This window comes from Acidobacteriota bacterium (genome assembly GCA_035471785.1).
In the GTDB taxonomy this organism is placed as follows: domain Bacteria; phylum Acidobacteriota; class UBA6911; order RPQK01; family DATIPO01; genus JANQFM01.
On sequence record DATIPQ010000114.1, the window covers coordinates 1 to 52019 of the forward strand.

Here is a 52019-nt window from a genome sequence, read left to right on the forward strand (position 1 = left end):
CCCGGAGTGGCATCGGTGGCCGCCGCCAACTTCCCTCCCACCCGCGGGCAGGGAATCGGGGTCAGCGTCCTGCGCCCGGGACAGTCCGAGGAGGAAGAGGGCCAGACGTTGTCTCAGAGGGTGGTGACCGAGGACTACTTCCGCACCCTGGGTATCGAGCTTCTGGCGGGACGCACCTTCCACTCCTCGGACGCTGCCGGCGCTTCCGCCGTGGCCGTGCTCAACCGCGAAGCAGCCCAGCGGCTTTTTCCCGGCGCCGAGTCGGCAGCCGAGTCACGCGCCCTTGGCGCCGAGATCCGCATGAAGGGATTCAGCGGACGCTACACGCCTTTGCAGGTGGTGGGCGTCGTGGGCAATACGCGTCCGCTGGGATTGGAGTCCTCGGCTCAGCCTGAGGTCTACCTGGCCTACCGCCAGAATCCCTGGAGCTACATGAACATCCTGGTGAGGCCTGCTTCAGGCGATCCCCAGGCCTTGGCTCCTTCGGTGCGTGCAGCCTTGTGGGAGATCGACGCCCAGCGCCCCTTTTTCGGCGTTTCTTCCTTGGCCGACAGCATCGACCTGATCTCGGTGGCGACTCCCCGCTTCCGGGCCTGGCTGTTGGGAAGCTTCTCGGCCGTGGCCACCCTTTTGGCCATTATCGGACTCTACGGCGTCATCTCCTACTGGGTGGGTTCGCGGCGCCGCGAACTGGGAACGCGCATGGCGCTGGGAGCCGCCAGGCGCGACATCCTGGGCATGGTGCTGCGCCAGGGCTTGGCCACAACCCTGTCGGGACTGGCAGCCGGCCTGCTGCTGGCCCTGGGGCTGGCGCGCCTGATCAGCAGCCTGCTCTTCCAGATCAGCCCTTTCGATCCGCTGACCTACCTGACCGTTCCCCTGCTGCTGGCCGCAGTGGCCCTGCTGGCCTGCTACCTCCCCGCCCGCCGCGCCGCCCGCGTCGATCCCGCCCACGCCCTACGCTCGGAGTAAGCGCAGCGCGTCAGTACCGGATAGGGGCGTGATATTCTGGGCGCCTCATGTTTCGTCCGCGCTATTTGTCGCTTTCCGACGGGCAGTGGAGCCAGCGGGTGGAGAAGGCCTTGCAGGAGTTGCGCGAGTGCCGGGCTTGTCCGCGCGACTGCCGGGTGGACCGGCTGGAGGACAAGTGGGCGGCCTGCAAGACCGGACGCCACGCGGTGGTCAGCAGCGCCTTCCCCCACTTCGGCGAAGAGGACGTGCTGCGGGGCCGGAGAGGCTCGGGGACGATCTTCTTTTCCCACTGCAACCTGCGCTGCGTCTTCTGCCAGAATTACGACATCAGCCAGGCCATCCCGCCCGCCCGCGCACCCAAGGGCCTGACGCCCCGCAAGCTGGCCGGACTCATGCTCGACCTGCAAGACCGGGGCTGCCACAACATCAACTTCGTGACGCCCGAGCACGTGGCTCCGCAAGTTGTGGAGGGGTTGGCCGAAGCCGTCCCCCGCGGACTGAAACTGCCCGTGGTCTACAACACCAGCGCTTACGACGCTCTTTCCAGCATCGAACTGATGGACGGGCTGGTCGATGTCTACATGCCCGACTTCAAGTTCTGGAGAGAGGAGTCGTCCAAGCGCTACATGAAGGCCGCCGACTATCCCTCTGCCGCACGCGCCGCCATCAAGGCCATGCATGAGCAGGTGGGTCCGCTGCGCATCGGCCAGGACGGACTGGCCCAGGGCGGAGTGCTGATCCGCCACCTCATCATGCCCGGAGGCCTGCAAGAAACCCGCCGCATCCTGGAGTGGATCGCCGACGAGTTGGGGCCCGGCAGCTACGTCAACGTGATGGCGCAGTACTATCCGGCGGGGGCCGTCGATCCCAAACGCCAACCCGAACTGACCCGCCGTCCCGACGCCACCGAAGTCCTCACCGCCAAGTCCTGGGCCCGCGAGTTGGGTTTGAGAGTCGACGCCAGGAATTGACAGCCAGCCGCCCCGCAGCACCGTTGCTGCCGCCAATGGTACTGGCCGGGCGGGAGGCGCATCGCTGCGGCGATGGGGCAGGAGGATGCGGTACGGCTCGCCGTTTGTCTTTGCCTGGACGGCTCAGAGAAGAGTCAGCACCGCGGTCGCTCGAAACTCCGGTGGGGATCGCCGCAAGGATGCGCCTCCCACCCGCCGACGATCCTTTCCACACACCAACCCCACCGCCAACTGGCGATCTTGCAGGAGGAGTGGGTGAAGAGCCGCCCGCCGTCCAGAGAGCAACCTGCCTCAAGGGTCGGAGGGGAAACAGGCCTGGTGGGAGGCGCATCCTTGCGGCGATCCTGTACACGCTCCAACCACGCCGGCAATGTTGAGGGAGTTGTCAGCGTGCCTCGAGCTTCTCCCAGCGCTCCCGCATCTCTTCGAAAAGCTCCAGCATGTTGCGCATGGCATGGGACATGTAATCGCTCTTCAGATGTACCCACCCCATCGCGCGGTAAATGCGCGGCCCTTCCAGCCGCTTGACGGCCAGCTTGCGCTTCTTGCCTGCCAAAGCGATGGCTGGATAGGGAACCAGGCTCAGCCCCAAGCCGATTTCCACCAGGGCCTTGGTGATTTCGACGTTCTGGATCTCCATGGTCTTGGGCGGCCAGATCTCCCGCTCGCGGAAGATCTCGTCGATGAGCTGACGGGTATTGGACCCCCGCTCGAAGTGAATGAAGGGATAGTCGGGCAAGGCTGCGAATGGAACCGGTCCATTGCGGCCGGCCAGCTCGTGATCCTGGGGCATGATCAGCAGCATCTCCTCCCGCACCGCCGTCCCCACCTCCAGGTCGGGGTCGTGAAAGGGCAAACTGAGCAGCGCCAGATCGACCTCATGCTCACGCATTTGCTTAAGGATCTCGTCGTTGGTCCCGGTGGAGATGCTGACGTCCACCCTGGGATAGCGCTGGTGGTACTTCTTGAGCAGCGTCGGATAAAGATAGGTGCAGACCGACATGCCTCCCCCCAGCCGGACCGTCCCCCGCCGCAACTCGCTCAGATCTGAAACTTCGGCCTTCAGCAACCCGATCTCGTTAAAGACCCGGTTGCAGTACTGCAGCACCAGTTTCCCGGCTTCGGTCAGATGCACCCTCTTGGGCATCCTCTCGAAAACCGGCTCCCCCAACTCCTCCTCCAACAGCTTGATCTGCCGGCTGACGGCGCTCTGCGATACGAACAGCTTCTCCCCGGCCTTGGTGAACGAACCGGTATCCACAATCGCCTTAAACATCTCCAACTGCCGCAGATCCACTTCGGCCTCCTAGTCAGCCCAGCTTTCGAGTCGCAGGCCGTCAATCCTGTCGAAGTGCCTGATGTTGTTGGATACCAGAGTGAGGTTGTGGGCGAGAGCTGTGGCGGCGATTGCCAAGTCGAAGTCCTCCAGGCGGGTCCCGTCTGATTCTAAGCTGTTCTTTAAGCTGCCAAAGGTCTCGGCCGATTCGCTTGCCAAGGGCAGGACCGGAAACGTCTTCTCGATTTGGCGGACCTTGGCCAAGTTGCTCAGAGTCCGTTCAGATTTGTAGGCACCGTAGTAAAGCTCCATCACAGAGATGACCGACACGGCCTGCGGATCGGAACGGTGTCGCTCCAAGCGGGCGCGAACTCGAGGATCGCCCTTGAGGGAGTAGATCAGAATGTCGGTGTCCAGCAGGTACACCTTAGAGGCCCTCCTGGAGCCTGGTCGACGATCTGCGGGCCCTTCGCAGATCCTCTACGATTTCATCGGCGCTTCGTTCGTCTTTCCAGGAACCGAAGAGGTCCAACAAGACCTGTCCGGGCGGCTTGACCGATCGGAGCGCCTTTTCCTTGGCCAGATACTCCTGAAGAATCTTGAGCACCTGCTGGCTGACCGAGCGGTTCTCCGCCGCAGCCAGGAACTTCAGCCTCTCATAAAACTCATCGTCGACCCCTTTCACCTGGAGATTCGCCATTAGCCTCTCCTTTCATGCAATAAGACTCTCATTTCATGAAAGTAAGTCGAATATTGCCAGCGTGTCAAGTGGGCCGCGAACAACCGGGTCGGATCTAGGACAGGAAGAAGGAAGGCCAGGGCAGCCTGAAGGTGATGAGGACGAAGAACACCACGATGTAAGCCAGCCGCAACCACTTGTGCTCTTCTTCACACTGCGCCAGACCCATGATCATGAGCACCCATCCGAACCCGATCACGGGGGCGATTGAATAGGTGCCCAGAGCGAACAGCAGCAGCAGAACATGACGCCAGACAGCTAAGGACGGGGGAAGGGGCAAGAGAAAAGCCAGCGCCAGGAGCCCCTCCATGACGATGGTGAGCCAGGTCAAAACCTGCGCCACCCATGCAAGCAGAGGCGTGCCCTGCAAGAAAGCCTCACGTCCCTCGGGCGCGCCCGACAATTCGCTTACCGTTTGAGCGTTTTCGACGAACGCTCGTTCCGGAACCCCGCCGACGAGCCGGGCGAAGCTTTCTAATCTCGGATCGGTCAAGAGGGTGAAGTGAAAGAAATCTCCGCTGAGATAGTCGGGGGAGACCGCCTTCCAGAACGTGGCGAAAAGGAAGCAAAGCCCGATCAGAAGCCGGGCGTTGACGTGAAGCACGCGGCCGGCACCCGGCCCGGCGGTCACCAGGCTGAGGGTAAGGCACCAGTAGGCAATCAAGTAGATATGGTTGTCCATCAGGTGCCAGTTGATGAAAATGGCTGTTGCCAGACTGACGAATACCAGCAGCCAGAAATAGGTGCTGCGGCCGACTTTCGGAAACAAAACGGCGACACCGCACAGAATGATGATGGTGGCTCGGATTTCCGTCAGATGGATGATCAGCATGATCACCGTGAGCTTGGTGACGATATCCAGGACATCCCGGCTCAGGAAATCGTCCAGGAACTCCCTGACAGATTGGACTTGAGCGCTTGCAGGTTTCATTTGCGATGGAATTCAGCCTGGGCCAACCGGCGGATCTCAAACTTGAGGTCGGAGGCGTCAAAGGACTGGGAGCAAACCTCGAGCCTGATCGCCTCGAGGTTCACGTCCTCTCCCGAGAGGCTTCCCTGCTGCCTGGCCGCTTCGATCTGTTTCTCGATCCAAGCCGGATTCTGCGCCAACAAGGCGGCCAGACGCGCCAGCCCTTTGGGGGCCGGAACGACTTGCAGTTTGGCCACCAGCGGATTGGCCTCGGGCGGCAGGGCCGCCGGAATCTCGCCGGAAGCTGTGAGGAGATAACAGCGCACAAAGCGATTGCTGGGCGCGTCGATGGAAGCGAACATGCCGAACCCGCCGCCCCTCCAGGGGGACTGCTGAAGGGCATGAGCCCGGTATATTTGGAGAAGCGCGACCAAGATGAGGAGAAAAGGAACGAGCAGACTTCGGGCCTTCATGGCTGCATTCATGCCTGCCAACAGGCGGAAATGGCGCAGAGCTTTCCTCATAGAGCCGGCCTCGGGCCAGAATGATAAGAAGAGTCGGAGTTCGGATCCGAGGTTGCCACAGTCCAGAGTAGTTGTCAAAGAAAACGCTTTCGAATACTCTTTATCGCATAAAACCGAACAAATGTTACATCTTGCAGGGATCGAGGTTTGACGATGTACAGGGAACTGACATATGCCTGGAAGGCCGTTATCAGAAGGCCTTTGCATGCACTCGCGGCGGTCGTGACTCTGGCCTTGGGAATCGGAGCCAGCAGTGCGGCCTTCAACGTGATCAACGGGGTCCTGTTGAATCCCCTACCCTACCCGGACTCGGAGAGGATCGTCGCAGTCCGCCATTCCTCCCAGTCTTTCAAAAACTCAAAGGCGTCCCGCCTCAGAGAAAGATGGAACCGTCTGCCGCTGTCCTACCTGAACTACCGCGACATCCAGGAACAGAGTCCGGTGTTCGAGGAGTTCGGAATCTACAGGCCTTGGAAGGGCGTTTATCAAGGCGGATCCGAGCCGATCGAGGTCAGGGGTGCGCAGGTCAGTTCACGCTTTCTGAATGTTTTTGGACTGGCGGCTCTCAAAGGCAGGCTTATCGGCGCCCCCGACATCGAGGGGCGCAACCCGGTAGCGGTCATCAGCTACGACTTCTGGCAGACGAGTATGGGCGGCCAAGGCACGGTGGTGGGAGGCACGCTGCGTTTTGACCAGGACGTCTACGAGGTCATCGGGGTGATGCCTCCCAAGTTCGAGATCTCTCCCCAGGCCGATCACAAGATCTTTCTTCCCCTGATCCCCTCCGAGAGCGACCTCCAGCGCCGAGGCCGCAAGAACGCCCAGGCGCTGGCCCGCCTGTCCGCGGGGACTTCGATCGAGGAAGCTCGCCAGGTGCTGGATCAGATCGCAGCCAGGCTGGAGAGCACCTACCCCGAAGCCAATGAGGGCATCGGCATCGTCCTTGAGCCTCTGCATGAGATCGTGGTGGGAGAAAGCCGTTCGACACTGGCCTTGCTGGGCGCGGCGGTGGCCGTCGTCCTGCTGATTGCCTGCGCCAACGTCGGCAGCCTGCTGTGGACCGATTACCTGCGGCGCCGACACCAGTTCGCCATCCGCTTATCCCTGGGCGCTTCACGGGCACGCATTGTGCGGCTCTTGATGACGGAGAACCTGCTTCTGGCCGCCGGCGCTTCCATCGCGGGCTTCCTTCTGGCCTCCTTCGGAACCTTCGCACTGGTCGCCTATCTGCCCGATGAAGTCCCCAGAACCGCCAATATCGCCATCGACGCCAAGGTCTTCGCTTTCACCGTGGCGGTCAGCCTCTTGTCCACTTTTCTCTTCGGCCTCATTCCCGCGCTCCGGATCAGCCGGGCCAGTTCGGCCTCGGACCTGAACAGCGTCCGGGGCTCCCGTCGACTCAAGCAGGCCCACCGATGGATCTTGGTGCCTGAGATGGCGTTGACCATCATTCTGCTGGTTCAAGCCGGCCTGCTGGTCAACAGCCTCCTGCGCCTGACTTCGGTGGATCCTGGTCTCTCGGTCGAGGGAATCCATACTCAGGGCTTGCAGCTCGATTCACGACGCTACCAGGAAGAAGAGCAAGCCGGATTCTTTTACTCGCAACTGCTTGAACGGTTGAAAGCGCTGCCCTCCGTCAAAATGGCCGCGGCCTCTTCCCAGTTGCCCTTCACGGGAGGTTCCTATCAGGTGAGCGTGCAGTCCCCGGACGATCCGGGTTCAGGTCAGCCCGCCCTGCTCGAGAGCGTTTCCAGCGATTATTTTCAGCTCTTGAAGATTCCCCTCAGGAAAGGCCGCTTCTTCAATCCCTCCGACCGACTCGGCAGCCCTTCAGTCGCCCTCCTCAACGAGAGCCTGGCCGAGGCCGTTTGGCCCAATGCTGATCCGCTGGGACGGGAGATCGCCGACTACACTGGCGCCACCCACACGGTGGTGGGCATCGTGGGAGATGTCAAGAGCAAGGGCCTCGATGTCGCCTCCAACGCCATCTTCTACAGGCCCTTGCGCCAAGCTCCGGCCACCTCGGTCACATTGGTGGTGGAGCCCGCCCTGGAAGCCGATGATGTGAGCGCCCAGGTACGCCATGTGATTCACGAATTGGACAGCGGCCTGCCCCTGCCAGCCGCGGCGCCGTTGGAGGACTTGGTGGCTCGCTCCCTCGCCGTGCCGCGTTCCCGTACGGCTCTGCTCGGGATATTCGCCGCCATGGCCCTGCTCATTGCCGCGGTCGGGCTCTATGGCGTCATGGCCTTTTCGGTGACTCAGCAAAGAAAAGACTTGGGCATCCGCCTGGCTTTGGGCGCCAGCAAAAGCCGAGTCCAGTCGATGGTCCTGCGTCAACTTCTGAGCTTGGTGGTGCCCGGGGTGGTGCTGGGGTTGCTGGGGGCCTTCCTTGCCTCCCAACTCCTCAGAGGACTGCTCTTCGGGATCGAAACCACAGACCCGGCTACATACCTTGTGGTGGCTGTGTCGCTGACACTTGTGGCCCTGCTGGCGGGTCTCCTTCCCGCTGTCCGCGCGGCCCGCCTGGATCCCAGCCGGACTCTTCGCGCTGAATAGGTTAGCGAGGGGGTTGGGGCAGACTCGCCGCCGCCTGGCCCCTGTTCATAGGGTCCAGTCGGAGTGGATGTCGCCACAGGGAGGCAGGGCGCAAACTCCCGTCATCCGCCAAGTAGGGGGCAGTGGCCACGAAAACCCATCCTCCTGAAGCCCCCACGATCCTTCCGCCGTGAGGAACTGGCAGCCCTTCGGCAAGCACCAACCCTTCGCGACTGTAGAGGTTCAGGAACCAGTTTTCGGAGCTGAGGCCGCTACCCTTGCTCAGCGTAACGGCCAGCACGTCCTCCCGCGGCATGAACAAGTCCCCAACGTGGGCGCTGTGGCTGTCCCACCAATCCTTGTGGGCAGGCTTGTAGTCGAATGGAGAAAGATCGTCGGGAAAGTCCTTGAGCGCGGGCCGCCATTCGGAAGGCTCAGATTTGAGGACGCGCTGCAAGTTCAAATGGGCGTCGTAATGGTATATGGCGAACTCTTCGGGGTAAATGAAGTAGAAGCCCTCGCTCCCGCTCCCGCCGGCAAGACCTCCCGACTGCACGCGCTTCAGGAAGGTCCCAATATCCTCGTCACGGGGCCTGAAGGTACTCTCTATCAGCCGTCCCGTGCTGTCGAATCGGGACAAGTAGGAGGAGTCGGTGGGACAGAAAGCAATGATGTCCCCGTCGGAGCCTGCCGGAAAGAACTCCGCCACGACGGATTCGACGCTGTAGCTGCTGGCCGTCTGATAGTCGGGCGCGGCAAAGCTCGTTACCACCTTCCCATCGGTATCGAATGCCATCAGATTGTCGTTGGCGTCGAGGGCAATCGTGCGAAGACGGGAGAAGCCGCCTGGCGGAGCGATCTGGCGGATCAGTTGACCCGAGGGGTCGAGCATCACGATTCGATCGTTGCGGTAATCGTTCAAGAAGAGATTCGCCCGGCTGTCGAGCAGCACGTCCTTGACCACGATCTCGCGTTCCCAGGGTATTTCCAGGACCATTTGTTGCGCGGACCCGAAAACCTCGTCCCAGGAGGACACCGCGGGAGTCCCTGAGAAGGGCGTCGGGGGGATCTGTTCATGATCGCCGCAACCAACCAGGGAAAAGGCCAGCGTCAGGCCAACCAGAATGCTTCTCTTCACGACTTCACCGCTCAAACGCTTGGCTGCTTGTTGAGGAGGCTTCGAAACCAACTCTCCAGATCCGGCATCCGCTTGCAATCAGGCTTGAAGCTGCTGGCAACGCGGAAATTACCGTCAATGAAGAGAAAGATGGGCTCGTCAATGTAACGGGCCTCGTGGACGAAGGGGAAGGTGCTTTCCAAGTGCCCGGCCTTGACGAATTCGAAGTGATAGTCGAGCTCTTTCGAATCGCGCAGGAGAGCGATGGTGGTGCGGGTTCCCTTGCCCGTCTCGCCGACAACGGCCACCAAGCCCAGTCCATGATCAATCAAGTCAGTCTGGTACTTCTTCATCAGGACCAGCCCGTCCTCCAGACATTGCTGACAGACGGTAGGATTGAAGACGGTCACAACGGTGCCGCGAGGGGAAAACCTCTCTTGCGGAAAGGCAGAGGGGTCCTCGTAGATCAGATGGGATAGGGGATAACCCGCCAGCCTCTGCAAGCCCAGGTTGAATGATGTCATTGCCTCCAATTTGGTGAGGTTGAATTCAAGTTCTGAGTTGTCTCGGCGCAACTCCCTGTTTTGGCCCGCCACCCAAACAACGATGATAAGCGCGATAGCCGCGACGACCAAGGTGAGGCCCGAAGGCGCTTCCAGAGCTGCCTTCAACCGGCTCGGCATTTTTTGACTCAAGACGCTACCTCTGACTCGTGGAAAAAGAGGGGCGGGGTCGGATTCTGCTGACAGAAGCCGCCCCGCCTGCTTTGAATGGACCGCTACTGGACTTCGACTTCGCCCTTGCAGCAGGTGTAGGGGCCGTCCCCGATGCAGAAGTCCTCACTGCAGCCCGAGCCGCAACAGACTTCGTCCCAGACTCCGGCACTGACTTCCGCCGGCGCGACCATCGATTCCAGGCCGGCCAGCGTCATCGCCGCCAGCATCGCGAGAAGAAAGACCAGTCTCATCTTCTTCATTCTAGACCTCCTTAGCAATTGGTTAAGGTTCAACTATCGATTTACCTACCATTAAAAAGAAGAAAAGTCAATAAAAAATTGTCAAACTTGATTGCGCCCGTGATTGGATATTGCGTTTAAGGCTTGACTGAATTCTTCGCATCAAGAGGACCCACCGCCTGCTTTCCTTATTCGCGACGCAGCGCCGATGCGCAACGACGTCCCCACGACCTCGTCGCGCCCCCTGAGGTCGTTCTGCCAAAAGCGATGACTGATGAGCACCGCCCCGGGTACGCCGGGAACTTCGTCGGAGGCCTGCAGCCAGCGCCCCAGGGCGGGCTCGACTCCCAGCACCTGGGCGAACTGCCAGGAAACCATTTCCCCGATGACGTGACGAGGGCCCTGGGGCAAATGGATGGTCTCAGGGTAGGCAATGTGGGCGGCCACCTCGAGAGTCCCTTCCAGCCGTTCACGGAAGAGTTCGTAGCAGCGATGCCCCGAACTGGCCGCTGGGATCTTTATTCACAGCGCAAGGCCTCCATGGGATCGGTACGCGAGGCGCGGCGGGCGGGGAGGTAGGCGGCCAGGAAAGCGGCCACAAAGAGCAGCAGCAGGGCGGCGGCGTAGGAGAAGCGGTCGTGGACGCTGAGTTGGTGCAAGTAGCTTTCCAGCAACTGCGAGGTGGCCAGCGCTCCGGCCAGGCCCAGGAGGAGGCCGGCGGCCGTGAGCAGCAGCCCGCGGCGCACCACCCAGGAGAGGACCTGCAGGCGGCGCGCGCCCAGCGCCATGCGGACGCCGATCTCGCGGGTCCGCTGCGCCACTCCGTAGGCCACCACGCCGTAGACGCCGATGACCGCCAGCAGCAAGGCGGTGATGCCGAACGCGCCCAGCAGCAGGGTGCGGAAGCGGGCGTTGGCCGTGCGTCCGCGCAGTTCGTCCTGCAGGGTGGGCAGTCCTACCAGGGGAATCCCCGGGTCGAGCGAGTGAACCAGATTGCGCACCTCGGAGGCCAAATGGGCGGCGTGTCCGGGCGAGGTACGGGCAAGGATGTCGGGGAAGGCCTGCTCGGGATGCTGGGCCAGCGGTTCGAAAACCATGGGACGCAGCGGCCCGGTCAGTTCGTAGAGGCGGAGGTCGGGGACAACTCCCACGATTTCGACCCGGCGGGGAGGCCGGCCGACCAGCAGGTGCTGCCCCACAGCGTCCTCGCCGAACAGCCGCCGTGCCAGCGTTTCGTTGACCACCGCCGCCGGGGGCGCTCCCGGACGGTCGCGGCTGTCCAGCAGGCGTCCCTGCAAGGCCCCGATACCCAGCACGGCAAAGAAGTTTTCGTCCACCACTTGCAGGTCGACGGTCTCGCCCTCGCTCTCCAGGTTGCCTCCCTGCGGCCAGGCCTGATTGGACATGCGCACACCTCCGAAAGGCACTCCGGCGCTCATGCTGGCCGCCTCCACCAGAGGCAAACCCCGGACGCGCTGCAAAAGGTCGGCATAGAACTGCCGCATCGACTCGGGTTGGCGGTATCGGGCGAGAGGCGGCGAAGGCCTGATCATCAGCAGGTCGGCCGTTTCGAATCCCACCTCGGTGGAGGCCAATCGCTGCAGGCTGCGCAAGAGCAGTCCGGCGTTGACCAGCAACACGGCTGCCAGGGCGATCTGAGCCACAACCAGCGCCGCCCGAAGGCGGTGATGACGCAGGCTCCCGGCTGTCCCGCGGGACCCTTCCTGCAACCCGCCGCTGAGATCGGGACGGGAGGAGCGCAGGGCCGGAAGAATGCCGATGAGCAATCCCACCAGCAGCGACAGCGCTCCGGCAAAGAAAAAGGCCACCGCGTCCATGCCCAGCAGGTGGCTGCGGGGGACGAAGTCGGAGGCCATGGAGTGGACGGCGGAACTGACCATGAAGGCCACGGCCATTCCGCCAGCCCCGCCCAAGAGTCCCAGCAGAGTGGTTTCGCTGAGCATCTGGGCCAGCAAGCGCCCGCGTCCCGCACCCAGCGCGCTGCGCAGGGCCATTTCGCGTTCCCGTCCGGCCATGCGGCTGAGCAGCAGGTTGGCCACGTTGATGCAGGCGATCAGGAGTACGGCCGCTACGGCCGAAAGGAAGAGCCACAACTGGGGACGCACTTCGCCCACCAGGGTCTCCATCAGGCTCACCGGACGCACGGCCAACTCGTCGGTCCCGCCGTCATTTCCCTTCGACACCTGCAAGCGCAAGGCCTCGAAGTGAGCCCAGGCCTGCTCCCGGGTCCACTCCTCCTTGAGGCGTCCCAGGGTGCGCAGCCAGTTGATGTTGGGGGTACGCGGACGTCCTGCCATGGAGACCCAGAGGCGCGGACCCCGGTCGGGAAAGAGAAAGTCGCGTTCCATCACGCCCACGATGGTGTAAGGTATCTCCTCCACGCGCAGAATCTTGCCCACGACCTGGGCGTCGCCGCCGAAATGCTCCTGCCAGAATCCATAGCTGAGCAAGGCCACCCGGGCAGCGTCGCTATGATCGTCCCGAGCGTTGAAGGAGCGTCCCAACAAAGGCTGGGCGCGCAAGGCCTTCAAGACCTGCCAGTTGACGATGCCGGTCAACAGTCTGTGAGCCCCGCCTTCCACCTCCACGGTCTGCGAGTTGACGGCCCAGCATCCGAAATCCTCCAGGGCCTCCTGGGCTTCGCCCATCCTCTGGCAGAGAGGATAGGAAACGACTTCACGCAAGCGCTGCCGGTCTGGCTGGTAAGCCCGCAACTGCACCAGCCGGTCGGCCTGCGGGTAAGGCAGTGGACGCAGCAATACGTCGTTGACCATCGAGAAGACCGCGGTGGTCGCGCCGATACCCAGAGCCAGCGTGGCCACGGCGGCCAGCGTCCAGCCGGGACGGCGGACGAGGTTGCGCAGAGCGTAGGCGAAGTCTTGGTGAAGTTGGTCCAACATATTGTGTCTTCCTGGGGAGTGTCGGCGGTTTGAAGGGGAAACGGCGGGAAATCGCCGCCAGCCAAGCCGCAGACGCAGTCCGCCGCTCAGCGCGTCGCTCGAGGACGACAGCAGAAAGCCCGCCTTGTGCCTTCCCCTGGTCTGCGCGAGATCATGGAGGAGCAAACGCAAGTACTCGTCGCCGCAACGCTCTCTGAAGCTGGGCGGATAGCAGGCCAGCAGCAAACGCAGATAAAGCCGCAGCAGAAGCCCCCCGCCCGAGCCGTTCACCCCTTTACTCACAACGCAGGGCCTCCATGGGATCGGTGCGGGAGGCGCGGCGGGCGGGCAAGAAGGCTGCCAGCAGGGCGGCCAGAAAGAGCACCGAGCCAGCCGCCGCGTAGGTGAACTGGTCGTGAGTGCTCAGTTGATGGAGGTAGCTCTCCAAAAGGTGCGAGGTGGCGAGTGCGCCGCCCAAGCCCAGCGCCAAGCCCAGCGAGGTCAGCAGGAGCCCGCGGCGAATGACCCAGGTCAAGATCTGTCCCCGGCGGGCGCCCAAGGCCATGCGGACGCCGATTTCCTGGATGCGGCGGGTGACGCCGTAGGCCATCACGCCATAGACTCCGATGACCGCCAGCAACAAGGCCGTGATGCCGAATGCGCTCAGCAGCAGGGTGCGGAAGCGGGCGTTGGAAAGGCGTCCGCTGAGGTGCTCGTCGACGGTGGCGCGTCCCATCATGGGGACGGCGGCATCGACCGATTGCAGCGTTTCGCGCACTTGAGGAACCAGGGCTGAAGCCGCGCCAGGAACCGCCCGCACAAGCATGCCCGAGTATTGCAGCGACATTCTGTTCTGCAAGGCCGACTCGTAAACCATGGGGCGGATTTCCCGCGTCAGTCGGTAAAGCTTGGCGTCAGGCACCACCCCGACGATTTCCACTTCCCGGCTGCGCTCGTAGGATCCCAACGTAAAACGTTGTCCCACCGCCTGGCCTGGAGGAAACAAGTGGCGTGCAAAAGCCTCGTTGACCACCACTACGACAGGCGCTCCCTGCCGGTCCCGCGGCGTCAGCAGCCTTCCCTGAAGCGGACTCAGGCCCAGCACCGGAAAGAACTCCGGACTGACCACCTGGACGTCAACCAGGGCGTCTTCTTCCTCGGGCGGGGTGCCTTCTAAACGGACGCCCTCGCCGATATGCCCTCCGGCAAACGGCAGCGTGGCGGCCATGGCCACCGACTCTACGCCCGGCAAGGCCTCCAGGCGCGACATGGTCTGGCGGAAGAACTCCACGGCGGCCTCCTCTTCACGATAGCGCGCCATGGGAAGGGCGGGTTGAACGGTGATCAGGTCGGCCGTCTTGAATCCTACATCGGTCGAGGCCAGGCGCTGGAAGCTGCGCACCAGCAGTCCGGCGTTGATCAGCAGCGTCATGGCCAGGGCCACCTGGGCCACCACGAGTCCGGCGCGCAGGCGGTGGTGACGGCGGCTGCCCGCGCTGCCGCGGGCCGACTCGCGCAATCCGTCGGCCAAGTCGGGACGCGACGCGCGCAAGGCTGGCAGAAGGCCGATCAGCATTCCCACCAGCAGCGAGAGCGCGGCGGCGAAGAGCAGAGCCGTTTTGTCGAGTCCCAGCAGGTGAGAACGGGGGACATAGGCCGCCGCCATCGAGCGCAAGGTGGAGCTGAGCACCAGGGCCAGAACCAGGCCCGCCGCTCCGCCCAACAGCGCCAGCAGGGTCGACTCCGAGAGCATCTGGGTCAGCAGCCTGCGCCGCCCGGCTCCCAAAGCGCTGCGCAGGGCCATCTCGCGGGTGCGTCCGGCCATGCGGCTGAGCAGCAGGTTGGCCACGTTGATGGAGGCGATCAACAACACCGCCGCCACCGCCGCAAGGAAGATCCACAACTGGGGACGCACCTCCCCCACCAGCGTCTCCAGCAGAGTGAAGTGGCGGATGGCGATCTCTCCCGTTTCACCCGGGGCGCCCGTGGGGACTTGCAGGCGCAGTGCGTCGAAATGGGCAGCGGCTTTCTCGGGCGTCCAGTCAGGCTTGAGGCGTCCCAGGGTGCTCAGATAGTGGCTCTGCTCGGTGCGCGGCAAGCCGGCCAGGGAAATCCAGTAGCGGGGCCCCTCGTCGGGAAAGACGAATCCCCCGGGCATCACGCCGACAACGGTGAAGGGACGTTCAGCCAAGCGGATGGTCCGCCCAATGACATCGTCAGAGGCGCCAAACCTCTCCTGCCACAGTCCGAAGCTGAGCAACATCACCCGCGGGGCGTCGGGCGCGTCGTCCTCAGGACCGAAGGCGCGCCCCCTCAGCGGCGGCACCTGCAAAGCCTCCATGACTTCCCAGGAGGCGATGCCTCCGCTGATGCGCTCGGCACCCTGGTCGATCTCCAGGGTCTGGGTGGTGGTGGTGTAGCAACCGAAGTCCTCAAGGGCCTGCTGAGCCTCGCCCATCATCCGGCACACCGGGTAGGACACCGATCCCCTCAGACGATTGCCTTCGGTGATGTAGGCCCGCAACTCCACCAACCGCTCGGCCTCAGGATAAGGCAGCGGACGCAGCAGCACGTCGTTGACCAGCGAGAAGACCGAAGTCGTGGCGCCGATGCCGAGGGCTAAAGTGGCCACGGCGGCCAGCGTCCAACCGGGACGGCGGATGAGGTTGCGGAAAGCGTAAGCGAAGTCTTGGCGGAGCTGATCAAGCATATTGTCGGGTCCTCGATGAGAAGAAAAAGGGGGAACGGAGAGGCGGCCCTTGCCGCATGTTCGTCGAGACTGGCCCGGGCGCTGAGAAAGAAAACGGAGGCGAAAGGCCCCCGCCAGCGCGTCGCCCAAGCCGGCCGCCAGCAGCAGGCTTTTGCGGGCGCCGGAGGCCTGGGCCAGATCGAGGCACAGCAGCCGCGACAACTCCTCTCCATAACGCCGGCGGAATCGGGGCGGATAAAGGGCCAGCACCAGCCGCAGATAGAGCCTCAAGAGAAACCCGCGGCCGGCTGCCTGGTTGCGATGAACCATCAAGAACCCTCGCCTTCGGTTGAAAGATCGCGGCTCTTGGCGTAGGAGAGGATGGCGTCCAGCCGCCGCATCTCGGCCCGCAGCACCTGACGTCCGAAGCCGGTGATGCGGTAATAGCGCCAGCGGGAAGTGGCCTCCTGGTCGGGAGGAGGGTCGTCGAGTTCGCGGATGAGTCCGTCGCGGTCGAGACGGTGAAGGGCCTCGTAGAGCGTCCCGGCCCGCATGCGGACCTGGCCCGAGGTCCGCTCCTCTATCGACTTGCGGATACCCAATCCGTGAGCCTGGCCCTCCAGCAGAGCCAGCAGGATATTGAGCGCCGCCTGGGGCAGGGGCAGGAAGGCATCGGGATTGCCGTCGGTCTGATTCTTGACTGCTTTGGTCATGCTCTGAACCTCATGAGCAGGCCGTCTCATTCAGTTTTCTCTCCTCCAGGCACCGGAGCTTCGAAACGGCCATGCTACGGTCAGCGATTATCGGCAACCGTACAATGCTGTGTCAAGGACTTTCTTATCGGGGGTTTAGACGGGGGCCGAGGGTCAACAGTTTGCCTTATTTGGAGAGGCGGCAAAAACGGCCTCTGAAAGCCCATCTAAACGTAGACAGAATCAAGACATTGAGGGCCTTCTCAAGAGGGGGCCGAAGGGTTGTCTCCGAACCTTGACAGGTATCCGGGCAACGGCTATCCTTTCGCCAACTTTCTCGCGGGAAAGGACACTCGGAAAGGGAGGGTGCGCGATTGGCGCAGATTTTTCCTCGATGGATAAACAAGTTGCCTGCTGCCGGGGCCGTCGCCACTGCTGTCATGGCGGTCGCGGTGGGGGGCGGGATGTGGTATTTCTTCTCGCCCGAATACACCGACGTAGGCTATGCCCCGGTGCAGCCGGTTCCCTACAGCCATGAACTGCACGCTGGACAATTGGACATCGACTGCCGCTACTGCCACGCCTCGGTGGAAAAATCGGCGGCGGCCGTCATTCCGCCTACTCAGACCTGCATGAACTGCCATCAGTTGGTGCTGCGCGACAGCCCCAACCTGGCGCCCATCGTGGAAAGCTCCACCAGCAAGCGCCGCATGCGCTGGGTGAGAATCCACGATCTGCCCGAGTACGCCTACTTCGACCACTCCTCTCACGTCAACCAGGGCGTGGGCTGCGCCAGTTGCCACGGACGCATCGACCAGATGGTGGTGGTCCGCCAGGTGGAGCCGCTGAGCATGGCCTGGTGCCTGGACTGCCACCGCAATCCCGGCCCTCACCTGCGACCTCTGGAGGAGGTCACCAACATGAACTGGACGCCCTCGCCGGATCCGGCCCAGCGTCAGGCCTTCATCGAGTCCGCCATGGCCCAACGCAACATCAATCCTCCTGTCGACTGTTCGGGGTGCCATAGATGATCCGAAAGTCCAAGATCGAGCTTTCTTCCCCCGAGTACTGGCGCAGCCTGGAGCAGTTGGCCGACGACCCCCGATTCAGACGCTACCTGGAGGACGAGTTCCCCAGCACGGCCCCGGCCTTGGACGAGCCCATGGACCGCCGCCGCATGCTGGCGCTGATGGGAGCCTCCTTCGCCTTCGCCGGACTGGCTTCCTGCCGCCGCCCCGTGGAGCACATCGTGCCCTACGTGGACGCGCCCGAGAACGTCGTTCCCGGCATCGCCAAGCATTACGCCACCACCATGCCCGACGCACTCTCCGGCTACGGGCTGGTGGTGGAAAGCCACGAGGGGCGTCCCACCAAGATCGAAGGCAACGAGCAGCATCCGTCCACCGGCGGAGCGTCGCACCCCCACCATCAGGCCGCCATTCTCTCGCTCTATGATCCCGACCGCTCGCACAGTCCGCGGCGGGGGCAAGAGGTGGCCGACTGGGAAGCCTTCAAGACCTTCTGGGGGGAATGGGCAGCCGGATTCGAGGGGGAAGGCGACGGACTGGCGGTGCTGAGCGCGCCCTTTTCTTCGCCCACGCTCTTCCGCCTGGCTGAAGCCTTCAAGGCCCGCTATCCGAGTGCCCGCTGGGTGACCTACCAGCCGGTCGGCGACGAGAACCGCCTCAAGGGACTCAAGCTGGCTAGCGGACAAGACTTGCAGGCTTGCCCGCGCACCGGGCAAGCCCGCGTCATCCTGGCCCTGGACTGCGATTTCCTGGGGACGGAATCCGACTCGATAAGGGCCTCGCGCGGATGGGCCGAGAGGCGGCGGGTGAACGACCCGCAGGGAGACATGAGCCGCCTCTACGCGGCGGAAAGCGTCCTCTCGCTGACGGGACTCAACGCCGACCACCGCCTGGCGGTCAAGAGCGGGCAGATCGCCGCCTTGGCGGGAGCTCTGGCCGCCGAGCTGGCCTCGCGCGGCTTGCAGCTCGAGGTTCCTCAAGGCGCCTCCGCGGCCTCGGTGGAGGGCATGACCGACGATACCTTCCTGCGTTCCGCCGCCGACGATCTGACGGCCGCCGGAGCCGAAGCCCTGGTGGTCTGCGGACGCAACCAGCCGCCCGTCGTGCACGCCCTGGTCTACGCCATCAACCAGGCCCTGGGAAGCAACGGGAACACGGTCGAGTACTATCCCCTGGAGCAGGCCTATGCTCCCGACACGCAGGCACTCAAAGACCTGGCCGCGGCTATCGAAGACGTGGCCGTGGACGCCCTCCTCATCCTGGGCGGAAATCCGGTCTACGACGCTCCCCACGATCTTCGCTTCGATCGGCTTATGAAGCGGGTCGAGGTGTCCGTCCACCTCAGCGACCGTTACGACGAGACCTCGGCTGAGGCCACCTGGCATCTGCCCTTGGCCCACTTTCTGGAGTCTTGGGGCGACGTGCGCAGCGCCAGCGGAGAACTGAGCGTTATCCAGCCGCTCATCGAGCCTCTTTACGGCGCCCTGCCCATGACCCGCGTGCTGGGACTGCTGGCCGACAGCCAGGACCTCTCAGATTACGAGCGGGTGCGCGAAACCTGGCGGACTCTGTTGCAGGGGCGGGGCGACTTCGAAACCGAGTGGCGGCGGACGCTGCACGACGGCATCCTGGCCGGCAGCCGTTCCGCCCCCGTCAATCCGCCCTACCAAACGGGCGCCGCGAGGGGCCAGATGCCCGTCCCCGTGGCCAACAGCGAGCGTGAGTTCGAACTGGTTCTGGTGCCCTCTTACGGCGTGGGGGACGGCAGCCAGGCCAACAACGCCTGGCTGCAGGAGCTTCCCGACCCGGTCACCAAGCTGGTCTGGGACAACGCCGCCATCCTCTCTCCCGCCAGCGCCGCCGAGCTGGGCGTCAAGACGGGAGACAACGTGGTCCTCAAATACATGGGCGGCGTGCTGGAGGCCCCGGTGTGGATTCAGCCCGGGCAGTGCGACGGCTCCATCACTCTGGCCCTGGGCTACGGACGCAGCGCCGCAGGACGGGTGGGCAACGGAGTAGGACGCAATGCCTACAAGCTCATGCATTCCGACGCTCCCCGCTTCGGCGCCACCCTGCTGGTGCAGACCACGCGCCGCAAGAGCCAGTTGGTGTCGACCCAGGACCACGGCAGCATGGAGGGCCGCGAGATCGTGCAGTGGGGGACGCTGGATGAGTTCAGAGAACATCCCGAGTTCGCCCATACCCACACGCCCCAGACCCAGCTCTTCGATTCCCACCCCTACGAGCGGGGACCTCAGTGGGGCATGGCCATCGACCTTAACGTGTGTACCGGATGCAACGCTTGCGTGACCGCCTGCCAGAGCGAGAACAACGTCCCGGTTGTGGGCAAGACCCAGGTCGGCCACGGACGCGAGATGCACTGGATCAGGGTCGACCGCTACTTCGGCGGACCCCAGTCCAACCCATCCGGCGCCTTCCAGCCCATGCCCTGCCAGCATTGCGAGAACGCGCCCTGCGAGCAGGTTTGCCCGGTAGCCGCCACCGTCCATGACAGCGAAGGCCTCAACGTGATGGTCTACAACCGCTGCATCGGCACCCGCTACTGTTCCAACAACTGTCCCTACAAGGTGCGCCGCTTCAATTTCTTCAACTACACCCAGAAGCGTCCTGAGGTGGCCAAGATGGCGGCCAATCCCGACGTCACCGTACGCTCGCGCGGCGTGATGGAAAAGTGCAGCTTCTGCTTGCAGCGCATCAGCGAGGGCAAGAAGAAGGCCAAGCAGCAGGGGCGTCCTCTGGCCGACGGGGACGTCGTCACCGCTTGCCAGCAAGCCTGCCCCACCCAGGCCATCGTCTTCGGGGACATCAGCGACCCCGACAGCCGCATCTCTCAAGCCAAGCGGCAGGCGCGCAACTACATTCTGCTGGGAGAACTCAACAACCGTCCCCGCAACTCTTACCTGGCCCGCCTGCGCCATCCTCACCCCGAGCTGGAAGCCAAGCGCAATGAGGCCATGGAAGCGGCCCCGCAACCGGCCGAAGAGCATCAAGAGGCTCCGGCCCACGGTGCGGCACCGCATGGAGGTGGGGCCTGATGAACCGTTTAAGGCAGCATCCTCAGAGGAATCCTCTTTCAGCCCGGCTCAAAGTGCTGGCGCTGCTTTCGGCCATGCTCTTCTCAGCCGGATGCCTGCGCGGATGCACTTCGACCTCGCCGCCCATCCACATCAATCCCAACATGGACGACCAGCCCAAGTACACGGCTCAGGGCTCCAGCGGATTCTTTTACGACGGCGGAGCCATGCGTTTGCCCGTGGCCGGCACGGTGGCCCGAGGCGAGTTCTACGAGAGGGACCAACAGGCCCTGCTCACGGGACGTGACGCCCAAGGCAACTTCGTCAGCAATCCGCTCGACGTCGACGAGGCCGTGATGGCGCGGGGCAAGAACCGCTACAGCATCTATTGCCGCCCCTGCCACGGAGAGTTGGGAGACGGACTGGGCGTGCTCTACGACAGCGGCGTGCCGGTGGCCAGTTTCAAGGATCCCCGCATCGTGGCCCTCCCGGACGGCGAGATCTTCGACACCGTCACCAACGGCAAGGGATTGATGTCGGGTTACCGCTACCCGGTCCCCGCTGAGGACCGCTGGGCCATCATCGCCTATCTGCGCAACCTTCAGCAGGAGGAAGAGTAAAGATGAACGCGAAACGAGGCGGGCTGATCCTGCTGTTGGCCATCGTGGTCCTGACGCTGGGACTGATTGAGACCTGGACCTATCTCAACGATCGGGCCTACCTTCCCCCCGCCTCGGTGGAGCAGGGCGATTCCACGCCCCGCGACCGCGGGTTGGCCGACGAGCAGGCGGCCATCGAAGAAGAGCAGCGCAGCAAGCCTTACGAAGAGGCCGAGTACCGCGCCTTCCCGGTCATCGGAAGCCGGGTGGCGGTGTGGATCGTGGCCCAACTGCACCTGCTCTTCGCCGCCTTCGTGCTGGCGGTGCCGATTTTCGCCGTCATCATCGAGTTCATCGGCTACTTCAGCAAGAATCCCGAGGATGCCAAGCGCTACGACAAACTGGCCTACGAGTTCACCAAGCTGCTCTCGACGTCGTTTTCTTTCACGGCCGCTTTCGGAGCCTTTCTGCTCTTCATGCTCATCATGCTTTACCCCAAGCTGATGAACTACCTGGCCAGCGTCTTCTCGCCCACTTTCGCCCCCTACGTGGCGCTCTTCTTCTTCGAGGCTTTCTTTCTCTATTCCTACTACTACGGATGGGGCAAGTTCTCGCCCAAGGTGCACCTCTTTCTGGGGGTGATGCTCAACCTGGTGGGAACGGCCATCATGTTCATCGCCAACGCCTGGCTGACCTTCATGACCTCGCCGGCGGGCGTCAGCGAGTCGGGGGCCCTCATCAGCACCTGGGAGGCGGTGACCAACTACACCTGGATGCCCATCAACATCCACCGCATCATCGCCAACGTGGCCTTCGGCGGATCGGTGGCGGGCGCCTACGCCGCCTACAAGTTCTTGCAGGCCAAGAGCGAAGAGCAGCGGGCCCACTACGACTGGATGGGCTACATCGGCAACATGGTGGCCATCGCCGCCTTCCTGCCCCTGCCTTTCGCCGGCTACTGGCTGGCCTCTGAGATCTACGCCTTCAACCAGACCATGGGACTGCAGATGATGGGCGGAGCCTTTTCCTGGCTCTTCATCATCCAGGCGGTTCTGATCGGCAACCTCTTTTTGGGGGCCAACTACTATTTATGGCTGGGCATGGGACGCGTGGAGGGCTCGGAGCGCTATTACCGCTTCACCAAGTACCTGCTGGCCGCCATCCTGCTCTGCTTTATCGTGTGGGCCACGCCCCGTTCCATCATCGCCACCGTGGACGAGGTGCGGGCCATGGGCGGATCGTCGCATCCGGTGCTGGGGTATTTGGGCGTCATGTCGGCCAAGAACACGGCCGTCAACATCCTCATCCTGACCACCTTCATGAGCTTTCTGCTCTACCGGCGGGCGGGCAAAAAGGCCACCGTGCCGTGGGCGGCCAAGGGCAAGTCGATCCAGTTTCTGATCTTCGCGGCGGCTTCGATTTTCGTCATCTTTCTGGGCGTCTACGGATACTTCGTGGAAGCCAGCGTGCGCATCGGACTCTCGGTGCCCCAGGTGCTCAGCGTGCTCATCGCCATGGTGGCCATTACCGTCATCGACATTCCCCTCTTCAAGGGAGCCGAGTCGATCGGACGCACCAAGTGGGGCAAGATTCCGCCCATCTCGCAGTACGTCCTCATCTTCCTGGCGGTGACCTTCACCTGGCTGATGGGACTGATGGGATACGTCCGCTCGGGACTGCGCCAGCACTGGCACGTCTACGGCGTGGTGCGCGACACTTCGCCCGACGCCTTCACGCCCACCCTGGGATTCGCCACCCAGGTGGTGAGCGTGGCCGTGTTCATCTTCTTCGTCCTCATCGGACTGGTGTTCTGGCTGACCAGCCTGAGCGACAAGGCGAAATACCAGGAGCCCGTGGCGGCTGCCGAGAAGTCCAAGCAGAGACCGCAACCGGGAGCCCAGGGCTGGCAGCCTGAAGCCGCGCCCTCGGACAAGTCTCTCTAGGAGAAAAGCGAGGAGCAAGCAAGGAATGAAAATACCTGCCGCATTGAAGATCGCCGTGCTGGCCGTGGCCGCTACGATCTTCTACGCCTATGTGGGGCAACTGGTGCCGCAAAAACGGGTCGATCCGCCTGAAGAGACGGTAATCGAAGAGGACCTGTCGCCGGAAGAGCTGGCCAACGTCGGCCAAGGCATCTTCCAGGGCAAGGGACTCTGTTCCACCTGCCACACCATCGGCAAATCGGGCGCATTGCGTTTTCCCGACTTGAGCGGCATCGCCTCCAGGGCCTCGACACGCATCCCGGGCATGGGCTCGCTGGAATACCTGACCCATTCGCTCTACCGCCCCAATGAATTTATCGTGGACGGATTCAATCCCGGCATGCCCGAGATCAACCGTCCCCCCATCGGACTCAACGACCAGGAAATCCTGGCCGTCATCGCCTATCTGCAGACACTGGGGGGCTCGCCCACCGTGACCCTGGACACCCAGCTTCCCATTCCCGGCAGCGAAGCGGCCCAGCAGGCCTCCGCCGAGCCCGCCGGGGGGGAGGCCGCGCCGGCCGCACCCTCGGCCGGCGGCCCCTTGGCCCAGCACGACTGCGGACGCTGCCACAACCTCGACCAGCCGGGACGGCTGGAGGCCGCCAGCCTGGTCGACGTGGGCGCCCGCCTTGACCGCAACGCTATAATGGCCTCGATCCTCAGCCAACACCAGCAAGAGCCTTTTATGTCTCAAGTCACCCTCCAGGAATTGCAGCGGATGGTCGACCTCCTGGCCGCTAAAGGAGGGACCGAATGAATTGGACCATCGTCATTCCCATCCTGATCTTGATGCTCATCCTGCAGTGGCGCCGGGTGGGCATGCTGACCTGGGTTTTCGTGTGGTGGGGCAGCCTTTATGTGATTCTCAGCTACGGCTTCGCCACGCCCATTCCCCAGTCGGTGATCGAACTCTACATGGGGATCGTCACGCTGGGGCTGATCGTCTATGTGACCGCCAACAAAGAGCGTTGGCAGGCCGTGTGGGGTCCGCTCAGGGCTTTCATGACGGAACGGCGCTACCTTCCCATACTGCTGCTGGTCATCGTCGCCGTCCCCTCCCTGGTGGCCGCCAACGTCTATTGGAACATGACCGCTCCGGTGCAGGCGCCGTTCTTCGCCCGCACCATCCACCCCGCTTCGCCCGCCAGCATTACCGCCTTCGACGGCAAGGAATTCAACCTGGTCACCCTCGACAATCCTTTCCGCAATCTGGAGGACAGCGATCCGGCGGCCTTTCAGCGCCACGTCGAGAACGGACGCCGCGTCTACTACGAGAACTGCCACTACTGCCACGGCGACAACATGGCCGGAAACGGGCAGTTCGCTCACGGACTCAACCCCATTCCCACCAACTTCGCCGATCCCGGCAACATCCCCAATCTGCAGGAATCGTTCCTCTTCTGGCGCATCGCCAAAGGGGCGCCGGGACTGCCCGAGGAAGGCGGTCCCTGGGAGTCGGCCATGCCGGTATGGGAGAAATTCCTGACCGAAGAGGAGATTTGGGACGTGGTGATCTTCCTCTATGAATTCACCGGGTTCCGGCCGCGCGCCCGGGAGGAAGGCCATGAATAAACCGCTCAAGCGCGCATGGCAGGTGAGTTTTGGGGCGGTGGCCGCGGCGGCGCTGAGCGCCGGACTGTGGATCGCTTTGGGCGCCACCACCCAGGCCCAGGACATCGATTTGGGCAGCGAAGCCCAGCGGCAGGCCGGAAAGGTGCTCTACGACAAGAATTGCGCCCAATGCCACGGCCAGGAGGGCGATGGCCTGGGAGTGGGAGCCGACTACCTCAAGCCCCGTCCCCGCGACTTCACCAAGGGCAAGTACAAGGTGCGCACCACGCCCACTGGGATGCTGCCCACCCATGAGGACCTCAAGAACATCATCCGGCGGGGGATGCCTTATTCCTCCATGCCGCCCTGGCCCAACCTGAGCGATCGGCAGTTGAGCAACTTGTCCCACTACCTCAAGACCTTCTATCCCTCCTGGGACGATCCAGCCGCTCACTCGGCGCCCCTGCGGCTGCCCTCGGCGTCTTCCTCCAGCGAGGAGTCGGTGGCCCGCGGACGCGAACTCTACGTCGAGCTGGGATGCGTCCGCTGCCACGGCGAGCAAGCCCGCGGCAACGGTCCGGCGGCCCGCGACCAGACCGACGACTGGGGATTCCACCTGCGTCCGGCCGACTTGACCAAGCCCTGGACCTTCCGCGGCGGCAACACCCCGGAGGACGTCTACCGCACCTTCGTGACCGGACTCAACGGCACGCCCATGCCCGCCTACGAATCGATCATCCCCGAAGAGTCCGACCGCTGGGCCCTGGTCCATTACATGTTCTCGCTGTCCGACTCCCCCGAGCCCAACTACGCCAGCCTGGCGCGGGTGGTGCCGCTGCAGGGCGAGATCAGCCTGGAGCGGGGACGCGAGATGTTCGAGGAGGCGCCCATGGCCCGCTTCCCCATCGTGGGCCAGATCATGGAGCCGGGACGCATGATGTTTCCCAGCGCCGTGGACGTTGAAGTGCGGGCCGTCTACAACCAGCAGGACATCGCCATCCTGGTGGAATGGAACGACATCTGGAACGAAGAAGAAGGCGGCAACGATCCCTCGGTCCAAGTCCCCCGCTGGGACCCCGAGGCCGAGCGCAACCGCATCCTGCTGGAGCCGGCCAAGTTCGAGGGTGGCGGACAGGCCCAGCCCGCCGACGATCCCTTCGCCGATCCCTTCGCGGCCCCGCCGGCGGAGTCGGAAAGCGCAGCCGCGGAGGATGGGGCCGAAGAGGCTCCGGCCGAGCCCGCTCAGCAGTGGTCCGACGCCATCGCCATCCAGCTCCCCAAGCAGATGCCGACGGGCGCCCGCAAGCCCTACTTCATCTTCGGAGACGCCCAGAATCCGGTGGAACTCTGGTACGCAGAGATGTCCACCAAGACTCCCCAGCTCTGGCTGGGGCGGGGCAGCGTCTCGCTGACTCCCGACGATACGGGAGAACCCTTCGAATTCACTGCAACCTTTGAGCACGGCCGCTGGTCGGCCATCTTCAAGCGCACCCGCACTTCGCGGCGCAGCATTTCATTCGAGCAGGACACCTTCATCCCGGTGGCCTTTTCCACCTGGGACGGATACAACACCGAACGGGGCAACCGGCGCGGCCTCAGCCAGTGGTTCTACTTCTACATGGTACCCACCGATCAGCCTTCGCCCCTCTATCCGATGGCGCAGAACGCGCTGGCCGTCCTGGCTCTGCTGGTGATCGTGGTCTTCACGGTGCGGCGCAAGTTTTCACAGCAAACCAGCCAGGCATCCTCTCAACAACAGGAGGCAACCACATGAGTACGGCACCCGATGTGCTGAACCAAACAGGACAGAGTTTCTTAGAGCAGCTTTATCGAAGCATCTACGTGCCCGTCGACAACTCGGCCCATTCCAACCGGGCCGTCGATCTCTCCATCGAACTGGGCCGGACCTTCGGCGCCTCCTTGACGGGATGCCACGTCTACGCCGCCCGCATGCACGACTACCGCTTCAAGCAGATGGAGTACACGCTGCCCGAAGAATACCTGCAGGAACAGGAACTCGAGCGGCAGCGCAAGATCCATGACAGCCTCATCACCATGGGGCTGGAACTGATCTCCGACTGCTACCTGGAGGATATGGCCAAGAAGTGCGAGTCGGTGGACGTCGAGTTCGAGCGCAAGATGATGGACGGCAAACATTCCGAGGAACTGCTTAAGGACATCAAAGCCTCGGGATACGACCTCACCATCCTGGGCGCCGTGGGCATCGGCAAGGTCAAGGACACCCAGATCGGCTCGGTTTGCGAACGGGTGGTGCGCTATTCGTCCAACTGCGATACCTGGGTGGTCAAGCACGTCCCCGGCAAGGACGAAGAAGAGCGCGACACCATCCTGGTGGGTATCGACGGGTCGCCCCAGAGCTTCGGCGCGCTGAAGACCGCCATCGCCCTGGCCAAGCGCCTGGGCAAGCGCATCGAGCTGATCGGCGTCTACGATCCCTACCTGCACTACGCCGTCTTCAAGGGCATCGTCAACGTCCTCACCGAGAAGGCCTCCAAGGTCTTCCGTTTCGAAGAGCAGAACCAGTTGCACGAAGAGATCATCGACACCGGACTGGCCCAGATCTACCAGTCCCACTTGCAGGTGGCCCAATACATGGCCCGCCAGGAGGGCGTCGAGGCCTCGACCACGCTTCTGGACGGCAAGTGCTTCCAGAAGGTGCTCGACCACTCCAGAAAGATCAAGCCCTGGCTCATCGTGGTGGGACGGGTGGGCGTCCACAGCGCGGCCGACGAGCCCCATCTGGGCAGCAACGCCGAGAACCTGCTGCGCCTGGCGCCCTGCGACATCCTCTTCACCACCCGGCTGGAGCATCCCGAGCTGGACGTCAAAGCAGACGAGTCCATCACCTGGACTCCCGAGGCCGAGGAGCGCATGACCCGCGTCCCCGAGATGGTCCGCAACATCGCCCGCACCGCCATCCTGCGCCTGGCCGTGGAGAAGGGACACTCGGTGGTCAGCAACAACCTGGTAACCGAGGCCATGGAGCGCTTCATGCCCAAGCAGACCTCGGCCACGACCACCAACCTGGCCGAGAAGCTGGCGCTGGAACACGCCCGCCAGAACCAACTGGCCATGTGCCGCAAGTGCGGCGTCACCGCCAAGACACCTGACCCCGTCAGGTGCTCGGTGTGCGGAGGCACCGACTTCGAGGTCATCACTCCCGAAGTCATCCAGCGCATCGCCGAAATGGAAGGCGGGGTGGAGGAAGAGACGGCCTACGACGGACGCAAGGTCAAGTGGACCCAGGACGCCCGCCGCACCCTTTACGCCATCCCCGACAAGTACCAGATGCGCCGTTCCAAGGCCCGCATCGAGAAAAAGGCCCGCCTGGCCCGGCGCGACACCATCACGCTGGAATTCGCCGCCTCGGTCATCGACGAGGAGACCGGCTCCAGCATCCTGCCCAGGGCTCAGGAGACGGTGGCCCAGGCCAAAGCGGAGACTCAGGACGCGCCTGCCACGACGGCCGAAGGCGAAGCCGCTTCGGGCTGTCCCATGTCGGCGCTGCACTCCGGCAAGGCGGCCAAGCCGGCCTCTTCCGGCAAGCAGGTGATCGCCAAGGACGAGAAGGGCAATCCGCTGCTGTCGTCCTACGAGTGGAGCGCCGAGGCGGCCCAGCGCATCCTGCGCGTCCCCTCGGGATTCATGCGCGACAAGACCCAGGAGCGGGTGGAAGTCCTGGCGGCCCAGCGCAGGGCCGATTTCATCACCATCGAACTGGTGGAAGCCGGCCTGGAGATCGGACGCCAGATGATGGCCGAGATGCTGGGCCAATACCAGGGCGCCGAGCAACCCTCCGAAGAGGTCAAGCAGGAAGCCGAGAGCCCTCAAGGCGAGGCTAAGGACGTCCTCAACGGCCAAGCCGACAGCGGCCGCGGCGTCCCCAACGAAACGGGCTGGATGTCCGACATGGTCAAAAAGCGCAAGAAGATCCTGGAGTAGTTTGCAGCGGTGAGCCCGGCAGCAGCCTAATTTTATCCCACGCCTTCAGCGTGGATGGTGTGACGCAGGAACCCAGGGTTCCGCCCTTGCCGCGCTCCGCTTGCAGCGGGCTGCACCCCGGGTATAATTTGCGATCCAAACCGAACCCTGAAAGGGTGGAATAACGTCCCCAACCCATGCCCTCCTTCCGCTTTTGCCGTCCCGACGACATTCCCTTGCTGGTCGAGGCGGTCAATCAATGCTACGACGTCCACTTCCCGGACGCTGAACGGCTGACCCTGTCCGCCTTCCAGGCCGAGATCCGCGAACTCGACATGTGGGCCAGCAACTGCATGGTGGCCCGCGAAAACGACCGTCCCATCGGCGTCCTCATCGCCGGCAAACGCCCCCAGGAGGTCCTCATCCGCCGCCTGGGCGTCCACCCTGCCTTCCAGGGCCGCGGCGTAGGCTCCCACCTGCTCACCTCGCTGAGCCAGAAGCTGGCCGTCCTGGGCCCGGACCGCCTCATCATCGAACTCCCCCACCGCCACGACCACCTGCTCCCCTTCTTGCAAAAAAACCGCTACCGCCAGGAAGCCACCTTCTACACCTACACTCTCACCGCCCCCCCAACCACCCCGCCGCCTCCCGACCTCGTCATACCCTTCACCCTCCAAGACGCCCTGGACAACGACGTCATTGGGGCGCCCGAGGCGCCGAACCCCCAACCCTGGGCATCCCAACTCCCATCTCTGAAAGCCCTCGCCGAGCGCCTCAAGGGCTACGCCATAGCCTCTCCCGACCGCATCGAAACCTACCTCCTCTTCACCGACTCCACAACGGGCACCACCATCCACCGCCACGGCCCCACCGGATCGCCCCCCTACCTCCCCATCCTCCTCTCCCACACTCTGGCTACCTGCCCTGCTCCCATTACCCTCCAAACCTTTTCCCCACTCCCCAATATCACGCCAAACACCGCGACCCGCCTCTTGGCTGCTGCTGCAAAGCCCCTTTGACGGCGGCTTGCCTGGAAGCCGGCGCGCGGGCACAATGCTTAGCATGATATCGAGAGTCTGGAGGGGATGGACGTCGCATGAGAAGGCCGACGCCTACGAGAAGCTGCTCAATGAAGAGATCATCCCCGCCATCGCCGCCAAGAAGATGCCGGGATACCGTTCCATCAGGGTCTACCGGCGAGTCCTCAACGAACGGGAAGTCGAGTTCATGACCATCATGCGCTTCGACTCGCTGCAATCGATCAAGGCCTTCGTGGGCGAAGACTACGAAGTCGCCCACGTGCCCGAGAAAGCCCGCCAAGTCCTCTCCCGCTTCGACTCGCGCTCCCAACACTTCCAAGAGCGCAGCGAATACCGCTACTGAGTCGAAGGAAGGGGAAATCTCTCCTCCAGCCCCGAAAACCGGATTGCCCAGAGCAGGCTTGATTTATGCGGATTTTTTCGCAATAATGGAGGGGATCTTTCTGGGAGGCGTTATGCGAAGGATTCGGGCCTTCTTGGTTTTCATTGCAGCGATAGCTCTCGGGCTTGTATGCCTGTCGGCTCAGGGCAGGCAGCCGCAATGGATCGAGGACTCGCCTCCTGGGGGCGAAGTCTTTCAGTTGGCTCTGGACGGCGGCAATCCCGATCGAATCTATGCGGCGGCGGGCTATCTCTACGTCTCGCGCAATCGGGGGACGTCGTGGGAATTGCTCGAGCTTCCCCAGAGAGGGATCGGCGCCGTCCTGGCCGCCCCTTCCCAGCCGGGTCTTTTCTATGCCCTGGACCGTCCGACACTGCTGCGAGGCGAGGCGGGCGGCGCCAAGCTGGAGCCGGTTGAATCGACACGCAGTTTCTCTTCCTCGCGGCTGCGGGCCGTCGACCCCGCCAACCCTGACCGGCTCTACATCAGCGACACCGTGGATGTGCAGATGCTGCGCTCTGACGACGGCGGACGCACTTGGCAGGACATCAGTCCTTTCAACGACTTCGACCTCACCGGATTGGCGCTGCATCCCGATGAGCCGGGCTTGCTGCTGGCCTGCGATCCCTCCAGCCTCTGGCGCAGCGAGGATGGCGGCTCGACCTGGAGGCTGGTCTTGTTTCCCTCGTCGGTCCGTTTCGGTGCGCTGTCCTTCGTCTCCGAGCATGGAGCCGTGGCCGCGGGCGACCAGTTGTGGGTCAGCAGCGACCGCGGTCAAACCTGGCAGCGCAGCCAGCCGGACCCAGAGACGCCCATCAGCGATCTGGCTGCCTCGATCTCCGGTCCGACCCGCGTCTATGCCTCCACGGGCTTTCGCGTGCTTCGCAGCGACGACGGCGGACGGAAATTTCAAGAAACGAACCGCGGACTCGAGCATCGCGAGATCACGGATTTGCTGGTGGATCCCCGAGACTCCTCGGTGGTGCATGCGGCTACCCGCTCCGGCGGAGTCTTCATCACCCGCGATGCCGGCGAGCACTGGCATCTCAACAGCGAGGGGATGAGGGCTCTGACCAACCAGGCCATCGAGCTGCAATCAGGCGCCCTGCTGGCCGCCACCGAGGGCGGACTCTTCGCACGCCGTCCTGGCGAGGTCAGATGGAGGCGCCGCGGTGGAACCAACGGCGCGGCCCCGGTGCTCGAATTCGCGCCTACTCCCTTGGGAACCTACGCCTCCTCATCCTCCGGACTCCTTTTCAGCGCCGATGACGGCCAATCCTGGCAGCGCCTCGAACACCCGGATCTTCAAGCAGGATGCCTGGACATCGCCGCGCGCCTGGGCAGTGACGGGGACCCGGCAGAAGCCTTCGCCGTCGTCTACTGCGCCATGAACACCCCGGGCCGAGATCTGCTGCGCATCGAGCACCGTCAGGGCGAAGTGTCGACCCGCCAGATCGAGCAGGGCTTTCAGGGGCTGCAGGACATCGCAATCGATCCCTTCCGCAGGCGGACGGTCTACGTCACCGAATCCGTTTCTGCCTTCTTCGGCGCCCGCTTCGGATCCTTGGCCGTCAGCAGCGACGACGGGGCCACCTGGACCCGTACGGATCCGGACGGCGACGGACTGCTGGGCCTGGCGCTTTCGCCGCAACATGAAGGACGCCTGCTCACTTTCCAGCGCAACACGGTCTACATTTCAAACGACCGCGGAGAAACCTTCGGTCCTTCCAGCATTCCCGGGCAACGGGCGGTGGAATCGGTGGTCATCGATCCCCGCGACCGGCGCACCTACTACGTGGCCTCGGACGTGGAGCTTTTCGTCAGCCGTGACTCGGGTGGATCGCTGCGCAGGCTTCCAAACCTGCCCCGTCCCGGACTCTTCCGCGGCCTCACCATAGGACGCGCCCAGCCCCTCAGCCTGCTGGCGGCGGCCCGCGGCGGCGTTTTCAGGCTGCCCTTGGAAACCGACGTCATCCGGCTTCCACTGGCCTTCGGCGGAGCCCGCACCGACCGCGTCAGCAACGGACATTTGATGCTCTACAACACCTCGGCCGATGCCCCGATCACAGCCGACGTGATCTTCATCAACGAGGAAGGACGCGAGGCCCGCCAGCGCATCAACGTCCCCGCGCGAGGGCTGAGGACCGCCATCACCGTCTCCGGATTCGCCTCCGGTTGGGCCGAGGTGCTGACTTCCGGAGGGGACACCAAAGGGGAGACGCCGCTGCGCCTCCTCAACTTCCTGACGGCCGGAAACGCGGTGGCCGCTGCCGACTCCGGCTCGCTCAGCCGGACCTTCTTCCTGCCGCTGTTGGAGGGCTGGCTTGAGGACGCTTCCACCCTGCTGGCCTTGGCCAATCCCGCCCAAGAGCCTCGCAGCGTCCACCTGCAACTGCGCAACCCCGATTCGGGGCGGCGCGCCGAGGCCGACGTGGAGATTCCGGCCCGGGGGCAGCTCCTGCTCAGGCCTTCGGACATCGAATGGCGTTATTCCCCCGGCTTGGAAACCGACTTTAGCAGCTTCGTCGGCTACATCGAGGGTCACGCCACACCCTCTCCCGTGCTGGTCACGGGACTGCTGCAAGTCGGTCAGGACCTGGCTGCGCTGACCCCCGCCCGTTCCGCCTCTCCGCGAAGCCCCAGGACCGGCCCGGCGGCGGACAACCAACTGCTCTTCCCCCAGTTCGGCCACGGAGAAGACAACGGCGCGCTGCTCGGGGCCAGACTGGTTCTCTTCAACTCCCTGCCGGTCGACGCTTCGGCACAAGTCGATTTCATCGCTTCGGACGGGACCCCGCTGGCCACCGCCCTCAACGACGACTCTCCCCAAGGGCGCTCCGAGGTGACCGTGGCCGCCAACTCGGTGCGCCTCCTGGAAGCCCCCCTGCCGCCGCCCGGACGCCTCGACTTGGGCTGGATGCGCGTCACCTCTTCGCGTCCGCTGCAAGGCTGGCTGATCCTGAGCGGCAACCTGGGGACGGCCACCCTGAGCGGACGTCCGCCCGCGGAGAGCGTCCCGGACACTGCCAACAGCGAAACCTTCCTGCCCGTCGTCAACTCGGTGGCCCCTTTCCGCTCCACCGGACTGGCGGTCGCCAATCCCTCCCAAGAGGACGTCAGAGCCACCTTGCTGCTCTACAATTCCGACGGATTGCGCATCGCCACGGCGCCCTTCGATCTTCCCGCCAATTCCCAGCGCGGAGCCTTCTTGCCCGAAATCGACTTCAGGCCCGAGCCCAACACCGCCCTACCCCCTCTCAACGACTTCGAGGGGCTGCTCGTGGTTTCCTCCCCGGCCCCCCTTTCAACCTCCCTTATCCACCTGCGCCCCGGCCACTTCGCCCTGCTGCCTCTGCCCTAGTGCAGTGCGTCACAAGTTTTGTCGCAAAAGTCTTCAATATGACACTTCGAAGGCTCGTTATTCCCACCCCTTCAGGGTTCTCAAAGAGCAAGAAGGTGCTCCTTGAGACGCTTTGCGGCTTATTCGGGCTGCACTTTTGCAACACCCTCTTCAGCGTTCGGAGCTTTGCCGTCTGAAACCCAGGGCGGCGCCGCCGTCTCGCTAGCGCTCGCCGCGGCTGACCCTTGGGCTGGCGAATGGCTCCCCGGGTCGACCCGGCGAGGCTGCTTGCCGGGCTGCGCCAAGGCAGGCACAATTTCTAGAATGGGACAGTGGGATCTTAAGGAACGGATTGCGCTGGTCACCGGCGGGACCAAGGGCATCGGCCGCGCCGTAGCCCAGGAGTTCCTCAAGTTGGGAGCCAGAGTCTTCGTAGCGGCGCGGCATGCATCCGATGAGACGCTTGATCTCGAGGAAGCCGCCAAATCGGGTTCGGGAGCCCTTTCGGCGGCGGGCGAGAAACCCGTCTTGATCCGGGCCGACCTGTCCCAGCCGGAGGAGCGTAAACGGGTTCTCAGTCAGCTCCGCCAAGCGTGCGGACGTCTCGATATCCTGGTCAACAATGTGGGCATGAACGTCCGCAAGCGGGCGACCGACTATTCGCTTGAGGAATACAGGCGGGTCACCGAGATCAACGCCGTCTCGGCCTTTGACTTGAGCCGCCTCGCTTACCCCCTGCTCAAAGCCGCCCCAGGAGCCTCGGTGGTCACCGTCACCTCGGTCGCCGGACTCACCCATCTCAGCACCGGGGCGCCCTATGCCATGAGCAAGGCGGCCAATAACCAACTCACCCGCAACCTGGCGGTTGAGTGGGCCGCGGACGGCATCCGCGTCAACGCGGTGGCTCCCTGGTACATCGAGACGCCGCTGGCCAAGCAGGTCCTGACGGATGACGACTACCTCGAGGCGGTGCTCGAGCGCACTCCCTTGGGACGGGTGGGCCAGCCTGAAGAGGTGGCGGCGGCCGTGGCTTTCCTGTGCATGCCCGCCTCCTCCTACATCACGGGCCAGTGTCTGGCCGTGGACGGGGGCTTCACCATCTACGGCTTCACGGCCCCCTGACGATGCTATGCTCTACTCAGTCATTGTCGACATCCTGGATTGAAGTCACGTGCGCGTTCGTCTCCTCCATAACCGACTTGCCCGCCGCCTGGCCCGAAGCCGCAGGAGCCAAAACGCCTGGGCCCAACGCCTCGAACTCTCCCGCGGCCACCTTTCCGATCTGGTCAAGGGAAAGCATCCCTACCCTTCAGCCGCTACCCGCAAGAAGCTTCTGGACGGCCTCGATCTGGCCTTTGACGACCTCTTCGAAATCGAGGAGAGCGGGGCCTCTAAGAGCGCCCTGGAGAAGACACGGGAAGCTGGCCCCCGCGCAGGTGCGGGGACGCCGGGTCCGCTGCTGGTCCAGGCGGTCCTCGCGGCCCTGCTGGTGGCCATCTGCACCGGCTCCTGGTATGTCGTGGACCAGCTCTTCCTGGCGCCGCTGCCCTATCCTGATGCACAGCGGCTCCTCGTCGTCCGCCAGAAAGAGGGAGAGCGGATCGGCCCCAGCCCTTCCTGGCCCAACTTCATCGACATTCGCCAGCGGACTCGCCTGCTGGAGTCCATGGCGGCTTACGTCAGCGCCGACGGACTTCCCTTGCGCGACGCCTCGGGCAGCTTCGCCGTTGCGGGTGCCATCGTCACCGAAGACTTCTTCGATACTTTGGGCATCTCGACCCACCTGGGCCGTCTTGGGGAGCACAAGCCTGGCGGCGGTTCGGGCAATCGGGCCCCTATGCCGATCGCCATCGGATTCAATCTCTGGCGCGAGCGCTATGAGTCAGACCCCTCGGTTCTGGGTTCGGAAATCGAGATGCACGGCATCCAGAGCGTCGTGTCGGCGGTCCTTCCCGAGGGCTTCAACTTCCCGGGAGAGAGCCAGATTTGGGCCCCCCACTCCTTCCTCCCCGCCGGAGTCGGCTCGCGCACGGCTCATAACCTGACCGAGGTCATCGCGCGCCTCAAAAAGGATGTCAGCCGATCTGAAGCCGCCCTGGAACTGGACGCCATCGCCTCGCGACTGGCTGCTCTCCACAGCGATCTGGAGCAGAACTTCGGCCTGGCGGCGGTGCCCCTGCGGACCCACCTCAACAGCAGTCTTCAGGAACGAGTCCTGCTCACGGCGGCCGTCGCCTTGCTGCTTTGGATTCTGGCCTTGCAAACCGTCATTCACTTCGGCGCTTTCTGCGGCGCCGGGAACCTCGGATGGGTGAGCTGCCTGGCGGCCGCGCTGGTGGGGTGGCCCGCAGGCCTGGGGTTAGGTCTCCTCCTGAAATCGGCCCTCAACGTCTCCTGGCTGGACCACTCCTTGGCGCAGCATTCAGGGATCTCGCTGGCCGGCTTGGCGGCGGTCAGCTCCGTGGTGGCTTTAAGCTTCGGGCTCATCCCCGCCATCTATCGGCGCCGATCGGCTCACCGGGGACCCTCCCGCTTCTTCATCCTGGCAGGGGCCTTGACCCCCTTTCTCGTCTTGCTGGGGACGGCCATCCATTTCGGGTACCAATGGCACACCGTGTCCAACGTCGATCTCGGCTTCGAACCCGCGGGGCTGATCGAGGTGCGGCTCAACCTGCCCGGCCAAACCGACGCCGATTGGCCCCCGCTGCGCGAGCAGGTCTTTGCCCTTCACGACCGCCTGCTGGAGAGAATCGAAAGCCTGCAAGGGGTCAAGAGAGCCGCGCTTGCCTTCTCGCCGCCGCTCTCGGACGCACTCAAGGTCGATTCGCTGATGCTCAGGGCCGACGATCCCCAAGGAAGCCGGCCCCTGGGCAACTTCGACTTCAGGGTAGTCAGTCGCGAATACTTCTCGCTCATGGGCATGCCCCTGCTGGCTGGACGGGGATTCCGCCGCGGCGACGACGACGGCAGCCAACTGGTGGCAGTAGCCAACGAGAGTCTCGCCGCCCTGGTTTGGGGCAGCGAAGAAGAGGCGATTGGAAAACAAGTGCTGGTTCCCGGCCAATCTTTCGAAACGGGCGACAACCCGCGCCCCTTGCGCATCATCGGCGTGGTCCCCGACGTGCGGCAAAGGGGACTCAGCCGGACTCCCCGCCCGGCGCTCTACACGCCTTATACCCAGCATCCGGTGCGTGCGCCCTATATGCGGCTTCTGGTCAGGGCCTCCGATTCGCCTCAAGAAACGGCTGCGCTGGTCTGGCAAGTGGTGTATGAAGTCAGCCCCGAGATCCCCTCCTCCCAGCCGAGGATCCTGCAGGACCTCATCGAAGCCCGCACTCGCCCGCTCCGTTTCAAAGCCGTGCTCTCGATCTTCTCCGCCGGGCTGGGGGCGCTTCTCTGCGCCGCCGCCATCTTTCTGGCTCACAGGAGCGCCTAGCGCTGCCGGTCATAAGTTCTGAGCCAGGGCCCTCCGTTCTTGTCCCTGACAGGGACGGATTCGCCCGCCCAACGACTGTGCTAAAAGTCAAGTCCGGGCTCGCTGAAGGCGAGCGATTCGCCAGCCCAGGGTCAGCCCCGGCGAGCGCCAGCGAGACGGCGGCGCCACCCTGGGTTTGGAAGGCAAAGGTGCGAACGCTGAAGGCGTGGGATAACGCCACAGGCTGGCTCAAAACTTCTGACGCAATGCACTAGCGCGGACCATTGCCTTGGTCTCGAGCCTCCTGGATGAGCGCCTGGGCCCACTCGATGGAACCGGGATCGGTTCCGCCCAAGACCAGAGCCAGGTCGAAGGCGAAGGCCATCTCCTCGAGTTGAGGCCCCAACTTGAAGAGGCCGCTGTGCAGATAAGGGCGCAGCGGACGCAGGTCGATCAGAGTCCACCTGTGAGGAGAGGACACGGCCGCAATGGGCGCCCATTCCTCGTGATCGGAAATCGACCAGTGACGGCCCGGCTCGTTGATGACGCTGATGCCGACGTGCAGCGATTCGTAACCGTTGAATCGGGCCAATTCGCCGGCCAGATTGCCCAACGTGAAGACGTTGCCCTGGTTGCGTCCTCTGAGGCTGTGCCAGTGGCCCGATTTGATGAGCACCCTGGGAAGCGAATCACCGGCTGCCTGAGCCCTCCGGTACTGGCGCAAAAAGGCGTCCTTCATCATCTCCTCCCTTTCCAGGTTCGAGAAGTAGCCGCTGGGATTCTCGCGGGTGTGCTCTCTGAAAAGACGGATGTTGCGGGCGGAAGAGGCCAGCCATTGCAGCTTCCAGCGCACCTCGGCGTCCTCCCCCTCGGCCTGCCCCGGCAAGGCCTCGAACAGCTCGGGCTTGCTGCCCATCAACCGCTCCCGCTCCAGCAGGTTGGCGAGATTGAATTCCCTGGCCTGCCGGGCAAGGCTGGAGAGCTTGGCGGACAGGTCCGGGTCCGTCACCGACTGCGACAACTGGCGCAGCGCCGGCGCCGACGAAAGCGATCGGTCGACGCCCCAGACGCGGGGAATCCGCGCGCCCTCGATGGCCGAGACGTCGGCGATCATGTGGAGTTCCTGATCGGTGTAGAAGTGAAGGGCGCCAGGGTACTCCGAGGCCACCTCGACCACGCCTTCCCTGCCCTTCTCGCGCCCCGCCAGCGACATGGCCTCGATGATGAACGGCCCCTGTTCGAGGGCCAGGTAGTCGAATCCATAACTGGAATGCAGCGCCTTGAAGAGAGCCGTGGTGAACTGGGGGACCTGTTTGACGTTATGAGGCTCACCCAGCACCACGAACTGCGCCAGAGCGGCCTGCTTGAGCAGGTAGTCCAGCCCTGGACCGCCCAGTTCGCCTTCTTCGTCAATGCGATGGCTGTTGGCCTGCAACATCTCCTCTAGCGTGGGTCCCGGCTGGGCGGCCAGCGCGGAGGCCAGAAGTCCCGTGACGGCTGCTGAACGCATCCACTCAGGCATCGATATCTGTAATCGCTTCATACCCTGGCATCAAAGGGCTTGAACGGTCGGAAGTCAACGGGGCGGGCGGGGAATATGTTCGGGGTGTTCGGACTTGGCCGGTTTCTCCGAACGTTTAGGAACAGTTTTGCCGAGTTGGTTAGGCCTGGCCGTCGTCCTCGGCGGCAAAGGGAGGCACGGGGCATCCCAGGGTGTCGGCGATCCCGCGCAGCAGTTCCCCTTCTTTGACCGTCACCCGGTTGTCGCTGGACACGGTGGCGGCGCAGGCCTTGAGCAACTCGCGCTTGATCTGGGGCGAACCCTCATTGAGCGTCTCGAGAGCCCGGCCCAGGTCATCCAACCCGCACTCCTGGCGGGAACACCAGCGCAAATCAGCAAGATCGAGCACCTGGGCGCCGGTGTGGAATGCCCTGCGGGCCTCGATGACGTCGCCGTGGCCCGCATAGGACAGGCGGCTGAGCAGCACCGAGCAGGGCTGGGCCAGCACTTTAAGCGAGCGGTGGCGGACCGGGGGCGGCTTGCTGGCACCGAACTCGGCCTCCAGGTGGCGCATCAGCACGCGTCCCAGCACCCATTCGAAGACGGCCTCCCGCTCGTCGGCGGCGATGAGGCCGTCGACGCAGGTCCGAAAAGACCGATATTGATCGGGCGAAAGGCCGCGCAACGCCGAAATGGCCATATCCACCAGCGGCAGGCGGGCCTGAGGACCTGCCTTGCGCACTTCAGGCAAAAGCTGCGCCGTCAGCTTGACCACCTGCGGATCGGCCTTTTCCTGCAGCAAAACCATCTGACGCGAACGCACCTGGTCGTCTTCGTGGAGCAAGAGCGCGTAGATGAGCGCGCGGGCGCTGTAGGTTTCGCGGACGGAGTCGAGCAGGACCGCGGGCAACGTGGCCAGGAGCCTGGACATGAACCCGTAGCTCTCAGAGTGGGGCGTTCCGGCCCGCTCCAGGATGCGGGTGGCCAGCAGGTCCTTGGGCTTCATGTCCACCAGCGGGACGGGAGGAGTCGTGGCTTCCTCGGCCTGCTCCTCGGGCGGCTTGAGGCGCGGAAAGCGTCCGTCGAAATCGGGCTCCAGCCGCAGGATGCGCTGCTTGAGGGGCGGATGGGTGGCGGCCCAGCGGGAATAGCTCCTTTCCAGCCGGGCGGAAAAGAGCATATGGCTGATCTCTTGGGTTGAAGCCGCCATCTTGGCCGCACGCCGGCCCAGCCCGCCGATTTTCTTGAGCGCTCCCGACAGCCCGTGTGGATTGCGGGTGAACTGCACAGCCGAGGCGTCGGCCAAGAACTCGCGCTGGCGCGAGACGGCCGACTTGATCAGGCTGGCGCTCAGCGTCCCCACCCAGCCGATCACCAGCAGTCCGGCGCCCAGCATGAAGATGGCCCCGTTGCCGTCTTTCTTCTTGGACGAGGACGAACTCCTGCTGCGTCCCGCCGAGCGCATGATCATCTCGCCCACCAAGCCCAGCACCAGAATGCCGTGAGCCAGGCCGATAAGGCGCAGGTTGAGGCGCATGTCGCCGTTGAGGATGTGGCTGAACTCGTGCGCGATCACGCCTTGGACCTCTTCCCGCTTGAGCAGCTTCACCGTGCCTTCGGTGACGCCGACGACGGCGTCTCCAGGCTGGTACCCGGCGGCGAAGGCGTTGATCCCCTCTTCCTGCAGCAGGTAGACGGGCGGCACGGGGACGCCCGAAGCCAAGGCCATCTCCTCGACCACGTTGAGGACGCGGCGTTCGTTGAGGTCGCTGGTCTGGGGCGGAATCAGGCGTCCGCCCATCGATTCCGCCACCACCCGTCCGCCGCCCCTCAGGCTCCACAGCTTCCACAGTGAGCCCGACCCCACGATGGTCACCACCGAGATCAAGGAAATCCAGAAAATCGGTACGTTGACCAAGTCGAGTTGAGAGAAGACCTCGCCTTCATCGCTGAAGGCGTAGGTGAAGACTCCCAGCAGGAGCAGGTAGACGGCCAGGAACACCGCCAGGACCGCCAGCGCAAATAAAAAGAGCAGCCTGCGGCTGTTGCGCCGCGCCAGCTCTTGATGCTCGAAAAAGTCCATGTGGTCTGATCGCTAGGGCCACAAGGCGGCCGACAAGTTCGCCCACCCGTCAAGTTCTGCCGCCCTCGTCGACGGCCGGTATTCTCTCGATGGTATTGGTCTCTCGCTCATACTAGGTGAAGGAGACCTTGGGCGCCTCACGTTCCTCGGGCGCGGCGATCACGTCCAGCAATTCGGCCTGCTGAAAATTGAACATGCCGGCGATGATGTTGTTGGGGAAGGACTCGCGATAGGTGTTGTACTGCATGACCGAATCGTTGTAGGACTGGCGGGCGAAGGCCACCTTGTTCTCGGTAGCGGTCAGTTCTTCGCTCAACTGCATCATGTTCTGGTTGGCCTTCAGGTCGGGGTAGGACTCCATCACCGCGAAGAGTCGTCCCAGGGCTCCTTGCAGGGCTCCCTCGGCTCCGCTCAGATTGCGGATGGCGTCGGGATCGTCGGGGTTGGAGGCCGCCCTGTCGTTGGCCTGCTGAGCCAGGTTGCGGGCCTCGGTGACGGCCTGAAGCGTCTCCCTTTCGTGCTTCATGTAGCCTTTGGCCGTCTCCACCAGGTTGGGGATCAGGTCATAGCGCCGCTTCAACTGCACGTCGATCTGCGCGAAGGCATTCTTGAAGCGGTTGCGCAGGCTCACCAAGCGGTTGTATTTGCCCGCTACCAGCACCACCGCCAGCAGCAGGACCACAATCAGGACGATCAGAAACAAGTACATGAGTCCACCTTTCCTTGGGAAGAATTCCCCGTGCCCATGTTTGTACTGCTACCCACCCCGCCCGTCAACCGGCATATACGCCGCGGCCCTTCAGGGCATTCAGTGGCTGTCGAGCGTTGGGGGGGGAGGAGGCTGACCGCCTCGCGACCGTCACTTGTAGGCCACTGCCGCGCTCGAAGGTCCGGTCAAGGGAATGATCTCGAAGCGCTTGAATCCGGCTTCTCCGCACCATTGGCGGAAATCGGCTCCCGTGTAATCGAAGCCGTCGCCCAACTCGATGAGCATGTTGAGGGACATCAACAAACCGAAGGCGTTCTCCCGCCGCGCGTCGTCGATGATGTTCTCGACGGCGATGAAGGCCCCGCCCTCGGGAAGGGCTCGAAAGGCCTTGGCGATGAGCATCTTTTTCTTCTCCAGATTCCAGTCGTGGAGGATATTGCCCATTGTAATCACGTCGGCTTTCGGCAATTCGTCCTTGAAAAAGTCGCCGCCGACAGCTTCGATGCGGCCGCTCAGGCCCGCCTCCTCGATGTGCTGGCGGGCATGGGGCTTCACCACCGGCAGGTCGAAGCTCTTGAAGGTGAGATGAGGATGTTGTCGGGCCACCGTGCGTGACAGGAGCGCCAAGGCGCCCCCGATGTCGCTGACCGTCCGGTAGCGGGAAAAGTCGAACTTGCGGGCCAGTGCCTCGAAGTTGGCCGCCTGAAACCCGGTCATGGCCGCCAGAAAAGTGCCGAGCTTGGCGTGATCAGCGTAGAGTTCCTCGAAAATCGGCTTGCCGTGCACCTTGCCTTCCGTCTGGGCCTGACCAGTCCTCAGCGCGGTTCCCAGGTCGTTCCAGAATCCGAAGAGCCGCGAATTCAGCATCTCGGGAAGCCCTCCGATGTAGCGGGGACTGCTTCGGTCCAGGAAGGCCGCCGTTTCGGGGGTGTTGCGATAGCGTCCCTGGGGACCGTCGCCCTCCCGGTCGAGGAACTTGAGGGCCACCAGAGCATCGAAAAAGTCATACCAGCCGCGAGGATGCATCTCGAGTTCCCGGCCCAGCTCCTGGGCCGTCATGGTCCTCTTTCCCAGCACCGAAAACAAGTCGAACTCCACCGCCGTCAGCAGGACCTTGGAGGCCCAAAATGCGGTCGCGGTCTGCAGGATGTAGCCGGCATCCAGAGGGCGGCTGTCATCCTTTTCAAATCTGACGCTGTGCATCTCATTCTCTCCCTGCCACGCCGGCGCTCAGCGGCGCCGGGCAAAAGGCGCAAAAACGTCGCCGGGCGCCGCCGCCGTCCCTGCGCCAGAGGGTAAATTAACTCTCTTGCCCGGCGGGGGCAACAAAAATCAAACGAACCTGCCATTTCGTCGCTCACAGAGGGGATGACGCGTTCTAGATAGTGGGCCACTTGTGTGAGGTGGACTCAGCCCAACCAAAGAACCATAAAATTGACTAGACTAGTCAGATTCTCTTATGATCGGAGCTATGGACGTGTATTCGACTTATGAGGCCAAAGCCAAGTTCAGCGAGATCATGCGCAAGGTCCGTGCCGGACAGCATGTCTTCGTGACCTTTCACGGACGCAAGGTGGCTGAAATCAGGCCCATCGCCCAAGAGGAGCAGTCGCTTGAGGACAGGGTACGCCAACTGAGGCAGGAAGGAGTCATGGTGCCTTCTTCCTATCCCCGTCCGCACGGCATGCCGAAGCCGATTGCCGTACCTTCGGGAGCGCTCCGACGATTTCTGGAGGAGCGTGACTGACATGCCTGAGATCGCCTATCTGGACACCTCTTTGCTCTGTGCCCTGGCCTTTGCCGAAGAATCTTCCGGCACCCTGAAACGGCTGTTGACGAACTATGACGGGGTGGTCTCCTCAAACCTTCTGGAAGCTGAATTTAGAGCGGCTTTGGAGCGGGAGAAGGGATCGAGCGTCGAGGCTGATCGCTGGTTGGGGCTGGTCGAATGGATTCTGCCACCGCATCCGCTGAGCCAGAAAATCGCGCTCATTCTTGAAGTCGGCTACTCCAAGGGATCCGACCTTTGGCACCTGGCCTGCGCACTGGACGCCTTCCCCAAGCCCGAAGAGGTAACTTTCGCCACCCTGGACCGCCGCCAATGGCAGGTGGCCAAAGAACTGGGCTTTCAAATGCTGCCCCAGGCCTTGGAGGCTCTGCCCGAATGACGAAGCCGATCCCGGGCTGGCCTAACGGGGATCGGCTCGCGTTTCCCCTTCACCTGTGACCCCCTGAGACTCGACAGCGGCTGGTGACAGAGAGAAGAGGGAGAAGCGCGATTCGAAATGAGCCAAGTATCACAAAGACGATATTGACCATTAAACCGTGCTTTGATAGCATTCACGCTGCGAGTTTCACTTCTACCGAAAGTCTTTGGAGGGACGGGGCCATGGGTGTGTTGGGGAAGGCGAATCGGTGTCTCTACGCCGCATTAATCGGGCTTTTGGCCGCATCGGCGGCCATGGGCCAGGATGTCCCGGATCCCGCCTTGCGGGCGGGAGCGAACATCAACATGGCCGGAGGGCCGGTCAGCGTCCAAACGGATGACGGCACCCCCACCGGGAACTTGGCGGGGTTGATCGAAGGAGACCCCTTCTTTACCAAGCAGAACGAGCTTTCCTTCGCCGTTTCCAGCCGCAACGGCCGCCACATCTTGGCGGGAGCCAACGACTACCGGGCCGTCAAGATCCCGTTGCTCGAGACCCCGCCCGCTTTGGGCTCGGCCTCTTCGGGAGATGTCTGGGGCGGAGTTTTCGTCTCGCTGGACCAGGGCCGGCACTGGCGCAGCACCCTGCTGCCCTGCTATCCTCAGGACACTCGTCCTCAATGCCAGGACTCGCCTCTGTTCGGATTTCAAGCCGTAGCCGATCCACAGGTGCGGGCCGGAAGCCACGGCCTGTTCTATTACTGCGGAATCGTCTTCAACCGGGGGAACAACGCCGTCGGGGCGGTCTTCTGCAGCCGCTTCATGGACTTGAACAATGTGGAGGGAGTCGACTTTCCCCTGGCTCTGCCCAGTCCGCCCGACCCCTCCCAGCCTTTCGCCAGCCCCATTCAGCACATCGACGACAACATCATCCAGTCGGGGACGGCCGGGCAGTTCCTGGACAAGATCTCAGCCGCCGTCGACATCGTCCGAAGCGGCGCCCAGTCGGCCGACATCTCGGTTCCCCTGAACTGCGACCCGACCGACAATCCCGCCTGCCTGGCAGCCGACGGCGAGGACGGCTCGATGGACGGCTTCATCACCCAGACCATTCCCTGTGGCACCGTCTACGTAGCCTATGCCGATTTCACGGGAGGCACCAAGAATCCCAACAGCAAGCTGCTGGTCTCGCGCAGCCTCGACTGCGGCCAGAGTTGGGAGAACGCCACCGTCGTCAATCAAACTCAAGGCGTGAGCCAAGGTGCGGTTGTCAAAGTGGCGCCTGACGGCAGGGTTTCTGTGGCCTGGCGCCAGTTCGGACTGGACGGCGAGCTGAATTCGATTTGGATCGCCCGACAGGAGGCCGGCGAGTCGAACAAGCTCAAGTTCGATCCAGCCGTCAAGGTGGCCGACCTGGAAGCCTTTGAAGGCAGCCAGCCTTTCGATCTTCCCACCCGCGCCGCCGACATGACCGACAGCAGCGGCAGTCCGGTGGAGGACCCTTATGTCGGCTTCCGCACCAACACCTATCCCACGCTGGCCATCGACGCCCAAGGACGCCACTACCTGGCCTGGTCTCAGAAGGGCTGGGGAGCCGACGTGGACGGAGACGGGGCCATCAGCGACGGCGCCCGCATCGTCATCACCACCAGCCTCGACACCATCAACTGGACCGCTCCCGCGCCGGTCGATCCTCAGGTTCCGGCCTCGGGGGCGGGCGCGGCGGGAGCCGCCAGCGCCGATCTGGCCCTGCCCCGAGGCCACCAGATCATGCCTCATCTGACGGCCATGGAAGGCAGGGTGGCCATGGTCTTCTACGATTTTCGCGAGGACGTCTTTCCCGATATCCTGCGCAGGCTGAGGTCGAGCCAGTGTGACGACCCGGACGAAGACCTCAACGGCGACGGCCGCAGCGACTTCGTCGACTGCTGCATCAGCGAGGTGGGCAACGCCGAGGGCGCCAATGCCGAGATCACCGCCGCCGACTGCGAAAGGCTGGACGATCCCGAGTTCCTGGAATCGCTGATCCCTGTCGATCCGACCCATTTCGCGCCCTTGCCGGTGCGTCATACCGTCGACGTCTATGTGGCCGAGGCCCTGCCCCACGAAAGCCCGGTTTTTGCCCTGACCAAGGCCTCCAAATACGCCAGAGCCATCGTTCCCAAGCGCGATGCGCAGGGCAATCTGCTGCCCGATGAGTACGACCTGGTGCAACTGCGCTATCCCGCCGCCAACTATCCTCTCTACGGCGGCGACAAGGCCTTTATGGGCGACTATATCGAGATCAACGGCGCCGACATCCTGGCTGGGCCCAATGGCGGCTGGATGCAAAATCTGGCTCGGCCGTCCTGCAAGAGCGGTGTCGACTGCGTTCCCTCGCCCACCGCCCACGTGGCATTCGCGGACAGCCGCGACGTGGTCCCTCCCCAGCCTGAAACGGTGCTCGATTCCGAGGGCCGGGAAGTGCTGCAACAGGACTGGGCCAGCGAGTACCTGGGCATTCCGGGACGAGCCCGCATGCTCGATCAGAATCCCTACACGGCTCGCTTGAGCGGCGGGGTGGCCTTGGGGTCGCCGGGTAATTTCAAACCCCTCTTCCTCGATGCTGAGCAGTCCCGCGCCTTCGCCCTCATCCTGGAAAACACCCTCAACGAGGGAACTCTCACGGGCTCTTCATGGACCCGGGGATCGCGCTTCTACCGGTTGTCTTTTCAGGCCCCGGCCGGGATCGAGGTTTCCTTCACGCCCGATTTCTCTTCTCCCACGATGGACGTCGAGGCGGAGAGCCTGACATCCATCGGCGTCACTCTTTTCGCCAGGAAGGGCATCTCAAACGACCTCAGACCTAGAATCACCGTCTTCGCCAACGAGATCGAGGCCATCGGCGCGCCCGGCTTCAAGAGCGGAGGCCTGCAGGCCTCGACCGTGATCAATCCTGATCGTTCCAATCCGCTGCCGGTCAACGTCGACCTGGTGGACGGGGCCAGCGATATTTTGAGCGAAGAAATCCACACGCCGCAGTTCATCCCCTTCGACTGCCGCGAGTTCCTCGATCTGACCGGACCCGACGGCCTGCCCGACAACAAGGTCGACGATCCCTCGTTGCTGCTGATTTTCCCGGCCTGCACCCCGCAATTGGGGCCGGATGGAGTAGTAACCGACTGGCCTCAAGTCATCGCCCTGGCCACCTACTGGCCGGAATTAACGGATCCCGGCAAGCCCTTCGCCCTCAACGCCTCGCTCTTCAACGCTTCGTTGTTCAATGCCTCGCTCTTCAATCCGGCCATCTACAGCGCCTCTCTGTTCAACCCCGCGCTGTTGGATCAGAGCGTCTACAACTGGGCTAATGCTTCGCTTTTCAACGCCTCGCTGTTTAATGCTTCGCTCTTCAATGCTTCGCTCTTCAACGCCTCCCTGTTCAACGCTTCGCTCTTCAATCCGGCCATCGCCGACTCGATCCGCAACGCCTCTTTGTTCAACGCCTCGCTCTTTAACGCCTCCCTGTTCAACGCTTCGCTCTTCAACGCCTCCCTCTTCAATGCTTCGCTGTTCAATGCCTCTCTCTTCAACGCCTCGCTCTTTAACGCCTCGCTTCTCAATGCGTCGCTCTTCAACGCCTCTCTCTTCAACGCCTCGCTTTTCAACAACCCCGTCAACGGGCCGGTCGACGGACAGCAGGGCGTAGTGGGAGGGATTTTCCCCTCCGAGCAGATCTACAATTCGGCCATTTTCGCCAGTCCGCTCAAAGATGGAACCAAGATCGTCGATCTGACCTGGCAGATCGACACGCTGGCCAACACCAGCTCGGGGTACTTCTTCTTTCCCCTTTTCCAGCGCCTTCCTGACAACGCCCAGTTGATCATCCGGCGAGTCAGCCAAAGCCAGACGGTGGCGCTGGATCCGGATTGCCTGGCTACTTCGCCCACTCCCCAGGACTGCCCGCTCAAGGCCTTCCCGATTTTCGACCAGGAGATCCTGGCCAACATCATCGGACTGCCTGATTTCAGGGACCTGGACCCCAGCGTCCTCAACCAGATTCTGCTCCAGTCGACTTTCACGGCGCCACCGGGCGGGCGGATTTTCGCCACCTTGAGGGCCACTTGCGTCCCCGACGGCAGCGATCCGCTGATCTGCCGGGACGGCTACGATCCCTCAAAAGTGATCGGAGTTGTGGTGCCCCAAGCCGAAGAAGACGGTCTGTCCGGCACCTGGACGGTGCTGGAATCGGGAGGGACGGTCTCGGCGGCTTTCGATGAGCAGGTGAGCTTCACGGCCAAAGTGGGCTCCTACAACGGTTCGCTTCCGGCGGGGAGCGTCGACTTCTTGGTCAACGGCATTCTGATCGGGTCGGGTCCTCTGACGGACGTGGGTGGTCAGGCCAAGGCCCAGATCAGCTTCACGCCCGGCGATCTCGGCCTCAATGCCGCCGGCTCTCCCTATTCGGTGCAGGCCAAGTACGTGCCCGACCAGGGATTCCGCTGCGGACTGGGCGACGCGGGTGGCGAAAGCGGCTGCTTCTCCCAAGTCGTGGAACTCATCGTCACCCCGGTGGACATCAGCGGGGACGAAATCGAGGTGGGGGTCTTGCTGGATGTCGGCACCTGTGACACGGGGGCCTTCAGCGACGGCGTGATCCGGGCCACCTTCGACGGCGATCCCATCGAGGTCTGCGTGCGCAGCGCCCTTGACGAGCAAGGCCAGCCGGTGCTGCCGCCTTCCGTAACCTTCCAGCTCGCCTACCGCGACTCAGACGGCAACGACCTGCCCGGAGCGCCTACCGATGCCGGGACTTACACCGTCGTCATCACCGTCGAAGACCGCCTGGGCAATTACACCGGGCAGCTCGAATTCACCCTGATCATCGACAAAGCCGCCCTGACGCTTATTTTCGAGGACCAGAGCCTGACCTATCCCGAGCCGTTGGCGGCGGTCCTCAACGCACAGGTCTTGCCCCCTGACGGCGGAGCGGTGGTGCGCTACTTCCTCGATTCCGCCGAGGGGCAAGAAGTCTTCCCAGAAACCGTCCTAGACCCCAGTCCGACACCCTACGTCATCGTGGCCGCGGCCTCGGAGACCGACAACTACCTCTCGGCCCAGGCCAGCGCGCTGATCACGGTCAGCTTCGTCGAATTCGCCGGTTTCGCTCCTCCGGTAGGTCCGGCCGGCGACTTCAATGATCCGGACTCGGTACCCTTTGTCGGCTCTTTTGCCGTCAGCAAGACGCTGACCTTGAAGTGGCAGCTTTCACAAGACGGGACCGAGGTTAATGACCTCGATTTGATTCACTCGATTACGATCTCGGAGGCCAGCCCCCGCGTCGATGGGAGCTGTTCGTTTGACGCGAACCAGACGATTCCGCTATACCCGAGTTGCGCCTCTACGGAGGTTTGCGCTGGCGGCACCGACCTGCGGTCATCCAGCCAATACGTCTTCAACTGGAAGCTGTCGTCCAGCGAAAGCGGGACCTCGGTGCCGACCGGATGCCGCACCCTGGTCGTCAATCTCGGAAGCGCCGCCGATGGCAAGGTTTTCGCAAGCAAGGCCGTTATTCTAGAGATCCGCTGATCCACGGCGGCCGAGGGTGAAGGTTATGCCTCGAGAAAGCGCCTTTATCAGCCATTCCAGCGAGGACTCGGAGGCCGCTTTGCAGGTCGAGGCCACCCTGCGCGAGCTGGGATTGCAGACGGTTCGCGATCAAGAACTGGATCCGCGGGAAGCGGCTCCCAAAGCCATCGGAAAGGCCATTTCCTCACACGACTTGATGGTAGTGGTCTGGTCGCAGCACGCGGCCAAGTCCAAGCAGGTCGAGTTCGAGTGGAATGCAGCCATAGCCCTCAACAAGACCATTATTCCCTGCTTGCTCGACCAGACGCCGCTTAAACCCTCGTTGGTCAGTTTTCCAGGAGTCTCCTTCAAAGAGTGGAGCGATTCGGTTTCCCAGATACTGGCGGCGCCCCACGGGCCCAGCGGCGGAGAAGAACAGCGGTCAAAGGTCCTGGAGCGACTCGACACGATCCCTCCCTCCGACCAGGAGGCGATGTTCAACGCGGGCACCCTGCTGATGCAGCAGTCGATTGAGCAACAGCAGGTGGATTCCGGCGCCGATACCATCGTGAACCTGCCCCCCGAACCTGAGAAGAAGGCCCCCGAAGGCACAACCCGGGCAGGTTCGGACGAGGACCACAGCCAAACCGATCCGTTTGGCGAGGGCATGACTGTGGCCGGGCGCTATCGCATCCGCAAGTTGTTGGGGCAGGGCGGCATGGGGGCTGTCTATCACGCCTACGACAACGCCCTGCAGCGCGAAGTGGCCCTTAAGGTCATCAAGCCTGAAATCGCCAATCAACCTGAAATGCTGGAGCGCTTCAAGCGCGAGATCCAGCTCTCGAGCGTGGTCACCCACCGCAACGTCCTGCGCGTCTACGACCTGGGAGAAGCCGAAGGCGTCACCTTCCTGACCATGCAGTACGTGGACGGCGAAAACCTGTCGGAGCTGCTCAAGCGCGAGGGCAAGCTGTCGCAGACGGTGCTGGGTGTTTTCCGCCAGATCTGCGAGGGTCTCAAAGCGGCTCACGAGCAGGGCGTAATCCACCGCGACCTCAAACCCGACAACGTCATGATCGACTCCTCGGGCCAGGTTCTGCTTACCGACTTCGGACTGGCCAAGTCGATGCAGCAGACGGCCATGACCCAAGCGGGCCAACTGATGGGGACGCCCGACTATATGTCTCCGGAGCAGGTCAAGGGCGAGGAGATCGACGAGAGATCCGATATCTATTCGCTGGGCGCCATGCTCTACCAAATGGCCGCCGGAAGGGTGCCTTTCAGCGGCCACACGGTCTTTGAGGTGATGATCCAGCGGACCGTCAAGCCGCCGGCTGCAGTGACCACTTTCAACCCTGACGTGCCGCCCTTTTTGGAAGACGTTATCGCCCGCTGCATGGCGCGAGAGAAGGAGGCCCGCTACGCCTCCGTCGATGAACTCCTGGCCGATCTTGACCGGGGCATGGAGACCGGAAGGTCCTCTTTCGGAGGCCGCTTCTTCTTGCGCAGGCTAGGGTCTTTGAAGAAAGCCCTGAGGAGCAAGCGTGTCTGGATCGCGGCGCCCGCCCTGGTCCTGCTGGTGGTGGCGGCGACATTCCTGGTGCTGAACCTGGGAATCCTGAACGAGCCTCCGCCGGCAGCTTCTCTTGAGCCCATGAACGTCTTGATCGCCGACTTCGCCAACGAGACGGGCGAACGGGTTTTTCAGGGCACCATCGAACAGGCTCTCTCCATCGGCCTGGAAGGGTCGGCCTTTCTGGAGTCCTTCCGGCGCGAGCGGGCCCGCGACATTGCAGCCCAATTGAATCCTGACCTGGATCGGCTGGATCAGGAGGCCGCCCGTCTGGTGGCGCAGCGCGAGGGCATCGACGTGGTGGTGAGCGGACGCATTGCCCGCTCGGGCGATTCCTACTCGATTTCCCTGCAAGCCGTGGACGCCTTCTCAGGCGACGTGCTCGATACGGAGCAGGCCCGCGCCGCCAGCCGCGAAGAGGTGCTTGAGGCGGTTGGGACTGCCGCTGTGGGACTTCGGCGCGCTCTCGGCGACCGAGCCTCCGAAGCCGAAATGCGGGCCTCGGTCGAGACCTTCACCAGCAACTCGCTGGAGGCCGCCCAAGCCTATGCCCGGGCCCAGGAAGTGCAGCAGCAGGGCCGCTGGCAGGAGGCAATCAACTACTACAAGTCAGCCGTCGAACTCGATCCCGAGATGGGACGCGCGTACTCGGGCCTGGCGGTCATGAACTTCAACCTGGGCAACCACGAAGAGGCCGACCGCTACTTCCTGCTGGCCATGTCGCACCTGGACCGGATGACGCCCCGCGAACGCTACCGGACGCGCGGCAATTACTACATCCTGCACCGCGACTTCGAGAAAGCGGTAGAAGCCTATTCGGCGCTGGTTGAAGAAGTGCCCGGCGACCGGGTCGGGCGGGCCAACTTGGCCTACGCAGCCTTCTTCGCCCGCGAGTTCGAGAACGCCTATGAGCAGGGCAAGGCCATGGCCGACGCCAATCCTGGCAACGTCGTCATGCGTGCCAATTCGGCTTGGTACGCCATGTTTGCGGGCGACTTGGAAACCGCTGAGAGCGAAGCCCTCAAGGCTCTTGAGCTGGACGATTCTTTCGAGGCCACCTACGTTTATCTGGCTTTGACCAAGCTGGCTCAAGGAGACGTGGAGGAGGCCCGCCGCACCTGGCTCCGCCTGAGTGAGAGAGGAGAGCAAGGAGCCTCTACTGCCGCCGCAGGACTGGCCGACCTGGCGGCCTATGAAGGGCGCTTCCGGGACGCCCTCGATATCTTGCAAAACGACCTGGCCCGCGAGAACCCCGCGCTTCCCGGCCTCAAGCGCATCGCCATGGCTTCGGCCTATATCCAATTGGGAGAAGAGGAACCGGCCTTGCTGTGGGCCGAAAGAGCCCTAACGAATACTCGCAAGCTGGGAGTCATCTTTCAGGCTGGGCTGGTCTACCTGCGCGCCGGACAATTCGAAAGGGCGGCTGAGCTGGCCGAGCGCCTCAGCTCCAGCCTGCAGATCGAGGAGCAAGCCTACGGCAAGCTTCTCGAAGCTGAAGCCCAGCGGCTGCAGGAAAACGTCCAGCAGGCTATCCGCACCCACCGCGAGGCTCAGCGCCTGGCCGACACCGTCATGGGACGCTTTCTGCTGGGTCTGGCCTACCTGGACGGTGAAGCCTTTCCTTCGGCCTATTCCGAGTTCGAGGCTTGCCTGAACAGGCGGGGCGAGTTTACGGCGCTGTTCCTGGACGAAACACCCACCTACCGCTACTTCCCTCCGGTTCACTTCTACATGGCCCAAGCCCAAGAGGGACTGGGAAGCCCGGCCGCCGCGGCCTCCTATCAGAAGTTTGTCGACATCCGCGGCCAGGGATATCCGGATTCCAAGCTTTCTCAAGCCCTTTCCAAGCTGTCGCCCTGAAGC

General features: G+C 63.3%; 36 protein-coding genes. 20 read left to right on the forward strand and 16 right to left on the reverse strand.

Annotated elements, in window-relative coordinates:
• A partial coding sequence (locus VLU25_16930) for an FtsX-like permease family protein (protein HSR69618.1) occupies positions 1–972 on the forward strand: 972 nt, incomplete at its 5' end.
• 47 nt (positions 973–1019) lie between these two features.
• Positions 1020–1943: a radical SAM protein gene (locus tag VLU25_16935; protein ID HSR69619.1), complete on the forward strand. Its 924-nt coding sequence runs from the start codon at positions 1020–1022 to the stop codon at positions 1941–1943.
• A 385-nt stretch (positions 1944–2328) separates the two neighbouring features.
• On the opposite strand, the gene VLU25_16940 is transcribed toward VLU25_16935, so the two are convergent.
• The 5 genes from VLU25_16940 to VLU25_16960 all read right to left on the reverse strand — a co-directional run bounded on the left by VLU25_16940 (position 2329) and on the right by VLU25_16960 (position 5341).
• Entirely contained in the window at positions 2329–3240 is a 912-nt protein-coding gene (locus tag VLU25_16940; protein ID HSR69620.1) for a LysR family transcriptional regulator, read from the reverse strand.
• 9 nt (positions 3241–3249) lie between these two features.
• Complete coding sequence (locus VLU25_16945) at positions 3250–3645, reverse strand: type II toxin-antitoxin system VapC family toxin (protein HSR69621.1); 396 nt, start codon at positions 3643–3645, stop codon at positions 3250–3252.
• Position 3646: 1 nt separating this feature from the next.
• Positions 3647–3919, reverse strand: coding sequence for a hypothetical protein (locus VLU25_16950; protein HSR69622.1), 273 nt, complete (start codon positions 3917–3919; stop codon positions 3647–3649).
• 94 nt (positions 3920–4013) lie between these two features.
• Positions 4014–4889, reverse strand: coding sequence for a hypothetical protein (locus tag VLU25_16955; protein ID HSR69623.1), 876 nt, complete (start codon positions 4887–4889; stop codon positions 4014–4016).
• Positions 4886–5341, reverse strand: a complete 456-nt coding sequence (locus VLU25_16960) for a hypothetical protein (protein ID HSR69624.1) — start codon at positions 5339–5341, stop codon at positions 4886–4888. The genes VLU25_16955 and VLU25_16960 overlap by 4 nt, the downstream gene beginning before the upstream one ends.
• A gap of 204 nt (positions 5342–5545) precedes the next feature.
• On the opposite strand from VLU25_16960, the gene VLU25_16965 reads away from it, so the two are divergent.
• The gene (locus tag VLU25_16965; GenBank protein ID HSR69625.1) at positions 5546–7951 is read left to right on the forward strand and encodes an ABC transporter permease; all 2406 of its coding nucleotides are present in this window, start codon (positions 5546–5548) and stop codon (positions 7949–7951) included.
• 1 nt (position 7952) lies between these two features.
• Here VLU25_16965 and VLU25_16970 read toward each other — a convergent pair whose 3' ends face one another.
• From VLU25_16970 to VLU25_17000, 7 genes are all read right to left on the reverse strand, one after another.
• Positions 7953–9068, reverse strand: coding sequence for a hypothetical protein (locus tag VLU25_16970; protein ID HSR69626.1), 1116 nt, complete (start codon positions 9066–9068; stop codon positions 7953–7955).
• Positions 9069–9079: 11 nt separating this feature from the next.
• On the reverse strand, positions 9080–9571 hold the full coding sequence (locus VLU25_16975; GenBank protein HSR69627.1) for a hypothetical protein: 492 nt from the start codon (positions 9569–9571) through the stop codon (positions 9080–9082).
• A 254-nt stretch (positions 9572–9825) separates the two neighbouring features.
• Positions 9826–10023: a hypothetical protein gene (locus tag VLU25_16980; protein ID HSR69628.1), complete on the reverse strand. Its 198-nt coding sequence runs from the start codon at positions 10021–10023 to the stop codon at positions 9826–9828.
• A 141-nt stretch (positions 10024–10164) separates the two neighbouring features.
• The gene (locus tag VLU25_16985) at positions 10165–10449 is read right to left on the reverse strand and encodes a hypothetical protein (protein ID HSR69629.1); all 285 of its coding nucleotides are present in this window, start codon (positions 10447–10449) and stop codon (positions 10165–10167) included.
• Positions 10450–10520: 71 nt separating this feature from the next.
• Entirely contained in the window at positions 10521–13205 is a 2685-nt protein-coding gene (locus VLU25_16990; GenBank protein HSR69630.1) for an ABC transporter permease, read from the reverse strand.
• Positions 13198–15921, reverse strand: coding sequence for an ABC transporter permease (locus VLU25_16995; protein ID HSR69631.1), 2724 nt, complete (start codon positions 15919–15921; stop codon positions 13198–13200). Before VLU25_16995 ends, VLU25_16990 begins: the two co-directional genes overlap by 8 nt.
• Complete coding sequence (locus VLU25_17000) at positions 15921–16304, reverse strand: helix-turn-helix transcriptional regulator (protein ID HSR69632.1); 384 nt, start codon at positions 16302–16304, stop codon at positions 15921–15923. The genes VLU25_16995 and VLU25_17000 overlap by 1 nt, the downstream gene beginning before the upstream one ends.
• A 386-nt stretch (positions 16305–16690) precedes the next feature.
• Here VLU25_17000 and VLU25_17005 point away from each other — a divergent pair, with 386 nt between their 5' ends.
• The 13 genes from VLU25_17005 to VLU25_17065 all read left to right on the forward strand — a co-directional run bounded on the left by VLU25_17005 (position 16691) and on the right by VLU25_17065 (position 36621).
• Positions 16691–17314 carry a cytochrome c3 family protein gene (locus VLU25_17005; protein ID HSR69633.1) on the forward strand — a complete coding sequence of 208 codons (624 nt, stop codon included), beginning with the start codon at positions 16691–16693 and terminating at the stop codon, positions 17312–17314.
• Positions 17311–20367, forward strand: a complete 3057-nt coding sequence (locus VLU25_17010; GenBank protein HSR69634.1) for a TAT-variant-translocated molybdopterin oxidoreductase — start codon at positions 17311–17313, stop codon at positions 20365–20367. The genes VLU25_17005 and VLU25_17010 overlap by 4 nt, the downstream gene beginning before the upstream one ends.
• Complete coding sequence (locus tag VLU25_17015; GenBank protein HSR69635.1) at positions 20367–20966, forward strand: cytochrome c; 600 nt, start codon at positions 20367–20369, stop codon at positions 20964–20966. The genes VLU25_17010 and VLU25_17015 overlap by 1 nt, the downstream gene beginning before the upstream one ends.
• A gap of 2 nt (positions 20967–20968) precedes the next feature.
• Positions 20969–22888 carry a cytochrome ubiquinol oxidase subunit I gene (locus VLU25_17020; GenBank protein HSR69636.1) on the forward strand — a complete coding sequence of 640 codons (1920 nt, stop codon included), beginning with the start codon at positions 20969–20971 and terminating at the stop codon, positions 22886–22888.
• 25 nt (positions 22889–22913) lie between these two features.
• Positions 22914–23687, forward strand: coding sequence for a cytochrome c (locus VLU25_17025; protein ID HSR69637.1), 774 nt, complete (start codon positions 22914–22916; stop codon positions 23685–23687).
• Positions 23684–24502: a cytochrome c gene (locus VLU25_17030; GenBank protein ID HSR69638.1), complete on the forward strand. Its 819-nt coding sequence runs from the start codon at positions 23684–23686 to the stop codon at positions 24500–24502. Before VLU25_17025 ends, VLU25_17030 begins: the two co-directional genes overlap by 4 nt.
• Complete coding sequence (locus tag VLU25_17035; GenBank protein ID HSR69639.1) at positions 24495–26255, forward strand: c-type cytochrome; 1761 nt, start codon at positions 24495–24497, stop codon at positions 26253–26255. The genes VLU25_17030 and VLU25_17035 overlap by 8 nt, the downstream gene beginning before the upstream one ends.
• A complete protein-coding gene (locus tag VLU25_17040; protein HSR69640.1) occupies positions 26252–28444 on the forward strand; it encodes a universal stress protein in 2193 nt (730 codons plus the stop codon). Before VLU25_17035 ends, VLU25_17040 begins: the two co-directional genes overlap by 4 nt.
• A 176-nt stretch (positions 28445–28620) precedes the next feature.
• The gene (locus VLU25_17045) at positions 28621–29442 is read left to right on the forward strand and encodes a GNAT family N-acetyltransferase (GenBank protein HSR69641.1); all 822 of its coding nucleotides are present in this window, start codon (positions 28621–28623) and stop codon (positions 29440–29442) included.
• A 43-nt stretch (positions 29443–29485) separates the two neighbouring features.
• Positions 29486–29806, forward strand: a complete 321-nt coding sequence (locus tag VLU25_17050; GenBank protein ID HSR69642.1) for an antibiotic biosynthesis monooxygenase — start codon at positions 29486–29488, stop codon at positions 29804–29806.
• Positions 29807–29918: 112 nt separating this feature from the next.
• Positions 29919–33206, forward strand: a complete 3288-nt coding sequence (locus VLU25_17055; GenBank protein HSR69643.1) for a hypothetical protein — start codon at positions 29919–29921, stop codon at positions 33204–33206.
• A 303-nt stretch (positions 33207–33509) separates the two neighbouring features.
• Complete coding sequence (locus VLU25_17060; GenBank protein HSR69644.1) at positions 33510–34307, forward strand: SDR family oxidoreductase; 798 nt, start codon at positions 33510–33512, stop codon at positions 34305–34307.
• Positions 34308–34356: 49 nt separating this feature from the next.
• A complete protein-coding gene (locus VLU25_17065; protein HSR69645.1) occupies positions 34357–36621 on the forward strand; it encodes an ABC transporter permease in 2265 nt (754 codons plus the stop codon).
• A gap of 250 nt (positions 36622–36871) precedes the next feature.
• Here the strand turns inward: VLU25_17065 and VLU25_17070 are convergent, their stop codons facing one another.
• The 4 genes from VLU25_17070 to VLU25_17085 form a co-directional block, all read right to left on the reverse strand.
• On the reverse strand, positions 36872–38143 hold the full coding sequence (locus VLU25_17070; protein HSR69646.1) for a hypothetical protein: 1272 nt from the start codon (positions 38141–38143) through the stop codon (positions 36872–36874).
• A 118-nt stretch (positions 38144–38261) separates the two neighbouring features.
• Positions 38262–40184 carry a M48 family metallopeptidase gene (locus VLU25_17075; GenBank protein HSR69647.1) on the reverse strand — a complete coding sequence of 641 codons (1923 nt, stop codon included), beginning with the start codon at positions 40182–40184 and terminating at the stop codon, positions 38262–38264.
• A gap of 112 nt (positions 40185–40296) precedes the next feature.
• The gene (locus VLU25_17080; GenBank protein ID HSR69648.1) at positions 40297–40893 is read right to left on the reverse strand and encodes a LemA family protein; all 597 of its coding nucleotides are present in this window, start codon (positions 40891–40893) and stop codon (positions 40297–40299) included.
• 150 nt (positions 40894–41043) lie between these two features.
• Positions 41044–42096 (reverse strand): methyltransferase, encoded by a 1053-nt coding sequence (locus tag VLU25_17085; protein HSR69649.1) that lies wholly within the window; start codon positions 42094–42096, stop codon positions 41044–41046.
• 268 nt (positions 42097–42364) lie between these two features.
• Here VLU25_17085 and VLU25_17090 point away from each other — a divergent pair, with 268 nt between their 5' ends.
• The 4 genes from VLU25_17090 to VLU25_17105 all read left to right on the forward strand — a co-directional run bounded on the left by VLU25_17090 (position 42365) and on the right by VLU25_17105 (position 52016).
• Positions 42365–42640: a type II toxin-antitoxin system prevent-host-death family antitoxin gene (locus tag VLU25_17090; GenBank protein HSR69650.1), complete on the forward strand. Its 276-nt coding sequence runs from the start codon at positions 42365–42367 to the stop codon at positions 42638–42640.
• Position 42641: 1 nt separating this feature from the next.
• A complete protein-coding gene (locus VLU25_17095) occupies positions 42642–43061 on the forward strand; it encodes a PIN domain-containing protein (protein HSR69651.1) in 420 nt (139 codons plus the stop codon).
• A 275-nt stretch (positions 43062–43336) separates the two neighbouring features.
• Positions 43337–48604 carry an MBG domain-containing protein gene (locus VLU25_17100; protein ID HSR69652.1) on the forward strand — a complete coding sequence of 1756 codons (5268 nt, stop codon included), beginning with the start codon at positions 43337–43339 and terminating at the stop codon, positions 48602–48604.
• A gap of 25 nt (positions 48605–48629) precedes the next feature.
• Positions 48630–52016 carry a protein kinase gene (locus VLU25_17105; GenBank protein HSR69653.1) on the forward strand — a complete coding sequence of 1129 codons (3387 nt, stop codon included), beginning with the start codon at positions 48630–48632 and terminating at the stop codon, positions 52014–52016.
• Positions 52017–52019 lie beyond the last annotated feature (3 nt).

What these genes read in the sequence shown, in the direction of transcription:
- VLU25_17030 (HSR69638.1), top strand. Translation starts at nt 23,684, where the DNA reads ATGAATTGGACCATCGTCATTCCCATCCTGATCTTGATGCTCATCCTG.
- VLU25_17045 (HSR69641.1), top strand. Translation starts at nt 28,621, where the DNA reads ATGCCCTCCTTCCGCTTTTGCCGTCCCGACGACATTCCCTTGCTGGTC.
- VLU25_17070 (HSR69646.1), bottom strand. Translation starts at nt 38,143, where the DNA reads ATGAAGCGATTACAGATATCGATGCCTGAGTGGATGCGTTCAGCAGCC.
- VLU25_17040 (HSR69640.1), top strand. Translation starts at nt 26,252, where the DNA reads ATGAGTACGGCACCCGATGTGCTGAACCAAACAGGACAGAGTTTCTTA.
- VLU25_16955 (HSR69623.1), bottom strand. Translation starts at nt 4,889, where the DNA reads ATGAAACCTGCAAGCGCTCAAGTCCAATCTGTCAGGGAGTTCCTGGAC.
- VLU25_16975 (HSR69627.1), bottom strand. Translation starts at nt 9,571, where the DNA reads ATGACATCATTCAACCTGGGCTTGCAGAGGCTGGCGGGTTATCCCCTA.
- VLU25_16980 (HSR69628.1), bottom strand. Translation starts at nt 10,023, where the DNA reads ATGAAGAAGATGAGACTGGTCTTTCTTCTCGCGATGCTGGCGGCGATG.
- VLU25_17060 (HSR69644.1), top strand. Translation starts at nt 33,510, where the DNA reads ATGGGACAGTGGGATCTTAAGGAACGGATTGCGCTGGTCACCGGCGGG.
- VLU25_17105 (HSR69653.1), top strand. Translation starts at nt 48,630, where the DNA reads ATGCCTCGAGAAAGCGCCTTTATCAGCCATTCCAGCGAGGACTCGGAG.
- VLU25_17035 (HSR69639.1), top strand. Translation starts at nt 24,495, where the DNA reads ATGAATAAACCGCTCAAGCGCGCATGGCAGGTGAGTTTTGGGGCGGTG.
- VLU25_17055 (HSR69643.1), top strand. Translation starts at nt 29,919, where the DNA reads ATGCGAAGGATTCGGGCCTTCTTGGTTTTCATTGCAGCGATAGCTCTC.
- VLU25_17010 (HSR69634.1), top strand. Translation starts at nt 17,311, where the DNA reads ATGATCCGAAAGTCCAAGATCGAGCTTTCTTCCCCCGAGTACTGGCGC.
- VLU25_17020 (HSR69636.1), top strand. Translation starts at nt 20,969, where the DNA reads ATGAACGCGAAACGAGGCGGGCTGATCCTGCTGTTGGCCATCGTGGTC.
- VLU25_17085 (HSR69649.1), bottom strand. Translation starts at nt 42,096, where the DNA reads ATGCACAGCGTCAGATTTGAAAAGGATGACAGCCGCCCTCTGGATGCC.
- VLU25_17080 (HSR69648.1), bottom strand. Translation starts at nt 40,893, where the DNA reads ATGTACTTGTTTCTGATCGTCCTGATTGTGGTCCTGCTGCTGGCGGTG.
- VLU25_17050 (HSR69642.1), top strand. Translation starts at nt 29,486, where the DNA reads ATGATATCGAGAGTCTGGAGGGGATGGACGTCGCATGAGAAGGCCGAC.
- VLU25_16995 (HSR69631.1), bottom strand. Translation starts at nt 15,921, where the DNA reads ATGGTTCATCGCAACCAGGCAGCCGGCCGCGGGTTTCTCTTGAGGCTC.
- VLU25_16935 (HSR69619.1), top strand. Translation starts at nt 1,020, where the DNA reads ATGTTTCGTCCGCGCTATTTGTCGCTTTCCGACGGGCAGTGGAGCCAG.
- VLU25_17075 (HSR69647.1), bottom strand. Translation starts at nt 40,184, where the DNA reads ATGGACTTTTTCGAGCATCAAGAGCTGGCGCGGCGCAACAGCCGCAGG.
- VLU25_17000 (HSR69632.1), bottom strand. Translation starts at nt 16,304, where the DNA reads ATGACCAAAGCAGTCAAGAATCAGACCGACGGCAATCCCGATGCCTTC.
- VLU25_17095 (HSR69651.1), top strand. Translation starts at nt 42,642, where the DNA reads ATGCCTGAGATCGCCTATCTGGACACCTCTTTGCTCTGTGCCCTGGCC.
- VLU25_17090 (HSR69650.1), top strand. Translation starts at nt 42,365, where the DNA reads ATGGACGTGTATTCGACTTATGAGGCCAAAGCCAAGTTCAGCGAGATC.
- VLU25_16960 (HSR69624.1), bottom strand. Translation starts at nt 5,341, where the DNA reads ATGAAGGCCCGAAGTCTGCTCGTTCCTTTTCTCCTCATCTTGGTCGCG.
- VLU25_16965 (HSR69625.1), top strand. Translation starts at nt 5,546, where the DNA reads ATGTACAGGGAACTGACATATGCCTGGAAGGCCGTTATCAGAAGGCCT.
- VLU25_17025 (HSR69637.1), top strand. Translation starts at nt 22,914, where the DNA reads ATGAAAATACCTGCCGCATTGAAGATCGCCGTGCTGGCCGTGGCCGCT.
- VLU25_17015 (HSR69635.1), top strand. Translation starts at nt 20,367, where the DNA reads ATGAACCGTTTAAGGCAGCATCCTCAGAGGAATCCTCTTTCAGCCCGG.
- VLU25_16950 (HSR69622.1), bottom strand. Translation starts at nt 3,919, where the DNA reads ATGGCGAATCTCCAGGTGAAAGGGGTCGACGATGAGTTTTATGAGAGG.